This is a genomic window from Bradyrhizobium sp. WSM1417, from assembly GCF_000515415.1.
Classification (GTDB): Bacteria; Pseudomonadota; Alphaproteobacteria; order Rhizobiales; family Xanthobacteraceae; genus Bradyrhizobium.
Genome location: NZ_KI911783.1, coordinates 5,640,087 through 5,696,115 on the forward strand (window position 1 = coordinate 5,640,087; position 56,029 = coordinate 5,696,115).

Consider the following 56,029-nt stretch of genomic DNA (forward strand, 5'->3'; position numbering starts at 1 on the left):
GTCGCCGCCTTCGAGTCCGGTGTTGAGCGGCGTCTGCTGCGCCAGCACGCCCAACATCGCCTGCTTCAGCCCCGCCGGAAGATCGCTACCGGTGACGACCGCGGCCAGATTGGCGAACAGCGGCGCCTGGCTGCCCTGCTTCACCACGGCTTCGGCCGAAGCTGTGGTGACAGCAGCCTGTTCGGATGGGGTCAGGGCATTGCGGGCCGCGCCCACTGACGGCGCAATCGGCGGGCTGTCCACCAGCGAGGCCGCAGCCGGCGTCAGCGTGACTTGGTCGGCGGCCGCCTCGCCTGCCCCGCCCGTGACGGCGAGCCGGATGGTGCCGCCGTTCTGCGACACCGCAAGCTGGAGATTTTGTCCTGGTGTCAGCGCCACCTCGGACATCACATCCATCGAGAGGTTGGCGATCGCGATCCGCACCAGATTATCGGCGAGCACGCTGACCACTCGGGCGTCGACCACGCTGCCGGCCTGCAGCACAAGATCGGGCGTCGCCGCGTCAGCAACAGGGCTGGCGGCACTGACGGGAAGAATCGAGCTTATCGGCGTCGGCATGGCGAGGGGCCCAGGGAACGCTGGCCCCCACCCTAAGGCCGCCTCGTAAACCTCTCGTTAAGGACCTTTGGCCGCAGGCGGCTTCACAGCGGCCAAAACCGCCACGGCAGCCTCGAAATCCCGCAGGCGGGCGGCGCGGCGCGCGGCCGCTTCCTCGTCCACGCCCCATTTCTCGGCGTTCCAGTCCTCGTCGACATAGGCTGCCGCCCAGACCTGGCCGGCATCGCGCACGCCATGGGCCAGCGCCAGCGCCAGCAGCGCCGAGCCGGTCAGAGTGGTAATCACGTGGAGGGCGGCGACCGACCAGGCATCCTCCGGCAGCGCGGCGCGCGCAGCTCGGACAGCCTCATCCGGCTGCGTCACATGCATGATGCCTTCGGACAGGATGAAGTGCGCCCCCAGGGTCTCCGCGGCCCAGAACAGCACGGGATCCCAATGCGCAGCTTCGCGGGCGACAAGCCCCTCGGGATGGCCGGCGCGATAGAACAGCAGATCGGACTGGAGATATTTTGCGAGGTCATCCGTGACGAGGTCGACGCGGTCGACGACGCCCTCGACCACGCTATTGGCGATCCGCGTCAGCGGCATGGTCATGGGCTTGATCGTCTCGTTCTGATCCGCCCATTCCGCAGCCACTGCGTCGGCCAGCGCGCGCGAAGGGATGATCACCTGGCGGCCGGATGGCGTGCGGATCGCCTTGCCGTCAAGCGTGATGACAAAGCCGCCCTCAGCCTCAGCGACCCCCACCTCCTTGTAGAAGCGCTTGCGCAACGGCACGCGCGCGGCCTGGCGAACCAATTCCTGCGGATCAAGCGGGGATCGCCCCGCAGCTTCATCAAACAATTCGCGCATCTCGTTCCGGTCCCTGTTCAGTCACCAACCCTTCCGCCGCCGGCCAGTTCAATTACTCTTCAGGCGCGTTCTCGATCGGATCAAATCTGGTTGCATCGAGCCCGAGCAAATTCCACGACTGCTGCATGTGCTGCGGCAAGGGCGCGGTGGCGTCGATAAAACCGCCGCGCGGATGCGGAATGACGATACGGCGCGCGAGCAGATGCAGCCGGTTTTGCAGGCCGCCCGGCAATTGCCAGTTCTCGATGTTGAAATATTTGGGATCGCCGACGATGGGGTGGCCGATATGTTCCATGTGGGCGCGCAGCTGGTGGGTGCGCCCCGTCACCGGCTTCAGCGACACCCAGGTCAGCTTGTTGCCGGCGGTCTCGACCACCGCATAGTAGGTCACCGCGTGGCTTGCGCCCTCGTCGCCGTGCTGGGCGATGCGCATGATGGTGTCGTCCTCGCTCTCCTCCTTGGCAAGGAATGTCGAGATGCGGCCCTGCTTCGGCTTCGGTAGCCCCGGCACCAGCGCCCAGTAGGTTTTTCGCGCCGAGCGCGAACGGAACGCGCCGGTCAGATGCGAGGCGGCAAAGCGGGTTTTGGCGACCAGGAGACAGCCCGACGTCTCCCTGTCGATGCGGTGCACGAGGCGCGGCTTCTGGCCCTTGGAATCGCGCATCACCTCCAGCATCTGGTCGATGTGTCGAGTCATGCCCGAGCCGCCCTGCACGGCGAGTCCGGCCGGCTTGTTCAGCACGAGAACGTCGTCGTCCTCGTAAATCGTCATCTCCTTCAGCGCGGCAAGCGTCTTTTGCGCCGCCTCCGACTGCGGGTTGGGTGCCTTCGGCGTGTCGAGCTTCAGCGGCGGAATGCGGACGCTCTGGCCCTCCTCCAGCCGGTCCTTGCTGTCGACGCGCTTGCCGTCGACGCGCAGCTCGCCTTTGCGAACGACGCGCTGGATGTGGGAGAACGACAGGCCGGGAAAGTGCGCTTCAAGGAAGCGATCGACGCGCATGTTGTTCTCGTCGGCCGTCACCTTGACGGTCTGCACCTTGGTCGGCAGCAATGCCTCGACGGGGGGCTTTGCCGGCGCGGCCTTTTCCGGTTCGGCTTTGGCCGCGCGCCGCTCGACGCGCTCGCTCGCGAAGCGCGGCGGCTTCGTGCCCGGCTTGCCGCCCGGCCGCAGCCCAGCAGGTTTCGCGCTGCGCGCCTTGAACGGACGTGCTTCCTTGCGCTCGTCGCGCTCGCGAGGTTTTGGGTTCATTCTCTTGATGCGGCGGCTCATGCGGTTTTTCCAAACTTTCGTATCGACTGCGCCGTCGCGCGGCGCGGCAGCGACGCAACCTGCGCCCCCACTTCTTTTTCCGCGAGGCGCAGCTCATATTGCTGCTGCAGGTTCATCCAGAACTGCGGGCTGGTGTCGAACCAGTGACCAAGACGCAACGCCGTATCGGCCGTGATGCCGCGCTGTCCATTGATGATGCCGGTGATCCGGTTCACGGGTACATCGACCTGACGCGCGAGTTCTGCGGCGGAGATGCCGAGTTGTCGCAGTTCTTCGGCAAGATGTTCACCGGGATGTATGGGCGTGCGGGGCATGGCGATTTCTTGGCCGGACTAGCGTGAATTACGCGTTACGTAAACCGTAAATCGAACTCTACAGCAAGCCCGAAAGGATTAGGCCCCACCCCGCTCCTTCCGCAACTTCGCCCAATAATCCAGCCGCTTCCTGATCTCCCGCTCGAACCCGCGGTCGGGCGGGTCGTAGAAGGTCTGGCGGCCCAGGGCTTCCGGGAAGTAATCCTGGCCGGAGAAGGCATCGGGAGCGTCGTGGTCGTATTCGTAAGATGCGCCGTAGCCTTCCGACTTCATCAGCTTGGTCGGCGAGTTGAGGATATGTTTCGGCGGCAGCAGCGAGCCGGCCTGCTTTGCGACCTGCATCGCCTTGCCGAAGGCGGTGTAGACGGCATTCGATTTCGGCGCGGTGGCGAGATAGACCACGGCTTGCGCGATCGCGAGCTCGCCCTCGGGATGACCGAGGAAGTCGAAGGTGTCCTTGGCTGCGTTGGCGATGACCAGCGCCTGCGGATCGGCAAGCCCGATATCCTCGACCGCCATGCGCACGACGCGGCGGGCCAAAAACAGCGGGTCCTCGCCGGCGTCGAGCATGCGCGCGAGATAATACAGCGCGGCATCAGGATCCGAGCCCCGTACCGACTTATGCAGCGCCGAGATCAAATTGTAATGGCCGTCGGCCGACTTGTCGTAGATCGGCGCGCGGCGCTGCAATATCTCCTGCAACTGCGCGGCGTCGAAAATCTCGTCCTTGCGCGCGGCGCGCCAGACTTCCTCGACGAGCGTCAGCGACGCGCGGCCGTCGCCATCGGCCATGCGCACCAGCACAGCGCGCGCTTCCTCGTCGAGCGGCAGCTTGCGGCCCTCGACCTCCTCGGCATGCGCAAACAGCTTTTCGATCGCGGCCGCGTCGAGCGAGCGAAACACCAGCACGCGCGCCCGGGACAGAAGCGCCGCGTTGAGCTCGAAGGACGGATTTTCGGTGGTAGCGCCGACCATCACCACCGTGCCGTCTTCCATGACGGGCAGAAACGAATCCTGCTGGGCGCGGTTGAAGCGATGCACCTCGTCGACGAACAGCAGCGTGCCCTTGCCCATCTCGCGGCGTGCACGTGCCGCCTCAAAGGCCTTCTTCAAATCGGCGACCCCTGAGAACACCGCGGAGATCTGCTCGAAATGCAGATCGGTGGCGTCGGCGAGCAACCGCGCCACCGTTGTCTTGCCGGTGCCGGGCGGGCCCCAGAACACCAGCGAGCCCAGCGTGCGCGTCTCCAGCATGCGCGTCAGCGCGCCGTCGGGACCCAGGATGTGATCCTGGCCAACGACCTCCGAGAGCGCGCGCGGCCGCAGCCGATCCGGCAGCGGATGCGGAGCCTCGTGATCGAGCCCCGCCGCGGCGAAGAGAGTTGGCGTCTCCTGTGGTCGCTTCGGACTCATCCGCCCAGCGTGACGTTAATCTGCTGGCCGCCGCGCACCAGCGTGATGCGCCAGATGCGCTGGCGCTCGGCCGCCGCCTTTTCGAGATCGCTGGTCTTGCTGATCTTTTGGCTGTTGACGGCCAGGATGACATCGCCCTTCTGGAAGCCGACATTCGCGGCCGCGCTGTCGCCGCCGAGATCGGTGACCACGACGCCTTCGGTATCGGCGTCCAGATGCAGCTCGTCGGCGAGCGCCGGGGTGATGGTCGAGACCTTCGCGCCCTGGAGAGGCGAGCGCGCGGTGATGACGAGCTCGTTGCGGCCGGCATCGGGCGCCGCGTCCAGCGCCACCGTCAGCTTGACCGGCTTGCCGCCGCGCTGCACGTCGATCTGCGCCGTGCCGCCGAGCGGCCGTGTGGCGAAGCGATAGTCGAAGGCGTTGGGATCATCCACGGTCTGGCCGTCAATCGAGACGATCAGGTCGGAGGATTTCAGCCCGGCCTTGGCCGCCGGTCCGTTCGGAACGACGCTTGCGACCAGCGCACCGGTCGGCGAACGCAGGCCGAGACTCTCGGCGATCTCCGGCGTCACCGCCTGCAATTTCGCCCCTAACCAGGGCCGCTTGACCGCCTTGCCGCCGCCCTTGGCGGAGGCGACGACGACGCGCACCATGTTGGCGGGGATCGCGAAGCCGATACCCTGCGAGCCGCCGGAGCGCGAATAGATCGCGGTGTTGATGCCCGCGAGCCTGCCATTCATGTCGACCAAGGCGCCGCCGGAATTGCCCGGATTGATCGCCGCGTCGGTCTGGATGAAGAACTGGTAGTCGGTGATACCGACCTGCGTGCGCGCCAAGGCCGAGATGATGCCGTGCGTCACGGTCTGGCCGACGCCGAAAGGATTGCCGATCGCCATCACGACGTCGCCTACCATCAGCTCGTCCGAATTGGTGAATTCGAGCGCCGGAAACTTCTCCTTGGTGTCCTTCAAACGCAGCACGGCCAGATCGCTGCGAGAGTCCTTCAGCACGATCTCGGCCTCGAACTCACGCTTGTCCGACAGCGACACCTTGACCTGGTCGGCGCCTTCGATGACGTGGACGTTGGTGACAACGAGCCCGGACGCATCGACGATCACGCCCGAACCGAGCGAGCGCTGCACCTGCTCCTGCTGCTGGCCGGGCACGCCGAAGAAGCGGCGGAATATAGGGTCGTCGAGCAGCGGGTTGCGGTTCTGCACCACCTTGGCGGCATAGACGTTGACGACCGCCGGCTGCACCCGCTGCACGATCGGCGCATAAGACAGCCGCAGTTCGGCGGGCGAGGACGGCACACGGCGGTCCTGCGCGGCAGCCGGATTGAAGTTGGCCGAAAAGGCTATGCACAGTGCCGTGACGACGGCGGTCCAGGTCGATCGAAACATTCCTACCTCTTGGAAAAGACGCCGGAATATAGGCGCGTTCGTCCCCCAATAGAAGGGCGCCCGGCGGCCTATTCGCCCCCCTTTTGGTGTGTCCGGCCTGCAAGCTCTGCGTGCGAAATAGCGATTTGCCGGGGCTGCCGATTGGCATGATGTGCGTCATCTTGCATGGTGGTGCAAGGCGGATTCGCTTGCGGCGAATTTACACCAGTGGGAACCGCGCAACCGGGCGCAGCGTCGCGGGGCAGTCATCGATCACACCTAGGCTCTCCGCCCGCGACTTGGGGAAGTTCGTCAAACGATGGAGTCATGACGTGAGCAGGACAAGAATTGCAGCCACGGCGATGGGTCTCGCCGCCGCACTGGCAGCCTCGCAGGCCCAGGCCCAATCGGCGAGCAGCAGCGACCAGGAGATCGCGCTCCTGAAGCAGCAGCTGAAGATACTGGAGCAGAAGCTCGACAAGCTCCAGAGCCAGACCGCCGCGAACACTGCGGCCACGGCGAAGGCCAGGCTTGAGGCGAAGGCGGAGGCAAAAGCCGAAGCGCGGTCCGAAGCGAAGGCCGTCGTCGCCAACGCGAACGCGGCGATCCCGCTCAAGGGACCGGCGCCCGCATCCGGCGTCGTCGTGACGATGCCGAACAACCGGCCGACCATCTGCACTGCCGATGGGGCAAACTGCGTCGGGATCACAGGTCGCGTGCATTGGGACGTCGGCGGCTATGACTATCGGCCCAACACGGCGGCAACCGTGCCGCAGAAACTCGATAGCGGCGAGAACGTCCGCCGCGCGCGCATCGGTCTCGCCGGCAAGTTCTTCCACGACTGGAATTTCGCGCTGGTCTACGACTTCGGCGGCTCCTCCGACGGGTTTGGCGGCGCAGCTCCAGGTTCGCTGCCCGGCGGCGGCGTCTCCGGCATCGAGAACGCCTATCTCAGCTATACTGGCCTGAGACCCTTCGGCGGCAAGATGGCCATCGAAGGCGGCATCATGGACCTGCCCTACACCCTCGATGAGGCCACGAGCTCCAACGACATCATGTTCATGGAGCGCGCTTCGGCGGGCGTTGTCGCGACTAGCATCGCCGCGGGCGACTTCCGTTCGGCGATCGGCACGCGCTGGTACAACGACCAGCTCTGGATCGGCGGCTATGTCACAGGACCCTCGACCGGCGCGATCCATTCGGCGTCGAGCGCAGCACCGAACGGTGCCTCCGAGCAGTATGGCGCCGTCGCCCGCGTTGCCGGCCAAGTCGTCAGCGGCAAGGATTACTCGCTGCACCTTGGCGGAAACGCCGAATGGCTGATCCAGCCGTCGCGCAACATGGTGACGGGCGCACAGACGGTGACGCTGAGCGATCGTCCGGAACTGCGCATCGATCCCACGGCGCTGGCTACGACCGGCGCAATCGCCAATGCCTCCGGCGCGCAGGTCTACAGCGTCGAAGCGGCCGCTACCTATGGACCACTGATCCTGCAAGGCGAGTATTTCTGGTACAACATCGATCGCAGCGCCAATACCGGCCTGCCGCCGCTGGGTGCGCCGAGCCTCAAATTCCAAGGCGGCTACGCGCAGGCCGGCTACGTGCTGACGGGCGAAGGTCGCAGCTATAATGCGGCGAATGCGGCCTATGGCGGCGTCAAGCCGGCGCACCCGTTCTCGCTCGAGGGCGGCGGCTGGGGCGCGTGGGAAATCGCGGGACGCTTCTCCACGATCGACCTCAACGATCAGCTCGGGACCGCTACCGGCGTCGCAGGCGGCCGGCAGACCGTCTACACGGCGGCGCTGAACTGGTACGTCAACGGCAACGTCCGTTTCATGCTGGACTATCTGCATGGCACGGTATCGAGGCAGGCCTCGCCGGTCTCGACCGCCGATGTGGGCTCCAAGTTCGATGCGGTCGCGATGCGGACGCAGTTTGCGTTCTAGCTCTCGTTTGTCGTCTCGGGGCGCGCGAAAATGCGAACCCGGGACCCAGCATCTGCAACGCTCCGAAGGAGACACGCCATGAAGGCCGTCGGCTACAAGAAATCGCTTCCGATCGAGGATCAGGACGCGCTGTTCGATTTTGAGACCGCCAAGCCCGAACCCAAGGGCCGTGATATCCGCGTCGCCGTGAAGGCGATCTCGGCCAATCCGGTCGATTACAAAGTGCGCAAGCGCGCCGCCCCGCCCGAGGGGGAAACGAAGATTTTGGGCTATGACGCGGCCGGCGTGGTCGACGCCGTCGGTCCCGACGTCACGCTGTTCAAGCCGGGCGACGAGGTGTTTTACGCCGGCTCGATCCTGCGCCAGGGTACCAATTCCGAATTCCATCTGGTCGACGAGCGTATCGTCGGCAAGAAGCCGAAGAGCCTGTCGTTCGCGCAGGCCGCCGCCCTTCCCCTCACCTCCATCACCGCCTGGGAGCTGTTGTTCGATCGGCTCGGTGCGGTACCCGGCAAGAGCGTCGATCCGCGCACGCTCTTGATCACGGGCGGCGCCGGTGGTGTCGGCTCGATCCTGATCCAGCTCGCCCGCCGCCTCACCGGGCTGACGGTGGTTGCGACCGCGACGCGGCCGGAATCGCAAAAATGGTGCCTCGATCTCGGCGCGCATGCGGTGATCGACCACGGCCAACCGATGAAGGAGCAGATCGAAAAGCTCAGGCTGCCGCCCGTCGCGCTGGTGGCGAGCCTCACCTTCACCGACCAGCACTACAAGAGCATCGCCGAGTTCATGGCGCCACAGGGGCGGTTTGGCCTGATCGACGATCCGCCGGAATTCACGGTTGCCGCGTTCAAGGGCAAGGCCATCTCGGTGCATTGGGAATCGATGTTCACGCGCTCCTCGTTCCAGACCGCCGACATGATCGCGCAGCATCATCTGCTCAATGACGTCGCCGACCTCATCGACAAGGGCGTGCTGCGCACGACGCTCGACCAGACCTTCGGCACGATCAACGCGGCCAATCTCAAGCGGGCCCACGCGCTGCTCGAGAGCGGCAAGTCGCGCGGCAAGATCGTGCTGGAGGGGTGGTAGGTCCTAGCTCGAAGCGGGCGCCGCATTCGTCTCCGGAGGACGCGTCGCCCGCTCGATAAAGCCCGTGGCGAGCGCGTGGTAGATCCCCTCCTCGCAGATCAGCCGCGAGGTGGCGTGTGCAATCAGGGCGGCGGCCATCAACGGCACCACCATGGCGTGATTGTCGGTCATCTCGGTCACGATGACGAAAGCGGTGATCGGCGCCTGCACCACACCGGCAAAATAGGAGACCATGCCGAGCAACATGATCGCACCGAGCGGAGCGTCGTGGAAGAAGGACGCGATATTGCTGCCGAGGCCGGCTCCAACCGCGAGTGACGGTGAAAAAATTCCGCCGGGTATGCCACTGATCGCCGCGAAGGTGGTGGCGAGAAGCTTGAGGATGCCGAAGTCCTGCGGCAGCGGTGCGCCCTGCTCCAGGGCCGTCTTTACCTGCTGGTAACCTGTGCCATAGACCGTATCGCCGGAGACGATGCCGCAGATCGCGACCGCCAATCCGCACGCGAGCGCGAACCACAAAGGGTGGCCCTTGACCGCACGCCCGAACGGATGGGCGAAGCCGCGCGCCATCACGATGACGATGCGGCTGAAGACGCCGCCGGCCACGCCACCAACCACGCCGCACACCGGAACCGCCAGCCAGTCGGTGCCGCGGGCAAGAGACGTCGCACTGCTGCCGAAATAGGCGTAGTTGCCCATCAGCGCGAGCGAGGTCAGGCCGGCCGCGATCACCGCCGCGATGATGAGACTGCTGGTACGCGTCTCGAAAGCCCGGCTCATCTCTTCGATGCCGAAGACGATCCCCGCCAGCGGCGTGTTGAAGGCGGCCGCGACGCCAGCAGCCGCGCCGGCCAGGATCAATCCGGGCTGGCGGCGTGGCGAGACGCGGCCGAGCGCGAACATGATGGAAGCGCCGACTTGAACGCTTGGTCCTTCCCGACCGACGGAGCCACCGCACAGCAGACCGAACAAGGTGAGGATCACCTTTCCGATCGCGATTCGGATCGAGACCAGGCTCTCGCGCGCCGTCTGGTCGGTCAGATGCCGTGCGGCGATCGCCTGAGGAATGCCGCTGCCCTGTGCGTTCGGGAACATCCGGGTGGTCAGATAGGCCGAGAGCATGAAGCCGAGAGGTGTCACTGCGAGCACGGCGTACCGCGACTGGGCCAACAGCAGTGCAAAGGCGTGCTGGGCGAGATCAGCGAGTTGCGCCAGCGCCACCGCCGCGGCGCCAACCCCGATCCCACCAAGCACGAAGATCGCCCGCCGCTGCCATCGCGCGGATGTCAGCCTGAACAGGCGTTTATGGCGGGTCGAGAGGGGCCAGAGCATAAAGCCGAGGTTTAGCCGGTCCCGCCGCGAATTGAAGAGGCAAGCGAGCAGACCAGCTAGACTGGAACCACGCCCTCGACGAACATCAACCGTCGCTCCAGCGCCGTCTGCCGCAGCTTTAGCGCCTCCGCATATTCCGGCGACGCATACCATTCCTGCGCCCGCGCCATCGATGGGAACTCCACGATGATGATGGTTTTGGGCGGCGGGCCGCCCTCCACCACCTCAGTGGCGCCGCCGCGGACGAGATAGCGGCCGCCATATTGCGCGATGGTTGCGGCAGCTAGCGTGCGATAGGCCTCCATCGCGGCTCTGTCGCGTACCTCGACTTCCGAGATCACATAGGCCGGCATGCGCAGGTCTCAGGCAATCGTGTTGACGATGCCGCCCTCGGCACGCAACGCCGCGCCGTTGGTCGCGGAGGCTTCCTTCGAAGCCGCATAAACCACCATGTTGGCGATCTCGTCGACGCTGGCGAAGCGCTGGAGCAGCGAGCTTGGGCGATGTTGTTTGACGAAATTGGCCGCGGCCTCATCCAGCGACTGGCCGTTCTGCTTGGCGAGGTCCTTCACGAACGTCTCCACACCCTCCGACATGGTCGGGCCTGGCAGCACGGAATTGACGGTGACGCCGGTACCGCGTGTGAGCTGCGCCAGGCCGCGCGCGACCGAGAGCTGCGCCGTCTTGCTCATGCCGTAGTGGATCATCTCGACGGGAATGTTGAGCCCGGATTCCGAGGAGATGAAGACGATGCGGCCCCAGTTGCGCTTGAGCATGCCCTTCATATACGCGCGTGACAGACGCACGCCGCTCATGACGTTGACCTCGAAGAAGCGGCTCCAGTCTTCGTCCGGAATGTCGAAAAAGTCCTTTGGCTCGAAGATGCCGGCATTGTTGATGAGGATGTCGACGTCTGGCAGCGCCGCGGCCAGCGCCTTGCAGCCCGCCGCGGTCGAGACGTCGGCGGCGATGCCGCGGACCTTTCCGCCCGCTCCCTCCAGCTTGCGCACGGCCGCATCGACCTTGTCCTGGCCGCGTCCGTTGATCACGACGCTCGCACCCGAGCCGGCAAGGCCCTTGGCGATGGCGTGGCCGATGCCGGCGCTCGAGCCGGTCACGAGGGCGGTCTTTCCGGAAAGGTCGATGTTCATGTGTGATCTCCGTTGATGCTGGCGGAGATATTGTGCGCTGCCGGCACGATAGCAATCGGTACTCACCGACGCGTGAGGTTCGGTCACTACAACGCATAGGATGGGCAAAGCGAATCGTGCCGCCATTTCGGCGCGATACGCGGATCGACCCGCTACTCCACAATGCCCTTAAGGATTGCAACGTCTCTCTTCCCGTCCAGGACCTGCTCGAACTCTTGTGCGAAGGCCTCCACAGCCGGATATTCGGCTCGGAACCGGACAGTCGCCGAATTCTGAAGGTCGACATCAGGCGTTTTCCAAACTTCGGAAGAGACATCCACATGCACGAGCAACGTTCCGCGGCTATCGTATGGTTTGATGCTGATCCTCAGATGGCATTGGTCGAGACTTTTCGGATTTCCACTGCGCCAAAAGCCGCCCTCAAGAATTGGCAGATCATTCGCAGGTAGCGGAAATTTTCGGAGCGCAACCAGGAACGTTTCCTTGACGTGGATCCGATCAAACCAGGCCGCGCCTTCTGCAGAGAATTGACCTGACTTTACGGTTATCCTGATCTGCCCGGTATATTCCTCGTCCGTCCAGTAGACGGCTTGCAGTTCGGCAGCACTCATTTGGAAGCTCCACCCCTTCACTGGTTGAACTCGGCGCTCCAATAAGAAAAAAGCGGCACCCAAGGGCGCCGCTTTTGAAAACTGAAGTGCCGGTCGGCTTACGCCGCCTCGGCTTCCTTTTCCTGCACCGGACCGGAGTCCTGGCCCTTGGCATCGACGTCGCGGTCGACGAACTCGATCACGGCCATCGGCGCATTGTCGCCGTAGCGGAAGCCGGCCTTGATGATGCGGGTGTAGCCACCCTGGCGGTCCTTGTAGCGGGGCGCGAGCGTGTCGAACAACTTCCTGACCTGATCCTTGTCGCGCATCTCGGAGATGGCCTGGCGGCGCATGGCCAGCCCGCCCTTCTTGCCGAGGGTAATCAGCTTCTCGACGATCGGACGCAATTCCTTCGCCTTCGGCAGCGTGGTGACGATCTGCTCGTGCTTGATCAGCGCGGCGCACATGTTGGCGAACATCGCGCGGCGATGCTCGGCGGTGCGGTTGAGCTTGCGATGAACCTTGCCGTGACGCATTTTATCTATCCTTGAATTTCATTCGTCGCGACGGTTCGTCGGACAGTTGCTCAGGTGGGCTGCCTGCGTTCGCCCGCTAAGGCGCGATGAATTCGCGCCTCAGCCTGTCGTCGTTCGGATCAGTAGTGATCCTCGAAGCGCTTGGCGAGCTCGTCGATGTTCTCCGGCGGCCAGCCCGGCACTTCCATGCCGAGGTGCAGACCCATCTGGGCCAGCACTTCCTTGATCTCGTTCAGCGACTTGCGGCCGAAGTTCGGAGTGCGGAGCATTTCCGCTTCGCTCTTCTGCACGAGGTCGCCGATGTAGACGATGTTGTCGTTCTTCAAGCAGTTGGCCGAACGCACCGACAGCTCGAGCTCGTCCACCTTCTTGAGGAAGGCCGGGTTGAAGGCGAGGTCCGGGATGATCTCCTGGGCGACTTCCTTGCGCGGCTCTTCGAAGTTGACGAACACGTTGAGCTGATCCTGCAGGATGCGCGCAGCGTAGGCGACGGAATCATCAGGCGTCAGCGCGCCGTTGGTCTCGATCGTCATGGTCAGCTTGTCGTAGTCGAGGATCTGGCCCTCGCGGGTGTTCTCGACCTTGTAGGAGACCTTGCGGACCGGCGAGTACAGGCTGTCGACCGGAATCAGGCCGATCGGCGCGTCCTCGGGGCGGTTGCGCTCGGCGGGCACGTAGCCCTTGCCGGTTGCAACCGTGAACTCCATGCGGATCTCGGCGCCCTCGTCGAGCGTGCAGATCTGCAGGTCCGGATTGAGCACGACGACGTCGCCCACGGTCTGGATGTCGCCGGCGGTGACGACGCCCGGGCCGGACTTCTTGACGACCATGCGCTTGGGGCCTTCGCCCTGCATCTTGATCGAGATGTCCTTGATGTTGAGCACGATGTCGGTGACGTCCTCACGGACGCCCGCGATCGAGGAGAACTCGTGCAGCACGCCGTCGATGTGCACCGACTGCACCGCCGCGCCCTGGAGCGAGGACAGCAGAATGCGGCGCAGCGCGTTGCCGAGCGTCTGGCCGAAGCCGCGCTCGAGCGGCTCGGCGACGATGGTCGCGAAACGGGTCGGATCGCTGCCGGGCTGTACCTGCAGCTTGTTCGGCCGAATCAGTTCTTGCCAATTTTTCTGGATCGTCACTGTTTCACCCATACAGGCCAGTCAGACTGCTGTTGCAGGCACTGGCGTTGGAGAAAGGCCGCAGATCATTTCCACGGCTTTGCAAAAAGTCATTGCGGGCGCCGATGCGCCCGCAATCTGGTATCAAACGCGCCGACGCTTGCGGGGACGGCAACCGTTGTGCGGGATCGTGGTCACGTCGCGGATCGAGGTGACGGTGAAGCCTGCGGCCTGGAGCGCCCGGAGCGCTGATTCGCGGCCCGAACCGGGACCGGCGACTTCGACTTCCAGCGTGCGCATGCCGTGCTCCTGCGCCTTCTTGGAGACGTCCTCGGCGGCAACCTGTGCGGCATACGGGGTCGACTTGCGCGAGCCCTTGAAGCCCATCGTGCCGGCGGAGGACCAGGCAATCGTGTTGCCCTGCGCGTCGGTGATGGTGATGGTCGTGTTGTTGAACGACGAGTTCACGTGCGCGACGCCGGAGGCGATGTTCTTGCGCTCACGACGACGAACGCGGGTGGCTTCCTTGCCCATAGACTACCTTTCCTGAAGATCTCAAACGCCGCCGTAATGCCAGCGGCTACACCTGTGGAACGAAAGGCGCGTGGCGAACGGGTCATCCCCGGGTCGCCACACGCCGTGATTGGATGCGAAAACTTACTTCTTCTTGCCGGCGATGGCCTTGGCCGGACCCTTGCGCGTACGCGCATTGGTGTGGGTCCGCTGGCCACGCACCGGCAGACCGCGACGATGACGCAGGCCGCGATAGCAGCCGAGGTCCATCAGACGCTTGATGTTGATGCCGACTTCACGACGCAGATCGCCCTCGACCATATAGTCGCGGTCGATCACTTCGCGGATCTGGAGCACTTCGGCGTCGCTGAGCTGATTGACGCGACGATCCACCGGGATCTTCACCTTGTCCAGAATCTCACCGGCGATCTTCTGACCGATGCCATGGATGTACTGGAGCGCGATCAGCACGCGCTTGTTGGTCGGGATGTTCACGCCGGCAATACGGGCCACGGCCTTCTCTCCTGTCGCCGATTCCTCGTCAGGAATCGCGCTTTAAGTGCTTGGTTTCTCGGGCAGGTGTTCACAAACGCGAACACGACGCCCACCCCTGGTCTTCCTGGGGCCCGGCATCGTTTGAAACTATCCGACTTGGATGCGGGGCTTATTAGGGGATTCTGGGGGCTTTCGTCAACCGCTGCTAGCGCTTAGCTCGCCTTTTCGTGACCTTTTTTCCGGCCTTTTTGGCACCTTTCTTGACAGCCTTCTTGGCGGTCTTTTTAGCTGCTTTCTTCTTCCCCGCCTTCTTGACGGTTTTCTTGGCCGCCTTCTTGGGACCCGTCACGGCCTTCTTGGCCACTTTCCTGGATTTGGCGGCCTTTTTGGCTGCCTTCGCCGGCTTTTTGGCCGATTTCTTCGCCGCCTTGGCCTTTCTGGCCGGGGCCGCCTTGGCCGCGCTCCGGGCGGGCGCCTTGCCATGCGTCTTGCCACGCGTCTTGGGCTCGACCGCCCCGAGCGCCAGGAGCTGGCGATGAATGGCGCGGGTGACCTCGTCGATGGCCATCATGCCATCGATGGTCGAGAGCTTCCGCCGCTCGGAATAGTAGTGAATCAGCGGTTCGGTCTGGTTGCGGTAGCTGGCTAACCGCTTGGTCAGGACCTCCGGGGTGTCGTCGAGTCGGACCTCCTCCCCGCGCTCGCGCATCTGGGCGACGCGAGTCTCGACGCGGTTCAGGAGCGCGCTCTCGTTGACGCGGAGCTCGATCACGGCATCGAGCTTGAGGTGCTTGTGCTTGAGCAGCTCATCCAGCGCCTCGGCCTGCGGCACGGTCCGCGGGAAGCCGTCGAGGATGAAACCGTTTTTGGCGTCCGGCTGATCGATCCGATCGGAGATGATTCCCACCACGACATCGTCTGGCACGAGACCGCCGCTGGCCATGATCTCCTTGGCCTTGAGCCCGACCGGCGTTCCGGCCGCCACCGCTGCACGCAACATCTCGCCGGTCGAGAGCTGGACAATGCCATAGCGCTGCACCAGCAGCTGCGCCTGGGTGCCCTTGCCCGATCCCGGTGGCCCCAGAAGTATAATTCTCATCGGCGTACGCCCCCCGATTGGTGCGCGATACGTCGTGCACCTGTGTTTTGAAGTCCAGTTACAGTGCAAATCATAATCAGCGCCGCACCGCTACCCATATCATAGGGGAGCAAATGGCCGGACGCCAAGAAGCCTTTGAAATCAGTGATTGTGCTTCAGTGCGAGTGGCTCTGCCGATGCCACCGGATGGCTGGCTGGCCGCTCCCGCAGGCGCCGCGCGTTACTCGCGCGGCGAATCGGCGGCGCAATTGCGCCGCCTGAGAGGACGCCGCGCTTAACGGCGGCGGCCGCGCAGCTTCGACTTCCGGATCAGGCCTTCGTACTGATGCGCCAGGAGATAGCCCTGCACCTGCGCCACCGTGTCCATGGTGACACTGACGACGATCAGCAGCGACGTGCCGCCAAAGTAGAACGGCACCGACGCGTAGGAGATCAGGATTTCCGGAATCAAGCAGACGATCGCCAGATAGACCGCGCCGAGCACGGTGATCCGCGACAGCACGTAGTCGATATATTCCGCGGTGCGCTCGCCGGGACGGATGCCCGGAATGAAGCCGCCGTGCTTCTTCAGATTGTCCGCGGTCTCGGTCGGATTGAACACGATCGCGGTGTAGAAGAAGGCGAAGAACACGATCAGCGCCAGATACATGATCAGGAACAGCGGACGGCCGTGACCGAGCTGGGTGTTGATCCACTGGAACCATTCCGGCCCGCTGCCCGCGTTGAAGTTCGCAACCGTGGTCGGCAGGAGCAGCAGCGAGGACGCAAAGATCGGCGGGATCACGCCCGAGGTGTTGAGCTTGAGCGGCAGATGCGAGGACTGCCCCTCGAACATCTTGTTGCCGACCTGGCGCTTCGGATACTGAATCAAGAGCCGGCGCTGGGCGCGCTCCACGAACACGATGAAGGCGATCACGGCCACCGCCATGACGATGACGACCAGAATCAGGCCGGTCGACATCGCACCCTGACGGCCGAGCTCGAGCATATTGGCGAGCGCCGCGGGCAGCTCGGCGACGATGCCGGAGAGAATGATCAGGGAAATGCCGTTGCCGATGCCGCGCGAGGTGATCTGCTCGCCCAGCCACATCAGGAACATGGTGCCGCCGGTCAGCGTGATCGCCGTGGACAGGCGGAAGAACATGCCGGGGTCGCTGACGACGTTGCCGGCGCCTTCGAGCCCCACCGCGATGCCGTAGGACTGGAACGCGGCCAGGATCACCGTGAGATAGCGGGTGTACTGGTTCAGCAGCTTGCGGCCGGACTCGCCTTCCTTCTTCAGCGCCTCGAGCTGCGGCGAGACGGTGGTCAGGAGCTGGATGATAATGGAGGCCGAGATGTACGGCATGATGTTCAGCGCAAAGATCGCCATGCGGTGAATGCCGCCGCCGGCGAACATGTTGAACATGCCGAGGATGCCGCCCGCCTGGGAGCGGAACACCTGCTCCCAGATGTTGGGATCGATGCCGGGCAACGGGATGTAGGTCCCGAGCCGATAGACGAGCAGTGCGCCCAGGGTGAACCAGATGCGCTTCTTCAGTTCGTCGGCCTTGGCAAACGCACCGAAATTGAGATTGGCTGCCAGTTGTTCCGCTGCAGAGGCCATCTTGGACTTTCTCCCGCCGCTTGTTGCGCCGTCATGCCCGCGGCCGGGCTACATTATACCGGACACCGGACATTATCTGGGGCTACGGCTTCGATAAGTCCATCGTCCCGCATGCGTAAAGGCCCGCGAGCCGCGGGCCGATGACGCAGTTGTTACGCCGCCTCGCCTTCTTCCTTGGCAGGCGCGAGGATCTTCACCGAGCCGCCGGCCTTCTCGACTGCCGCGATCGCGGTCTTCGAGGCGCCGTGCACTTCGATGTTGAGCTTGGCCTTGAACTCGCCGCGGCCGAGCAGCCGCAGGCCACCCTTGGCGCGGCGCAGCACGCCGGCCTTGACCAGGGATTCGACGTTCACGACGCTGCCGGCGTCGATCTTTTTGGCATCGACCGCGTCCTGGAGCCGGTCGAGATTGATCTCGGCGAACTCCACGCGGAAGATGTTGTTGAAGCCACGCTTGGGCAGACGGCGATGCAAGGGCATCTGGCCGCCTTCGAAACCCTTGATGCGCACGCCCGAACGCGCGGTCTGGCCCTTGCCACCGCGGCCGGCCTGCTTGCCCTTGCCCGAACCAATGCCGCGGCCGACGCGCATACGCTTCTTGCGCGAGCCGGCATTGTCGGCGATATCGCTGAGCTTCATCGCCCTGCTCCTTGTTTCTTGCGCATGACCTTCACCGAAAACGGGTCCCGCTTCGGGATCGTGCGCCTTTGCTTACTTCTCGTCGACGATGCGAACGAGATGGTGAACTTTCAAAATCATGCCGCGGACCGCCGGGGTGTCCGGCAGTTCGCTGGTGCGGCCGATCTTATTGAGCTTGAGCCCGATCAGCGTCGAACGCTGCGAGTGATGGCGGCGGATCGCGCTGCCGGTCTGCTCGATCTTGATCGTCTTTGCGGTCGTAACGGTACTCTTGGCCATGGGTGTCTACTCCGAAAAGCTTCCGTTATTCGGCAACCGCCTCGGCGTCACCACCGATACGGCGGGACTGGAGGGTGGACACCTTGATGTTGCGGCGGGCAGCGACCGAGCGCGGCGAATCCTGATGCTTCAGCGCATCGAAGGTTGCGCGAACCATGTTGTACGGGTTCGACGAGCCGATCGACTTCGCAACCACGTCCTGGACGCCGAGCGTCTCGAACACGGCGCGCATCGGACCGCCGGCGATGATGCCGGTACCGGCCGGAGCTGCGCGCAGGTAAACACGGCCCGCGCCATGACGGCCAGCGATGTCGTGATGCAGCGTGCGGCCCTCGCGCAGCGACACGCGGGTCAGGTTGCGCTTGGCGGATTCGGTTGCCTTGCGGATCGCCTCGGGCACTTCGCGCGCCTTGCCATGACCGAAGCCGGCGCGGCCCTTCTGGTCGCCGATCACGACCAGCGCTGCGAAACCGAAGCGCTTGCCGCCTTTGACGACCTTGGCGACGCGATTGATGTGGACGAGCTTGTCGACGAACTCGCTGTCGCGCTCTTCCCTGCGTTCACGTCCGCCGCCGCGTTGATCGCGTCCACCACGTTGTTCGCGTTCTGCCATGGTTTTTCCAGTCCTTCAGAGGCTTACGCCTCAATCCTCAAATTCTGTTAGAAGCTCAGCCCGCTCTCACGCGCCGCGTCGGCAAGAGCCTTGACGCGCCCGTGATAGAGATAGCTGCCGCGATCGAACACGACTTCCTTGACACCCTTCTCGGCGGCGCGCTCGGCCAGCAGCTTGCCGACCGCCTTCGCCGCATCGATATCGGCGCCGGTCTTGCCGCCGTCGCGCATCGACTTCTCGAGCGACGAGGCAGAGGCCAGCGTCTCGCCCTTCAGGTCGTCGATGACCTGGGCGTAGATGTGCTTGGACGAGCGGAACACCGACAGGCGCGGACGGCCGCCACCCGAGCGGCGCAGCTTCAGTCGTACACTGCGCTTGCGCCGGGCATTCGTAACCTTGGCTTTCGACATGACCGGCTCCGTTACTTCTTCTTGCCTTCCTTGCGGAAGATGAATTCGCCAACATACTTCACGCCCTTGCCCTTGTAGGGCTCCGGCGGACGATAGGAGCGAATCTCGGCGGCGACCTGGCCGACGCGCTGAATGTCGCTGCCGGTCACCGTGATCTCGGTCGGCTTCGGCACGGTGATCGTGATCCCTTCCGGGATCGCGTAGACCACATCGTGGCTGTAGCCGAGCGCGAGCTGCAGGTTCTTGCCCTGCAGCGCGGCGCGGTAACCGACGCCGGTGATTTCGAGCTTCTTCTCGAAACCCTTGGTGACGCCTTCGACCAGATTCGCGACCTGGGCGCGAGCGGTCCCGTACAGGGCCCGTGCGCGGTTGGTCTCGACCCGCGGGTTCACCTTGACCTGGCCGTTGTCGAGCTTCACCTCGACGTCGCTATGGACGACGAACTGAAGCTGGCCCTTCGGCCCCTTCATCTTGACGGTCTGCCCGTCGACGGTCGCGGTCACACCCGACGGCACCGCTACCGGCCTTTTGCCAACACGTGACATGGATCAAAAATCCTTCTCAGAACACCGTGAAGAGAACTTCGCCGCCCACGTTCGCTTCACGCGCACTGTGGTCAGCCATGATTCCCTTCGGGGTCGACAACACCGAAATGCCGAGTCCGTTATTGACCCGCGGCAGGTTCTTCACCGAGGCGTAAACGCGACGCCCGGGCTTGGAGACACGCTCGATCTCGCGGATAACGGGCTCGCCGTCGAAATACTTCAGCTCGATCTCGATCTCGCTGCGGCCCGAGGAGTGCTCGAGCGTGGCGTAACCGCGGATGTAACCTTCGCTCTTCAGCACCTCGAGCACGTTCTCGCGCATCTTCGAGCCAGGCGTGGAGACCTTGTTCTTGGAGCGCATCTGCGCGTTGCGGATGCGGGTGATCAGATCGCTGATTGGATCGTGCGTAGACATCTAAACGACCCTCCTTACCAGCTGGACTTCACGAGGCCCGGGACCATGCCCCTGGAGCCAAGGTCCCGCATTGCGATGCGGGACAGTTTGGTCAAGCGATAGTTCGAGCGCGAACGGCCCGACAGCTCGCAACGCAGACGGATACGGGTCGCCGACGAGTTGCGCGGCATTTCGGCCAGCTTCAGGGTCGCAGCAAACCGCTCCTCCATCGGCAGCGTCTTGTCGGCGATGATCGCCTTCAACCGCTCGCGCTTCGGAGCGGCGTTCTTCGTCATCCGCTTGCGCCGGTTGTTCTTCTCGATTGAACTCTTCTTTGCCATGCTTGGCTCCTGGGTATCCGCGTTTGAGAGGCTTTAGGTCAGCGTCTCACTGCCGGAACGGGAAATTGAAAGCGGTCAACAAGGCCCTCGCCTCGTCGTCGGTCTTGGCTGTGGTGCAGACGGTGATGTCCATACCGCGGGATTCCGTGACCTTGTCGAAGTCGATCTCGGGGAAAATGATGTGTTCCTTGAGGCCGAGCGAGTAGTTGCCGCGGCCGTCGAAGCTCTTCGGGTTCAAGCCGCGGAAGTCGCGGACGCGCGGCAGCGCGACCGTCACCAGGCGATCGATGAACTCGTACATGCGGGCCTTGCGCAGCGTGACCTTGCAGCCGATCGGCTGGTTCTCACGCAACTTGAAGGTCGCGATCGCGATCCGCGAATAGGTCACGATCGCCTTCTGGCCGGCGATCTGGGTCAATTCCGCAGCAGCGTTCTCGGCCTTCTTGCGGTCGTTGACGGAATCGCCAACGCCCATGTTCAGCACGACCTTGTCCAGGCGCGGAACCTGCATGACGTTCTCATAACCGAACTTCTCGGTCATTTCCGTCCGGATCTTCGCGTCGTATTCCGCGCGCAAGCGCGGTGTGTAAGCGGCCTCAGCCATCGATCTCAGCTCCCGAGCTCTTGGCGATGCGGACCTTCTTGCCGTCCGCCAGAATCTTGAATCCGACGCGGGTCGGCTTCCCGTCCTTGCCGACATACGCGATGTTGGACAGTTGGATCGGCGACTCTTTCGAGATGATGCCGCCCTCCTGGGCCTGCGTCTGCTTCTGGTGACGCTTGACCATGTTGATGCCGCGCACCAGCGCCGTACCGGCGTCGGGACGCACTTCGAACACCTCGCCGGTGCGGCCCTTGTCGCGGCCGGTCAGCACGACGACCTTGTCGCCCTTGCGGATCTTCGCAGCCATCACAGCACCTCCGGCGCGAGCGAGATGATCTTCATGTGGTTCTTGGCGCGCAGCTCGCGCGGCACGGGCCCGAAGATACGGGTACCGACCGGCTCGGACTGATTGTTGATCAGAACGGCGGCGTTGCGGTCGAAGCGGATGACCGAACCGTCGGCGCGGCGGATGTCCTTGCGGACGCGCACCACGACGGCCTTCATCACGTCGCCCTTCTTCACCTTGCCACGCGGAATCGCTTCCTTGATCGAGACAACGATGATGTCGCCGATCGTGGCGTAGCGGCGCTTGGAGCCCCCGAGCACCTTGATACACATGACACGGCGTGCGCCAGAATTATCGGCCACGTCGAGGTTGGTCTGCATCTGAATCATTGATGCACCTCGTCCTCTTCTTTTTGCGCCAGCCCAGCCGGCGCTCAACATTTACCTGAAGTCAGTCGGCTAAAGCCAACAGATCAGGCGCTTTTCTTGTGTTCGCCCCGGATCACGACCCAGCGCTTCAACTTCGAAATCGGCTTCGATTCCTCGATCCACACCATGTCGCCCGGCTTGAACTCGTTGCTCTCGTCGTGCGCGTGGTAGTTCTTCGAACGGCGGATCGTCTTCTTGTAGATCGGGTGCGTAAAGCGGCGATCGACGCGCACCACGATGGTCTTGGCTTGCTTGTCGCTGACGACCACGCCCTGCAAAGTACGTTTCGGCATCTTCGTAAGCCTCTTACTTCTTCTTCGCGCGCGTCTGCGCGGCGACGGTCTTGATCCGGGCGATGTCACGGCGGGCCTCGCGCAGGCGCGAGGTGTTCTCGAGCTGCCCGGTGGCGCGCTGGAAGCGCAGGTTGAAGCGCTCCTTCTTCAGGTTCAGGATGGCGTCATCCTGCTGATCGGGGCTCAACGCGCGGATGTCTTCGATCTTCATCTGGGCCATGGCCATTACTCCGCAATGCGCTCGACGAAGCGCGTCTTGATCGGCAGCTTGGCTGCCGCCAGGGTCAGCGCTTCACGCGCCGTCTGGGTGTTGACGCCGTCGATCTCGAACAGCACCCGGCCCGGCTTGACGCGCGCGACCCACAATTCCGGCGCACCCTTGCCGGAGCCCATGCGGACTTCGGCAGGCTTCTTCGACACGGGAACGTCGGGGAATATGCGGATCCAGACGCGGCCGGCGCGCTTCATGTGGCGGGTCAGCGCGCGGCGAGCGGCTTCGATCTGGCGCGCGGTGACGCGCTCAGGCTCGGTTGCCTTCAGACCGAACTGGCCGAACGCCAACGTCGCGCCCGAAGACGCAACGCCGTGGATACGGCCCTTATGCGCCTTCCGGAACTTCGTTTTCTTAGGTTGCATCATGGCTTCAAGCCCTCAAATTCTCTGTGCTGGCGTCAGGCTGCAGCGTTGTCACGGCGCTGCCGGCCGCCGCGATCGCCGCCGCCACCAGTCTCGCCTTCGGCCATTCTCTTGTCCTGGGCCATCGGATCGTGCTCGAGGATCTCGCCCTTGAAGATCCAGACCTTGACACCGCAGGTGCCGAAGGTCGTGAACGCGGTCGCAACGCCGTAGTCGATGTCTGCGCGCAGCGTGTGCAGCGGCACGCGACCTTCGCGGTACCACTCCATGCGCGCGATTTCCGCACCACCCAGACGTCCCGAGCAGTTGATGCGGATGCCTTCCGCGCCGAGACGCATCGCCGACTGCACGGCGCGCTTCATGGCGCGGCGGAACGCCACCCGGCGCTCCAACTGCTGCGCAATCGACTCGGCCACCAGCGTCGCATCGAGCTCCGGCTTGCGGATCTCGACGATGTTGATGACGACGTCGGACGCGGTGATGTCCGCGACCTTCTTGCGCAGCTTGTCGATGTCGGCACCCTTCTTGCCGATCACCACGCCCGGACGAGCCGAGTGAATGGTGACGCGGCACTTCTTGTGCGGGCGCTCGATCACGATGCGGGCGACGGCCGCCTGCTTGAGCTCCTTGTGCAGGATCTCGCGGATCTTGACGTCCTCGTGCAGCAGCTTGCCGTATTCCTGCTTGCCCGCGTACCAGCGGGAATCCCAGGTCCGGTTGATGCCGAGACGCAGACCGATCGGATTGATCTTTTGACCCATCGTGTTCTCCTGCGTCCCTTAAGCCGCTGCTGCGGCTTCGACCTGACGAACGATGATCGTCAGCTGTGAAAATGGTTTGTAGACACGGCCCGAACGGCCACGGCCACGGGCGGCAAAGCGCTTCATCACGAGGCCGTTGCCGACGAAGGCCTGCGCCACGACGAGATCGTCGACGTCGAGGTCGTGGTTGTTCTCGGCGTTGGCAATAGCCGATTCCAGGCACTTCTTCACGTCAACCGCGATCCGCTTGCGCGAAAACTGCAGGTCGGCGAGCGCAGCAGCCGCCTTCCGGCCGCGAATGAGCTGGGCGACCAGGTTGAGCTTCTGCGGGCTCACCCGCAGCATCCGGGCGACCGCCTTGGCCTCGTTCTCGGCGAGGCTCCGTTCGCGCTTAGGTTTGCTCATCGTTTAATCCTCAAGCCTTCTTGGCTTTCTTGTCCCCGGAGTGGCCATGGAAGGTCCGGGTCGGAGAGAACTCGCCGAACTTGTGACCGACCATTTCCTCGTTGACGGCCACCGGCACGTGCTTCTGACCGTTGTAGACGCCGAAGGTCAGACCGACGAACTGCGGCAGGATCGTCGAGCGACGGCTCCAGATCTTGATGACGTCGTGACGGCCGGACGAGCGCGCGGCATCTGCCTTCTTGAGCAGAGAACCCTCGACGAACGGGCCTTTCCAGACTGAACGAACCATGTCCGGCGTTCCTTACTTCTTCCGCTTGTGGCGGCTTAGGAGAATGAATTTGTTAGTCGACTTGTTGGAGCGGGTCTTCTTGCCCTTGGTCGGCTTGCCCCACGGAGTAACCGGGTGGCGACCGCCCGAGGTACGACCTTCACCACCGCCGTGCGGATGGTCGATCGGGTTCATCGAGACGCCGCGGTTATGCGGCTTGCGGCCCAGCCAACGGTTGCGGCCGGCCTTGCCGATCGACGTGTTCATGTGATCCGGGTTCGACACCGCGCCAATCGTGGCGCGGCAACGGCCGTGCACCAGGCGCTGTTCGCCCGAGTTCAGGCGGACGATCACGTAGTCCTGGTCGCGACCGACGAGCTGGGCGTAGGTGCCCGCGGAACGGGCGAGCTGGCCGCCCTTCCCGATCTTGACCTCGATGTTGTGGATGATCGTGCCGACCGGCATGTTGCCGAGCGGCATGACATTGCCCGGCTTCACGTCGACATAGTTGCCGGCAACGACGGAATCACCGACGGCCAGGCGCTGCGGCGCCAGGATATAGGCCTGGGTGCCGTCTTCGTATTTGACCAGCGCAATGAACGCGGTGCGGTTCGGATCGTATTCCAGCCGCTCGACGGTCGCGGGCGCATCGACCTTGTCGCGCTTGAAATCGACGGTACGCAACGTCCGCTTATGACCGCCGCCGCGGAAGCGCACGGTGATGCGACCGGTGTTGTTGCGGCCGCCAGAGGAGTGCTTGCCTTCGGTGAGCGCCTTGACCGGCTTGCCCTTGTAGAGGGCCGAACGATCGACCATGACCAGCTGGCGCTGGCCCGGCGTCGTGGGATTGAATGTCTTCAGTGCCATCGTCGTACGACCTTACAGACCGGTGGTCACGTCGATCCGGTGACCCTCTTCGAGAGTCACGATCGCGCGCTTGGAGTTCGACTGCGAGCCGAGATTGCCGCGGAAGATCTTGGTCTTGCCCTTGCGGACCAGCGTGTTGACGCTCTTGACCTTGACGTCGAATAACTTCTCGATCGCTTCCTTGATCTGCGGCTTGGTCGCCTTCGCGGCCACCTTGAACAGCACCTTGTTGTGCTCCGAGGCGATCGTGGCCTTTTCGGTCACGACCGGCGACAGGATCACGTCGTAGTGGCGAGGCTCGATGTTCTTCGTCATTTGAAGCGCGCCTCCAGCGCATCGATGGCGGCCTTGGTCAGAACAAGCTTCCGACGGCGCAGGATGTCATAGACGTTGATGCCCTGGATCGGCAGCACGTCCATGTTCGGGATGTTGCGGGCCGCAGCGGCGAAGCCGTTGTTGAGCTCGGCGCCGTCGATGATCAGCGCGTTGGTCAACCCCAGACCGGAGAAATGACCGAGTAGCGCCTTGGTCTTGGCAGCTTCCAGCGCAGCCTTGTCGATCACGATGAGATCGCCGTCCTTGGCCTTGGCCGAGAGCGCATGCTTGAGAGCGAGCGCACGGACCTTCTTCGGCAGGTCGGTGGCGTGCGAACGCACCACCGGACCGAAGGCACGGCCACCGCCGCGGAACTGCGGCACGCGAGCCGAACCGTGACGAGCACCACCGGTGCCCTTCTGCTTGTACATCTTCTTGCCGGTGCGCCAGATCTCGGCGCGGCCCTTGGCCTTGTGCGTACCGGCCTGGCGCTTGTTGAGCTGCCACTGCACGCAACGTGCAATGATGTCCTGGCGCGGCTCGAGGCCGAAAATGGTGTCGGAAAGCTGGACCGAGCCGGCTTCCTTACCTTCGAGGGTGGTGACCTTCAATTCCATCTCACGCCTCCTGCGCAGCCGGAGCAGCGTCCGCTTCGCCAGCAACCTTGAACTTGCCGGGCTTCGGAGCTTCCTTTGGCAGCGGCTTCTTGACGGCGTCGCGCACGCGGATCCAGCCGCCCTTGGAACCGGGAACGGCGCCTTCGACGAGGATAAGTCCGCGCTCGACATCGAGCTGAACGACCCGAAGGTTGAGCGTGGTGATGCGGTCGACGCCCATGTGACCGGGCATCTTCTTGTTCTTCCAGGTTTTGCCCGGGTCCTGACGGCCACCGGTCGAACCGATCGAACGGTGCGAGACCGAGACGCCGTGAGTGGCGCGCAGACCGCCGAAGTTCCAGCGCTTCATGCCGCCGGCAAAACCCTTACCGACCGAAGTACCGGTGACGTCGACGAACTGACCGACGACAAAGTGGTCGGCCAGGATCTCGGCACCGACGGGGATCATCTGATCCGCGGAGACGCGGAATTCCTCGACCTGCCGCTTCGGCTCGACCTTGGCGACCGCGAACTGTCCGCGCTCCGCCTTGGGCATGTACACGGTCTTGCGGCTGCCAGAACCAAGCTGGAGCGCGACATAACCGTTTTTCTCTTCGGTGCGGTGGCCTACGACCTGGCAATTGCCGAGCTTCAGCACGGTCACGGGGATATGTTCGCCGGCCTCTGTAAAGACCCGCGTCATCCCGACCTTTTGTGCGATCACTCCGGAGCGCATCGGCGTGCTTCCTGTTCTTTCTGTCCGCTAGTGGCGAACGTGATCCAAAAATCTTAGAGCTTGATCTCGACGTCGACACCGGCGGCCAAGTCGAGCTTCATCAAAGCATCGACGGTCTGCGGGGTCGGATCGACGATGTCGAGCAGGCGCTTGTGAGTGCGCATCTCGAACTGCTCGCGGCTCTTCTTGTCGACGTGCGGCGAACGGTTGACGGTGAACTTCTCGATGCGGGTGGGCAGCGGAATGGGTCCGCGGACCTGCGCGCCGGTGCGCTTCGCCGTGTTCACGATCTCGCGGGTCGACGTATCGAGGATACGATGGTCGAACGCCTTGAGACGGATACGAATGTTTTGGCCGTTCATTGCCGTGGTCTTTCTTCAGTGGGGTGGCGAATAGCGAATAGCGAATGTCACATTCGCTATTCGCCGATCCCTATTCTCGTAATTACTCGATGATCGAGGCGACGACGCCGGCGCCGACGGTACGGCCACCTTCGCGGATCGCGAAGCGGAGCTTCTCTTCCATCGCGATCGGCACGATCAGGTGCACTTCCATCGCGATGTTGTCGCCCGGCATCACCATCTCGGTGCCTTCCGGCAGATGCACGACACCGGTCACGTCGGTGGTGCGGAAGTAGAACTGCGGACGGTAGTTGGTGAAGAACGGGGTGTGGCGGCCGCCCTCTTCCTTGGTGAGGATGTAAGCCTCAGCCTTGAACTTGGTGTGCGGCTTGACCGAACCCGGCTTGCAAAGCACCTGGCCGCGCTCGACGTCCTCGCGCTTGGTACCGCGAAGCAGCGCACCGATGTTGTCGCCGGCCTGGCCCTGATCGAGCAGCTTGCGGAACATTTCGACGCCGGTGACCGTGGTCTTCTGCGTGGCGCGCAGACCGACGATCTCGATTTCCTCGCCGACCTTGACGATACCGCGCTCGACACGGCCGGTCACGACGGTGCCGCGGCCCGAGATCGAGAACACGTCTTCAACCGGCATCAGGAACGGAAGGTCGACCGGACGCTCCGGCTGCGGAATGTAAGCGTCGACCTGCTTCATCAGCTCGAGGATGGCCTCATGGCCGAGAGTCTTGTCGGAATCCTCGAGAGCGGCGAGCGCCGAGCCCTTGATGATCGGGATGGTGTCGCCCGGGAATTCGTACTTCGAGAGCAGCTCGCGGACCTCGAGCTCGACGAGCTCGAGCAGTTCCGGATCGTCGACCATGTCGCACTTGTTGAGGAACACGACGAGCGCGGGAACACCGACCTGACGGGCGAGCAGGATGTGCTCGCGGGTCTGCGGCATCGGACCGTCGGCGGCCGACACGACCAGGATCGCACCGTCCATCTGGGCAGCGCCGGTGATCATGTTCTTCACGTAGTCGGCGTGGCCGGGGCAGTCGACGTGCGCGTAGTGGCGGTTCTTGGTCTCGTATTCGACGTGCGCCGTCGAGATCGTGATACCGCGCGCCTTCTCTTCCGGCGCCTTGTCGATCTGGTCGTACGCCGTGAACGTCGCGCCGCCGGCTTCGGCGAGGACCTTGGTGATCGCCGCGGTCAGCGACGTCTTGCCATGGTCGACGTGACCGATGGTGCCGATGTTGCAGTGCGGCTTGTTACGTTCAAACTTTGCTTTGGCCATTTGACTCTCCGTTCAATCGTCAGTTCGAGACCGACGACAATCAGGCAAACTTCTTCTGGACTTCTGCCGACACGTTGGCCGGCGCTTCTGCGTAGTGGTCGAACTGCATGGTGAAGGTCGCGCGACCCTGGCTCATCGAGCGCAGGTTATTCACGTAACCGAACATGTTCATGAGCGGCACCATCGCGTTGATGACGTTGGCGTTGCCGCGCATGTCCTGACCCTGGATCTGACCGCGCCGGGAATTCAGGTCGCCGATGACCGAACCGGTGTAATCTTCCGGGGTCACCACTTCGACCTTCATGATCGGCTCGAGCAGGACAGACTTGCCCTTCTGCAAGGCTTCGCGGAATGCAGCACGCGAAGCGATTTCGAAGGCGAGCGCCGACGAGTCGACGTCGTGATATTTTCCGTCGACGAGCTGAACCTTGACGTCGACCACGGGGAAGCCCGCGACGACACCAGAGCCCATCACGCTGTTGAGGCCCTTTTCGACGCCGGGGATGTATTCCTTCGGAACCGCACCGCCGACGATCTTGGACTCGAACTCGTAACCCTTGCCGGGCTCGTTCGGCTCGACCACGATCGACACTTCCGCGAACTGACCGGTACCGCCGGTCTGCTTCTTGTGAGTGTACTTGACCTCGGCCCTCTTGGTGACGCGCTCACGGAACGCCACCTGCGGCGCGCCGATGTTGGCATCCACCTTGTAGGTGCGGCGGAGAATGTCGACCTTAATGTCGAGATGGAGTTCGCCCATTCCCTTGAGGATGGTCTGGCCGGACTCCTGGTCGGTCGATACGCGGAAGGACGGATCCTCCGCGGCGAGCTTCGCCAGCGCCACGCCGAGCTTTTCCTGGTCGGCCTTGGACTTTGGTTCGATCGCGATCTCGATGACCGGCTCGGGGAATTCCATCTTTTCGAGGATCACCGCCTTGTCGGGATCGCACAGCGTGTCACCGGTGCGCGCCTCCTTCAGGCCAGCCAGTGCGACGATGTCGCCGGCATAGGCTTCCTTGATGTCTTCGCGGTTGTTCGCATGCATCAGCAACATGCGGCCGATGCGCTCCTTGCGGTCGCGCGTCGAATTGATGACGCCGGTGCCCGACAGCAGCGTGCCGGAATAGATGCGGCAGAAGGTGATGGTGCCGACGAACGGGTCGTCCATGATCTTGAAGGCCAACAGAGCCAGCGGCTCCTTGTCGTCCGGCAGGCGAACGACCTCGTTGCCGTCTTCGTCGACGCCCTTGATGGCGGGCACGTCAACCGGCGACGGCAGATAATCCACGACCGCGTCGAGCAAAGGCTGCACGCCCTTGTTCTTGAACGCCGAGCCGCACAATACCGGGAAGAACGCGCCAGTCAGCACGGCCTTGCGGATCAAGCGCTTCAGCGTCGCCTCATCGGGCTCCTTGCCGTCGAGGTAAGCGGCGAGAACTTCGTCGTCGAGCTCGACGGCGGCTTCCAACAGCTTCTCGCGATATTCCTTCGCCTTCTCGACCATGTCCTCGGGAATATCGATGTCGACGAACTTGGCGTCGAGCTTCTCTTCTTCCCAGACCACGCCCTTCATGCGAACGAGATCGACCAGGCCCTTGAAATTGTTCTCGGAGCCGATCGGAAGCTGGATCGCGATCGGCTTCGCGCCGAGGCGGTCGACGATGTCCTGCATGCACTTGTAGAAGTCAGCGCCGGTCTTATCCATCTTGTTGGCGAAGACGATGCGCGGAACCTTGTACTTGTCGCCCTGGCGCCAGACCGTCTCGGTCTGGGGCTCGACGCCCTGGTTCGAGTCGAGCACGCACACGGCGCCGTCGAGCACGCGCAGGCTGCGCTCGACTTCGATGGTGAAGTCGACGTGGCCGGGAGTGTCGATGATGTTGAGACGCTTGCCTTCCCAGAACGCGGTGGTCGCGGCCGACGTAATCGTAATGCCGCGCTCCTGCTCCTGCTCCATCCAGTCCATCGTCGCGGCACCTTCGTGCACTTCGCCGATCTTGTGGCTCTTGCCGGTGTAATAGAGGATGCGCTCGGTGGTCGTGGTCTTGCCGGCATCGATATGCGCCATGATACCGAAGTTACGGTAGTTCTCTATGGCATGAACGCGGGGCATGGAGTGTTCCTTAGATTCCGTGTGTCGCCGTTACCAGCGATAGTGCGAGAAGGCGCGGTTGGCTTCCGCCATCCGGTGCACGTCTTCGCGCTTCTTGACGGCGTTACCCCGGTTGTTCGACGCGTCCAGGAGCTCCGCAGAGAGCCGCTCGGTCATCGTCTTCTCGTTGCGATCGCGCGCAGCCGAGATCAGCCAGCGAATGCCCAGCGCCTGACGACGCACCGAGCGAACCTCGACCGGAACCTGATAGGTCGCGCCACCGACGCGGCGGGAGCGCACTTCGATCGTCGGCATGACGTTCTCGAGCGCCTGCTCGAACACGCCGAGCGGGTTCTGCTTGGTCTTGCTTTCGATGAGGCCGAACGCGCCGTAGACGATGCCTTCGGCAACCGACTTCTTTCCGGCGTACATCACCGAATTCATGAACTTCGTGACGATGATATTCCCGAACTTCGGATCGGGAAGGACTTCGCGCTTTTCGGCAGAATGGCGACGAGACATGGACCTGGTTCCCGCTTACTTCGGACGCTTGGCGCCGTACTTCGAACGGCGCTGCTTACGGTTCTTGACGCCCTGGGTATCCAGAACGCCGCGGAGGATGTGGTAGCGCACGCCGGGCAAGTCCTTGACGCGACCGCCGCGGATCATGACCACCGAGTGCTCCTGGAGGTTATGGCCCTCACCGGGGATGTAGCCGATCACCTCGAAGCCGTTGGTCAGGCGCACCTTGGCAACCTTACGAAGCGCCGAGTTCGGCTTCTTCGGGGTCGTGGTGTAAACGCGCGTGCAAACACCGCGCTTCTGCGGCGACTGCTGCAGCGCCGGCACCTTCTTGCGCGACTTCTGCACTTCCCGCGGTTGAGCGATCAGCTGGTTGATCGTCGGCATCCTGGCATTACCCTTTGTGTTCTGCCGCGGCCCGTCGCCGGGTCCGCAAATTCTTTCGAGCTACCCGCCCGACGAGGCCGCCTTCCGCGGAACAATCCGCACAAAGCGAAATCGCGCCAACCACCCATCAACGGGCGGAAAGCGCTTCGACGCCACAGAGGACCGCAGTAGTTGAACCGGTCAGCTTGAAGCTGCGGCCCGCGCACCGAGGTCATGCATCCGAATTCGATCTCGAGAGAACATGCTCACGAGACCTAAAATCGCACTGGCATTGCCTAGCTATGATCGACAGCGTTTGAGCGGCATTCGTCGAGGTTGGTGCCTGTCTTGGCGATCCCAGGGGATCAAACAGGTGGCCCGTTCCGACGTTGGCGATGCTCACCGCCTGTCGTTAAGTGAGGGGGTTCTATAAGTGGGAGTCGGTCAAGTCAAGGCGAAACGTCAGTCAGAAGCGCTTCCCACACCTGCCGAAATCGCTTCCTGGGCCGCTCGCTGCGCCTTCGCGACATGGAAATGAAGAGCGCGTTCCGCCACCTCGAATCCAATTTATACCCGGGTTAAATATACTTTTATAACCTTTGGCTAAGGCTTTCTTTCCTGTTGGAGCGCCAATGTGCCGCCTTGGGCAGGGATTGGCGCCATGCGGTACACCGACATTGCCATCATCGGCGGGGGATTGTCCGGCTCGATCGCCGCCGCGATGCTCGGCCATAACGACATTTCGACCACCCTGATCGATCCGCATGAGAGCTATTCTGCGGACTTTCGAGTCGAAAAACTCAGTGGTCACGTGCAAATCGGACGATTCCTGCAGACGGGAATCGCCGAATCGGTGCTGCGGCGCGCGACCTTTGTGGGTGAGAACTGGATCGCGCGCTTCGGCCGCCTTCTCGACAAGGCGCCGAGCCGGCAGTTCAACATCCCCTACGATTCCCTCGTCAACGCTGTCCGCGACGAAATTCCTGCCGGCGTCGAGCGCATCTTCGCCAAGGCGGTCTCGGTCGAGACAAGCGCGGAGCGGCAGAAGGTCACTCTCTCCAACGACGAGATGGTCTCCGCCCGGCTGGTCGTGCTCGCCAACGGCCTCAACGTCGGCCTGCGCCACCAGCTGGGAATCGCCCGAAAGATCGTCAGTGCCGGCCATTCGATTTCGATCGGGTTCGACGTGGTGCCCGCGGGACGGGCCTCGTTCGCCTTCCCGGCGCTGACCTATTTCTCGGAACGGCCGAGCGATCGCATCCCCTACCTCACACTTTTTCCGATCGGGACGCGGATGCGCGCCAATCTGTTCGTCTACCGCAGCTTCGACGATCCCTGGCTGCTTGAGCTGCGCCGCGCGCCCGCCGAGACTTTGAACGCCGCACTGCCACGGCTCAAGCGCATCACCGGACCATTCGACATTCCCGGTGAGCTGAAAATCCGCCCGGTCGATCTCTATGTGAACGATGCCAGGGGCCAGCCGGGTCTCGTGCTGGTGGGCGATGCCTTCTCGACCTCCTGCCCGGCCGCCGGCACCGGGTGCGACAAGGTCTTCACCGACGTCGAGCGGCTCTGCAACCTCTACATCCCGCAGTGGCTGGCCTCCGACGGGATGGATGCAAGCAAGATCGCCACCTTCTACGCAGATCCGGTCAAGCGGGCGTGCGACGATTGGTCGACGGCGAAGGCATTCGACTTCCGCTCAGTCTCCATTGCGACCAGCCCCTATTGGACGGCGCAGCGCTGGGCACGCTTCATTGCCTGGTCGGTTCAGGGGCTGTTGCGGCCGCTTGGAGGAGCCTTCGATCTGGAGCCGAACTTCCTCGGTCACTCCTCCTCATCGTCCTCGTCGAGGTCGTCTTCATCCTCGTCGTCATCGTCGCTGTCCTCGTCGACGTGAGCGGGCGCGCCATGCGGTTGGTGGATCTGGTCGTTCCACAGCTTGCGATAGGTGCCGTTCCTGGCGAGCAGCTCGGCATGCGAGCCGCGCTCGATCGCCCTGCCCCCTGAAATCACGATGATCTCGTCCATCTCGACCACCGAGGTCAGACGGTGGGTCGACCAGATCATGGTGCGGCCTTTAGCGACCTTCAGCAGCGTGCGGTTGATCGCGGCTTCCGTGGTCTGGTCGAGCGCCGACGTGGCTTCGTCCAGCAGCAGCACGGAAGGATTACGGATGACCGCGCGCGCGATCGCGATGCGCTGGCGCTGGCCGCCCGACAACGTATCGCCGCGCTCGCCCACCGGCGTATCGTATCGCTGCGGCAGGCTCATGATGTAGCGGTGAATCTCGGCCTTCTTGGCCGCCTCCTCCACCTCCTCGTCGGTCGCGCCCTCCTTGCCGAGCCGGATGTTCTCCCGGATCGACATGTTGAACAGCATGTTCTCCTGGAACACCACCGCCATGCTCCGGCGCAGCGAATCCAGCGTCACCTTGCGGACGTCGACGCCGTCGATGGTGACCCGCCCCTCGTCCGGCACATAGAGCCGCAGGATCAGGTTCAGCAGCGTGCTCTTGCCGGAGCCCGAGGGACCGACGATGGCAATGCGCTTGCCGACATTGAGCTTGAGGCTGAGATTGTCCAGCACCGGCGTCTGGCTGCCTTCGTACTGGAATGTCACGTGGTCGAAGGTGATGTCGTTGGTGATGCGGGGCAGATCGGGCGCGCCGGCACGATCGGCGCTACGCGTGGGCTCGTCGAGCAGCTCCTGCATGTGACGAATCGCGGCTGCCGCGGAGATCGACACCGGGATGAAGTGCATCACATGGGCGATGTTGTAGGACACCTCCCAGAACGCGCTCTCGAAGGTGACGAAGGTGCCGATGGTGATCTGCCCCTTGGTCGCCAGATACGCGCCGATCGCGAGCACGACGAGATGCAAGAGCAGCACCGAAATGGTGACCGTCCGCTCCACCATGGTCGACAGGAACGCCGCCGTGGCCATCCTGTTTCGGGTCTCGTCGTTGCGGAATTTGAAGAAGCCGAACATCCGGCGTTGCAGGCTGAACGCCTTGATCACGGCCTGCGCCGCCACGTTCTCCTGCACCATGCCGAGCAGCGCGGACTCATTGAGCTTCTGCTCGTAATTCGCCTGAACAGCCTTCGGCGTGAGCATGCGTGGACCGATCAGCGTGATCGGGAACACCAGCAGCGCAACCGCCGCGAGCTGCCAGTTCAGGAACACCATCAGGATGATGCCCGCGATCAACTCCAGGAACGGCAACGCCGCACTGTTGGCGAAGGTCTTGACCGAACCCTCGAAGGCCGCGAGGTCGACGGAGAAGCGCGACAGGATCTCGCCGCGCTTGGTGCGGCCGAAATAGGCCGCCGGCAGGTCCTGGACGTGCTCGAACAGCCGTTTGCGGACGTCGGAGATGATGCACGCCGCGAGCCTCGCATCCCAGCGCTCGTACCAGACCGCGACGATCGAGGTGAAGATGCCCGCGACCGCGAGCACGCCGAGGATCTTGTACAGCGCCTGGAAATCCTCCTCGCCTAGCGCGTCGTCGATCAGGTACTTCAGGCTGAGCGGCATGATGACGTTGAACAGCGTCTCGACGAAGACGCCGAACGCCACGAACGACAGCATCTGCTTGTAGTTGACCAGGAAGGGTTTGACGAAGCCCAGGATGGTCGCGAGCGCGCCGGCGGCCTCGCGCGCGGTAAAGACGACGAGGTCCTCGTCCTCATCGTCGTCATCGAGCTCCAGCCCGCCATCTTCCTCGTCTTCATCGTCCTCGTCGTCTTCGAGGTCCGGCTTGGCGATCGGGACGAGCTTGTCGTCTAGCTCGGCCGCCTCTTCCGCGGCGAGCTTTTGTTTGTGGGGCGGGAGGGGCTTGGACGCCATGAAACCAACCGATGCTGACGGCCGGCATGACCGCAGAGAAAGAAGGAAATAGCGGAAACCGCTACTGCATCGATTCTATGCGATCAGGATGAATTCGGCAAAACAATTGGCGAAGGCCCCGCTTCGGGCAGCTAGTCGTCTTCCTCGTCCTCGACCTTGTCGAAAAAGGAATAGCGCAAGGAATCGGCGTCGGCGTACCACTGGCCCGGCCCCTTATTGGCGGCGAGCGTCGCCTCCCAGAGCGCGTCGGTGCAGTCCTTGCGGTGCATCGACAGGTCGAAGCCGTTGCCGAAGAACAGTTCGGACCATTCCCACCAGGTGCCGAGCTTCTTGACGCCGCGCAGAAGGTCGTAGCGGTCGATCAGTGCCGGCGCCATGTCCGAGGTGATCGAGCCGAACACCAGCCCGGTCTTGACCACGCGGTTCAGCTCCCTGATCGCACGGACCACCTGCTTCGGGGAAAGATGGCAGAGGCTGGTCTCGAACACGAAGTCGAACGCACCGTCCTTGAACGGCATGTCGGTGATCGAACCGAGCTTGTTGTACTTCTTCAGCGCCTTCGGCGTTCTGGCGTGAATGGTACGGTTGTTCTCGATGCCCCAGGCATCGATGCCGCGATCGCGCAGCGCGCCGACAAGCTCGCCGCTGGCCGAGCCCGCGATCAAGAGCTTCGTGCCTTTGGCCTTGCCCCAGACAATGCCGATCAGTTTTGTGAGATAGTCGGGATCGGTGAAGTGTTGCCACGCTTCGCTGTAGGGACCCTGGCCGCGGTAATTGTCGAAATAGTCGCGATCGATCTTGTCCGAGAGCGGCTTGTCGTCCTGCGAACGCTCGCGGCGCAGGCGCATCATCTCGGTCAAGATGATGTCGGTCGCCGCGTCCGAGGAATCGAGCAGGCCGTTCAGCGTCGAGTCGAACAGATAGTCGCCGACCACCACGATTCCGGGATGTTCCTTCGGCTCCGGCCGGTGATTGGTCATGACGTCGCGCACGGGCAAGCCGCCCGGAATCGCGTTCACCGACGACAGCCAGCGGTGGATCTTGCCTTCCATGAAATGCGAGCGTGCATCGCCGAGCGATGCCGGCAGCGATTTCAGCGCGGCATCGATCAGCTCCTGGTCGGAGAGATTCGCAAAGGCCAGCGCGTCGGAGCCCGGAATCAGCCAGTTCAGCACGCCGTGTTTGCCCACGTCGTGGCGCGCGCCCTCGTTATAGACGCAGCAACCGCCAAAGGCTTCCGACATGAACCAGGCGCCGGCGATCTTGTCGCCCCAGAACGGGGTGTCGAACAGGATCGAGACACGCAAATAGTGCGCGGGACGGTCGAAGTACGAGACGTGCTTGACCATCGACTTGCGGAGCTGTTCGCCCTCCCAGCCGACGGTCCCGAGCCAGGAATGCGGCAAGCAGACCAGCACAAGGTCGAAGTCGCGCGTCTCCGGCCCCTTGCCGTTCATCATCTTGAGCTGATAGCGGCCGGTCGGCGCCTTGCCGACCGTGAGGATGCGGTGATTGAGCTGGATGTCGGCATTGACCTCGGACTGGAGGCACTCGATGAGCTGCTCGTTACCGTTCTGGATGGAATAGAGGCCGATATAGCCGTCGACGTCCATCAGGTAGTTCTTGAGCGCGTTGAGCCCGTTGGTGTTGTGGCTCTCGGTCGCGAGGTCCGAGCGCGCCATCACCTTGAAGAATCGCTTCGCGGTCTCGTCCTCGACCTCCTCGTCGAGCACTTGTTCGGCGGTCTTGTAGGCCCAGGGATTCTCGTTGTCGTGCGCGCCGACCCCCTCGTAATACTCGAGCGGCGTCATCGCCTCGGCGCAGCGCTTACGGAACGCCTCGATTGCGGCTGCGGTCTTGGCACCGTATTTGCGGCGCATGCCTGCGACGTCGTTGAGGAGCTCGCCGCCGAACTGGACCTGCTCGGCATCCATCGGAATGGTCTGCAAGCCGAAATGCTGGATCAACTCGCGCAACGGATCCGGCCCGGTCATCGAGTAGTCGTAGATCTCGGCAACGCCGGCCTCGTACATCGCAGGCGCGGAATCGAATTTGCGCGTGACGATCTTGCCGCCGAGCCGGTCGGATGCCTCGTAGATGGTGACGCGGCAGAGGTCGCCGAGCTTGCGCTTCAAATACCAAGCGCTCATCAGCCCGCCGGGGCCGCCGCCTACGATTGCGAGATCAAGCATGAGAATTCCGTGGTCTCCGGCCCGCCCCCTTCACGGGACCACCGGTCTAAGCTCTCCTAGCACAAGCGCTTTTGCGCCTGAAGGAAAGATGAACAAAGGTTGATCCTGCACCGCAACAGGGAAACAAAGCAGCAAAAAGGCCGGCTTGCGCCGGCCTTTTCAGTGTCCTCGGTATTCCTACGGATGAACGATTATTCCGCAGGTGGCAGCGCCATCGGCTCCACTTCCGGCGCCGGCGGCACGACCGCCGCCTGCTTCTCGCGCTCGTCGAGGATCATCTTGTCGCGCTTCACCGCGACTTCGCGGATCTTCGCCATGGAGGCGCCGGTGCCTGCCGGAATCAACCGGCCGACGATGACGTTCTCCTTGAGGCCTTCGAGCGGATCGACCTTGCCGTTGACCGCCGCTTCCGTGAGGACGCGGGTGGTCTCCTGGAACGAGGCCGCCGAGAAGAAGGAGCGGGTCTGAAGGCTCGCCTTGGTGATGCCGAGCAGAACCGGCGTCCCCGTGGCGATCTTCTTGCCCTCTTCCTTGGCCTTGGCGTTGATCTGGTCGAACTCGATCTTGTCGATCTGCTCGCCCGAGATCATGTCCGTGTCGCCCTGGTCGGTGACTTCCACCTTCTGGAGCATCTGACGGACGATCACCTCGATGTGCTTGTCGTTGATGAGCACGCCCTGGAGCCGGTAGACCTCCTGGATCTCGTTGACCAGATAGGCCGCGAGTTCCTCGATGCCCTTGACCGCCAGAATGTCGTGCGGCGCCGGGTTCCCTTCCACGATGAAGTCGCCCTTTTCGACGACGTCGCCGTCCTGAAGGTGGATGTGCTTGCCCTTCGGGATCAGGTACTCGCGCGCCTCGTCGGTTTTGTCCATCGGCTCGATCGAGATGCGACGCTTGTTCTTGTAGTCGCGCCCAAACCGGATGGTGCCCGCGATTTCGGCGATGATCGCCGCATCCTTCGGACGCCGAGCCTCGAACAGTTCCGCCACCCGCGGCAGACCGCCGGTGATGTCGCGCGTCTTGGCGCTTTCGGTCGAGACACGGGCGAGAATGTCACCCGCCTGAACCTTGGCGCCGACATCGACCGACAGAATGGCATCGACCGACAGCATGTAGCGAGCATCGCCGCCACGGGCGAGCTTGAGCACCTTGCCGTCCTTGCCCTTGACCACGATGGCGGGACGCAGGTCCCCGCCGCCGCGCATCGAGCGCCAGTCGATGACCACACGCTTGGCAATACCGGTGGCCTCGTCGAGCGTTTCCGAGATCGACTGTCCCTCGACCAGATCCTCGAAGCCGATGGTGCCTTCGACCTCGGTGAGGAGCGGACGGGTATAGGGATCCCATTCGACGATACGCTGGCCGCGCTTGACCATGTCGCCCTCGTCGACGTGCAGGCGCGAACCGTACTGAATACGGTGCGTCGCACGCTCGGTGCCGTCGGCATCGACGATCGCGATCACCATGTTGCGAACCATCGCGACCAGGTGGCCGTCGCTGTTGCGGGCGATGGCCTTGTTCCGGATCACGATCTTGCCGTCGAAGTTGGATTCGACGAAAGATTGCTCGTTCAGCTGCGCCGCACCGCCGATGTGGAAGGTGCGCATGGTGAGCTGGGTGCCAGGCTCGCCGATCGACTGCGCCGCGATGACGCCGACCGCTTCACCGTGGTTGACCGGCGTGCCGCGAGCGAGATCGCGGCCGTAGCACTTGCCGCAGATGCCGTTGACGAGCTCGCAGGTCAGCGCCGAGCGGATCTTCACCTCCTGGACGCCGCCTTGATGGATGGCATCCAGATGGCTCTCTTCCATCAGCGTACCGCGCTTGAAGATCACCTTGCCCGTGCTGTCACGCACGTCTTCGCAGGCCGTGCGTCCGAGGATGCGCGAGCCGAGCGAAGCGACCACGGTGCCGGCATCGACGATGGCGCGCATTTTGATGCCGAGCTTGGTGCCGCAATCGTCCTGCGTGATGATGCAGTCCTGCGCGACGTCGACGAGACGACGGGTCAGGTAGCCGGAGTTCGCGGTCTTCAACGCGGTGTCCGCGAGGCCCTTGCGGGCGCCGTGGGTCGAGTTGAAGTACTCGAGCACCGAGAGGCCTTCCTTGAAGTTCGAGATGATCGGCGTCTCGATGATCTCGCCCGACGGCTTGGCCATCAGGCCGCGCATGCCGGCGAGCTGGCGCATCTGGGCCGGCGAACCGCGGGCACCGGAGTGAGCCATCATGTAGATCGAGTTGATGTCGGCATCCGCCCCGCTCGCCGTCTTCTTGGTCGAGGAGATCTCCTTCATCATCGCCTTGGCGATTTCTTCCGTGGCCTTCGACCAGGCGTCGACGACCTTGTTGTACTTCTCGCCATGGGTGATCAGACCGTCGTTGTACTGCTGCTCGAAATCCTTCGCCAGCGTACGTGTGGTGTCGACGATCTTCCACTTGGAGTGCGGCACGACCATGTCGTCCTTGCCGAACGAGATGCCGGCCTTGAACGCGTTGTAGAAGCCGAGCGCCATGATGCGGTCGCAGAAGATCACCGTCTCCTTCTGACCACAGTGGCGGTAGACCTGGTCGATGACGCCGGAGATCTCGCGCTTGGTCATCAGCTTGTTGATGATCTCGTAGGGAACACGCGGATTCTTCGGCAGCAAATTGCCCAGCATGACGCGGCCAGCGGTGGTCTCGATCCAGCGCTTGGAGATCTTGCCGGTATCGTCGATGCCTTCCCACCGGTACTTAATCTTGGTGTGGAGGTGGATGACCTTCGCGTGCAGCGCGTGCTCGAGCTCCGCCATCTCGCCGAAGATCTTGCCCTCGCCAGGCAGGCCTTCGCGCATGATGGAGACGTAGTAGAGACCGAGCACGATGTCCTGCGACGGCACGATGATCGGCTGGCCGTTCGCCGGATGCAGGATGTTGTTGGTCGACATCATCAGGACGCGCGCTTCCAGCTGCGCTTCCAGCGACAGCGGAACGTGCACGGCCATCTGGTCGCCGTCGAAGTCGGCGTTGAACGCGGCGCAGACCAGCGGGTGGAGCTGGATCGCCTTGCCCTCGATCAGCACCGGCTCGAACGCCTGGATGCCGAGGCGATGCAGCGTCGGTGCGCGGTTGAGCAGCACGGGATGCTCGCGGATGACCTCGTCCAGGATGTCCCAGACCTCGGGCCGCTCCTTCTCGACCAGCTTCTTCGCCTGTTTCACGGTGGTGGACAGGCCCTTGGCGTCAAGCCGCGAGTAGATGAACGGCTTGAACAGCTCGAGCGCCATCTTCTTCGGCAAGCCGCACTGATGCAGGCGCAGCTCGGGACCGACCACGATCACCGAGCGGCCCGAATAGTCGACGCGCTTGCCGAGCAGGTTCTGACGGAACCGGCCCTGCTTGCCCTTGAGCATGTCGGCGAGCGACTTCAGCGGACGCTTGTTGGCACCCGTGATGACGCGGCCGCGGCGGCCGTTGTCGAACAGCGCGTCGACGGCCTCCTGAAGCATGCGCTTCTCATTGCGGATGATGATGTCCGGCGCGCGCAGCTCCATCAGCCGCTTCAAGCGGTTGTTGCGGTTGATGACGCGGCGGTAGAGGTCGTTGAGGTCGGAGGTCGCGAAGCGGCCGCCGTCCAGCGGCACCAGCGGACGCAGGTCCGGCGGAATCACCGGGACCACGGTCATGATCATCCATTCCGGCTTGTTGCCGGAGTGGCGGAACGCTTCCACGATCTTCAGGCGCTTGGCGAGCTTCTTGTGCTTGATGTCGGAGTCGGTCTCCTGCATCTCCGCGCGCAAGGTCAGCTCGAGCTTCTCGAGATCCATGCCCTTGAGCAGCTCGCGGATCGCTTCCGCGCCGATCATGGCGGTGAAGGAATCCTGGCCGTATTCGTCCTGCGCCTTCAGATACTCGTCTTCCGACAAGAGCTGACGGTCCTTCAGCGCGGTGAGGCCCGGCTCGAGCACGACGTAATATTCGAAGTAGAGGATCCGCTCGAGATCCTTCAACGTCATGTCGAGCAGGAGGCCGATGCGCGAGGGCAGCGACTTCAGGAACCAGATGTGGGCGACAGGGGCTGCGAGCTCGATATGGCCCATGCGCTCGCGCCGGACGCGCGACAGCGTGACCTCGACCGAGCACTTCTCGCAGATGATGCCCTTGTACTTCATGCGCTTGTACTTGCCGCACAAGCACTCGTAATCCTTGATCGGCCCGAAGATGCGGGCGCAGAACAGGCCATCGCGCTCGGGCTTGAAGGTACGGTAGTTGATGGTTTCCGGCTTCTTGATCTCGCCGTACGACCAGGACAGAATCTTCTCGGGGCTCGCGATCGAGATCCGGATCTGGTCGAAGACCTGAGCCGGCGTCGTCGGATTAAAGAGATTCATAATTTCTTGGTTCATCGTCTTCTCCTCGCGTGCCGGTCGCCTCCGGCAGCAAATTCGAAAATCACTATGCGGGGCGCCCTGCCCTCGCGACTCCAGGACTGGGCGCCGATGCCCGGCCGTTCAGGCCGGGCATGAGGGTCGTATTACTCGGCCGCTTCCGCCGTCCCCGGTCCGACCTTGGAATTATGCAAGTCGACGTTGAGGCCGAGCGAGCGCATTTCCTTGACCAGCACGTTGAACGATTCCGGAATACCGGCCTCGAAGGTGTCGTCGCCACGCACGATCGCCTCGTACACCTTGGTACGGCCGGCGACGTCGTCCGACTTCACGGTCAGCATCTCCTGGAGCGTGTACGCCGCGCCGTAAGCCTCGAGCGCCCACACTTCCATTTCGCCGAAGCGCTGGCCGCCGAACTGCGCCTTGCCGCCCAGCGGTTGCTGGGTAACGAGCGAGTACGGACCGATCGAACGCGCGTGGATCTTGTCGTCGACGAGATGGTGCAGCTTGAGCATGTAGATGTAGCCCACCGTCACCTTGCGGTCGAAGGCATCGCCGGTGCGGCCGTCATAGACGGTCGACTGGCCCGAAGCGTCGAGACCGGCAAGCTTCAGCATCTCCTCGATGTCGGCTTCCTTGGCGCCGTCAAACACCGGCGTCGCGATCGGAACGCCGCGGCTCAGATTGTGGCCGAGCTCGATCAACTCGTTGTCGTTGAGCGACTTGATCGTCTCGTCCTCGCCGTAGACCTTCTTCAAGGTTTCCTTCAGCGGCCTGATGTCCTGCTTCGACAAATAGGCATCGACCGTCTGGCCGATACGCTTGCCGAGGCCGGCACAGGCCCAGCCGAGATGGGTCTCGAGGATCTGCCCGACGTTCATGCGCGATGGCACGCCGAGCGGATTGAGCACGATGTCGGCATGCGTACCGTCTTCGAGGAACGGCATGTCCTCGATCGGCACGATCTTCGACACCACGCCCTTGTTGCCGTGGCGGCCGGCCATCTTGTCGCCGGGCTGGATCTTGCGCTTCACCGCGACGAAGACCTTGACCATCTTCATCACGCCGGGCGGCAATTCGTCACCGCGCTGAAGCTTTTCGACCTTGTCGAGGAAGCGCTGTTCCAGCCCCTTCTTCGACTCGTCATACTGCTTCCGCATGGCCTCGATCTCGGCCATCAGCTTGTCGTTCGGCGAAGCGAACAGCCACCACTGCGACTTCGGGTACTCCTCGAGCACCGCACGGGTGATCTTGGTGTCCTTCTTGAAGCCCTTCGGACCGGCGATGCCCTGCCGTCCCTCGAGCAGCTCGGCAAGACGGTTGTAGACGTTGCGGTCCAGGATCGCCTGCTCGTCGTCGCGGTCCTTGGCCAGACGCTCGATCTCTTCCCGCTCGATCGCCAGCGCACGCTCGTCCTTGTCGACGCCGTGCCGGTTGAACACGCGCACTTCGACGATGGTGCCCTGCACGCCCGGAGGAACGCGCAGCGAGGTGTCGCGGACGTCGGAAGCCTTCTCGCCGAAGATGGCGCGCAGGAGCTTTTCCTCCGGCGTCATCGGGCTTTCGCCCTTCGGCGTGATCTTGCCGACCAGGATGTCGCCGGCGCGCACTTCCGCGCCGATGTACACGATACCGGCTTCGTCGAGGTTCTTCAGCGCTTCTTCCGAGACGTTCGGAATGTCGCGGGTGATTTCCTCGGGTCCGAGCTTGGTGTCGCGGGCCATCACCTCGAATTCTTCGATATGAATCGAGGTGAACACGTCTTCCTTCACGATCCGCTCGGAGAGCAGGATCGAGTCTTCGAAGTTGTAGCCGTTCCACGGCATGAAGGCGACGAGCACGTTCCGGCCGAGCGCGAGCTCGCCGAGATCGGTCGACGGACCGTCGGCGATGATGTCGCCCTTCTTGACGATGTCGCCGACCTTCACCAGCGGACGCTGGTTGATGCAGGTCGACTGGTTGGAGCGCTGGTACTTCATCAGCCGGTAGATATCGACGCCCGACTTGGTCGGATCGAGATCTTCCGTGGCGCGAATGACGACGCGGGTTGCGTCGATCTGGTCGATCACGCCCGAACGGCGCGCTGCGATCGCAGCACCCGAGTCACGCGCAACCACGCCTTCCATGCCGGTGCCGACAAAGGGCGCTTCGGCGCGAACCAGCGGCACCGCCTGGCGCTGCATGTTCGAGCCCATCAGCGCGCGGTTGGCGTCGTCGTTCTCGAGGAACGGGATCAGCGCGGCTGCGACCGAAACGAGCTGCTTCGGCGACACGTCCATGTAGTCGACCTTGTCCGGGGTCACCGGCAAGACTTCGCCGGCGTGACGGCAGACCACGAGATCTTCGGTGAAGCGGCCCTTCGGGTCGAGCGGCACGTTGGCCTGCGCGACCGTGTAGCGGCCCTCTTCCATCGCCGAGAGGTACACGACCTCGTCGGTGACGCGGCCGTCCTTGACCTTGCGGTAAGGGGTCTCGACGAAGCCGTACTTGTTCACGCGCGCGAAGGTCGCGAGCGAGTTGATCAGGCCGATGTTCGGGCCTTCCGGCGTCTCGATCGGGCAGATGCGGCCGTAATGCGTCGGATGCACGTCGCGCACCTCGAAGCCGGCGCGCTCGCGGGTCAGACCGCCCGGTCCAAGCGCCGACAGGCGGCGCTTGTGGGTGATCTCCGACAGCGGGTTGGTCTGGTCCATGAACTGCGAGAGCTGCGAGGAGCCGAAGAACTCGCGCACGGCGGCGGCCGCCGGCTTGGCGTTGATCAGGTCCTGCGGCATGACCGTGTCGATGTCGACCGAAGACATGCGCTCCTTGATCGCGCGCTCCATGCGGAGCAAGCCGATGCGGTACTGGTTCTCCATGAGCTCGCCGACCGAACGCACACGGCGGTTGCCGAGATGGTCGATGTCGTCGATCTCGCCCTTGCCGTCGCGCAAATCCACCAGCGTCTTGATGACGGAGAGGATGTCTTCCTTGCGCAGCGTGCGCTGGGTGTCGGGCGCATCGAGGTCGAGGCGCATGTTCATCTTGACGCGGCCGACCGCAGAGAGGTCGTAGCGCTCGGCGTCGAAGAACAGCGACTGGAACATCGCCTGCGCCGAATCCAGCGTCGGCGGCTCGCCGGGACGCATCACACGGTAGATGTCGAACAGCGCGTCCTCGCGCGTCATGTTCTTGTCGGCCGAGAGCGTGTTGCGGATGTAGGCACCGACATTGACGTGGTCGATGTCGAGCAGCGGCAGTTCCTTGTAGCCCTGCTCGTTGAGAGCCTTGATCGACTTGTCGGTGATCTCTTCACCGGCTTCCGCATGGATCTCGCCGGTCTTGGGATTGACGAGGTCCTCGGCGATGTAGTTGCCGACGAGCTCCGCATCCGAGAGGCGCAGCGCCTTCAGCCCCTTCTCCTGCATCTGACGCGCACCGCGCACGGTGAGCTTCTTGCCGGCTTCGAGCACGACCTTGCCGGTATCGGCGTCGATCAGGTCGTTGATGGTCGAGTAGCCGCGGAAACGATTGGCGTCGAACGGAACACGCCAGCCCTCCTTGATCCGCTTGTACTGGATCTTCTTGTAGAAGGTGCTGAGGATCGCCTCGCCGTCGAGACCGAGCGCGAACATCAGCGACGTCACCGGAAGCTTGCGGCGACGGTCGATACGCGCATAGACGATGTCCTTGGCGTCGAACTCGATGTCGAGCCAGGAGCCGCGATACGGGATCACGCGGGCGGCGAACAGCAGCTTGCCCGACGAATGGGTCTTACCCTTGTCGTGGTCGAAGAACACGCCCGGCGAACGGTGCATCTGCGAAACGATGACGCGCTCGGTGCCGTTGACGATGAAGGTGCCGTTCATCGTCATGAGCGGGATGTCGCCCATATAGACGTCCTGCTCCTTGATGTCCTTGACCGACTTCGCGCCGGTTTCCTCGTCGATATCGAACACGATGAGGCGCAGCGTCACCTTGAGGGGAGCCGCGAAGGTCATGCCCCGCTGGCGGCACTCGTCGACGTCGTATTTCGGCGGCTCGAACTCGTAGCGGACGAATTCCAGCATCGAGGTGCCCGAGAAGTCGGAGATCGGGAACACCGAGCGGAACACCGCCTGCAAGCCCTCGTCCGACCGCCCGCCCTGGGGCTCGTCGACCATCAGGAACTGGTCATAGGACGCCTTCTGAACCTCGATGAGGTTCGGCATCTCGGCCACTTCCTTGATGTGTCCGAAGAACTTGCGAACGCGTTTGCGACCGGTGAATGTCTGCTGCGCCATCGTGGCCTCTCATTTTCGTCGCCCGATTTGGGCGCGCCCTCCGGAACGCGGCGACCGCCGCTCCCCGGGTTGAATTTTTCGAACCCCGTCTTGGAGGCCGGAGACTCAGTTTCAGGCAGGAATGTCCTGAATCTGTTCTTCAGACCTTCAAAACGCAAAACGACGCGCGGGGCGCAGGAGCGCGCCCGCCCGTCACAACCATCCTCTTCACGGACTGCAAAAGCCCGAAATAGCTTGCTCTCCCAACGGCTTACAGGGAATGCGGCATCCCTGCCCACCGCGCTTTCGTGCTGCCGACCCGATATGGGGCGACATTAGTGCAGATTCGAGGGACAAACCCTCAAATCCCCACACTTTTTCGTGTTCGGCCTGCGTCGGGTCGTTCCGTCGCACGCCTTTTGCATCTCGCCCACCCTTTCGAGGAGTGGACCGAGACCCCGGTTGCGATGATGCTGACCGGGATCTCGTGCCCGTAAGCGCTGCTTACTTGAGCTCGACCTTCGCGCCAGCCTTCTCGAGCTGGGCCTTGAGCTTCTCGGCCTCGTCCTTGTTCACGCCTTCCTTGACAGGCTTCGGCGCGCCCTCGACGAGGTCCTTTGCTTCCTTCAGGCCCAGGCCGGTGATGGCGCGGACTTCCTTGATGACCTCGATCTTCTTGTCGCCGGCGGCGGCAAGAACGACCGTGAACTCGGTCTTCTCTTCGGCCGGAGCGGCGGCAGCGCCACCACCAGCCGGGCCGGCCACGGCGACAGCCGCGGCAGCCGAAACGCCCCACTTCTCTTCGAGGAGCTTCGCGAGTTCGGCAGCTTCGAGCACGGTGAGGCTCGAGAGGTCGTCAACGATCTTCTGCAGGTCAGCCATTGTTCAGTTTCCTTGAATGTAAGTCTGGTTCGGGTTTGAGTTTTGCGAAGGGCGTCAGGCCGCTTCGCCCTTTGAGGCATAAGCCTGGATGACGCGCGCGAGCTTGCCCGCGGGCGCGTTGGCGAGCTGAGCGATCTTGGTCGCCGGGGCCACAAGCAGGCCGACGATCTTGGCGCGCAGTTCGTCAAGCGACGGCAGCGAGGCAAGAGCCTTCACGCCGTCGACATTCAGGACGGTCGTTCCCATCGATCCGCCAATGATGACGAACTTTTCGTTCGCCTTGGCGAATTCGACGGCGACCTTTGGCGCCGCTACCGGATCGTCCGAAGTGGCGATCACGGTCGGTCCCTTCAGCATGGGGCCGATGGCAACGACGTCAGTGCCTTCAAGAGCAATTTTGGCGAGACGGTTCTTCGAGACCTTCACCGAGGCGCCAGCCTGCTTCATCTGCGAGCGCAGCTTCTGCATCTGGACAACGGTAAGGCCGGAATATTGGGCAACGACCGCGACGCTCGTGGTCTTGAAGACCCCATTGAGCTGTTCGACCGCTTCCTTTTTTGCCGCTCGTTCCACAGCAAGCTCTTTCCGGTTGGCGGTCATCGCGAAAGCGGGACCGCCGGGTTGCACCCATCGTCCCGCCCAAACCTGAACCTCAGGGCCAAACCCATCGGACACGCCGGGCAAGACGACAATTCAAAGCCTGCCCTCCGGGAGCCCACAGGGCCCACGGCGTGTCGAGGTCCGAACCAGACCCATTCCGCAACCGACCCCAAGGCGATCACGACGTGAAATCCGGTCTTCACCCGTCTATGCAGGCATGCGATTAAGCCGTTGAGAAATCGAAATTCCCCGCGAGCGCCTGCAGTCTTGGACAGGACAAGGTCAGCCGGCGAACCGCCCGACCTCTGCCCGCATCCCACACCCGACGAATTTCCCTCCTTTCCAGCAAATCCTCACGGACGCCCTGAAAAGGAATGATCTCCATCGCTTGTTTTCGGAATGCGTGCACGAACGCGCCAGCCGAGGCCGGCACGTCCGGAAGCGGTTCTTTAACCGCTCGGGGCCTGCTTGCCAAGAGCAAAATTCACACCAGTTCCAATCCGTTGCCGCTGGCGCTTGACCCGGGCCGACAAGGTCCGATTCAGGCTCCTTTGACCGCGTAAGGCAGCGGCTGGCCCTCGAAAAATGCGGTCAGGTTCGCCAGCACGCAGTTCTGCATGGCGACGTGCGATTCGAGGGTGTGGCCGCCGATATGGGGGGCGAACACGACGTTGGGCCGCGACGTCAGCCCGTCGGGGGCGTGCGGCTCCTTCTCGTAGACGTCGAGACCGGCTCCAGCGATGGTCTTTTCGGTGAGCGCCACCACCAGGGCTTTCTCATCGATCACCGAGCCGCGGGAGATGTTGACGACATAGCCGTCCGCCCCGAGGCGCTTGAGGATAACGGCGCTGACGGCATGCTGGGTCTCGGCTCCTGCCCGGACCGCAATCATCAGCACACTGCACCAGTCGGCCAGCGCCTCCAGCGTCGGGAAATATTGATAGGGCAGATCGTATTTGCTGCGGCTGAAATAGCCGATTTCGCTCTCGAAGGATGCGCAGCGCGCTGCGATCTTGCGGCCGATCTCGCCCATGCCGTAGACGCCGATGCGGCGGCCCGGCATCCCGGCCTGCGGGCGCATCATCGGCGAGGGCTTTGAGGCGGCCCAATCGCCGCTTCGGACGTACCGGTCGGCAACCAGGATTCGCCGCGTCGTCGCGAGCATCAGCGTCATCGCGATGTCGGCGACGGAGGCCGCATTGGCGCCCGGGCTATGTCCGACCGCGATGTTGCGGGCAGCAGCGGCCTTCAGGTCAACACCGTCATAGCCAGTGCCGTAGCAGACGATGGCACCGAGCTTCGGAAACAGGTCCATCGCCTCCGCGCCCAGCGGCGTGCCGCCGGCCGTGAGCACCGCGCGGATACCGCCGAGCGCGTCGGCCGAAAACATCTCGCTCGCCGGCTTGCCGCCGGTGTCGAGCAGCTCGAACCGCTCGGCGAAGCGCGCCATCATCGTCTTGGGAAAGCGCGAGTAGATCAGGACCTTGTCAGTCATTGTTCTTGTTTCCGGTGAACGCCGTCACAAACGACGAGGGGCGGAATCGGTTGCCCAATTCCGCCCCTCGCCTCATGTCGTTTCCAAACCTTAGCCGAGAATGGTGCCCGGCTCGACCTTCACGCCGGGACCCATCGACGAGGACACCGCAACGCGCTGGATGTAGGTGCCCTTGGAACCGGCCGGCTTGGCCTTGGAGACAGCGTCAGCGAGAGCCTTGATGTTCTCGACCAGTTTTTCCTCGGTGAACGAGGCCTTGCCGACGCCAGCCTGCAGGATGCCGGCCTTCTCGACGCGGAACTCGACCGACCCGCCCTTGGCGCCCTTCACGGCGCCGGTGACGTCCATGGTCACGGTGCCGATCTTCGGGTTCGGCATCAGGCCGCGCGGGCCGAGCACCTTACCGAGGCGGCCGACCAGCGGCATCATGTCGGGGGTTGCGATACAGCGGTCGAAATCGATCGTGCCGTTCTGCACCTTCTCGACCAGGTCCTCGGCGCCGACGACATCGGCACCCGCAGCCTTGGCCTCGTCGGCCTTGGCGCCGCGGGCGAACACGCCGACGCGGAGCGTACGGCCGGTGCCGTTCGGCAGGGTCACGACACCGCGGACCATCTGGTCGGCGTGACGCGGATCGACGCCGAGATTGATTGCGACCTCGATGGTCTCGTCGAACTTCGCTTTCGCGCGTTCCTTGACCATCTTGATGGCGTCCGCGAGCGGGTAAAGCTTTTCGCGATCAATACCTTCGCGGGCTTTGTTCAAACGCTTTCCGATTGCCATGAGCCCTTACCCCGCCACTTCCAGACCCATCGAACGGGCAGAGCCCTCGACCATCTTCATGGCCGACTCGATCGAGTCGCAATTGAGATCCTTCATCTTCTTCTCGGCGATCTCGCGCACCTGCGCTTTGGTCACCGCACCCGCCTTGTCACGGCCCGGCGCCTTGGAGCCGGACTGGATCTTGGCAGCCTGCTTGAGGAAGAAGGACATCGGCGGCGTCTTCATCTCGAACGTGAACGAACGATCGGCGTAGATCGTGATCACGACGGGAATGGGGGTGTTCTTCTCTTCCTTCTGGGTCTGGGCGTTGAACGCCTTGCAGAACTCCATGATGTTGAGACCGCGCTGACCGAGCGCGGGACCGATCGGGGGCGAAGGATTCGCCGCACCGGCCGGGACCTGAAGCTTCAGGTATCCGGTCACTTTCTTTGCCATGTATCACTCCTGTTGGGCCGGCTTGGGCCGGCGGTTTCAGGTTCGTGGTCTGGGTTGGATGCGGCTGGCAACCGCCCTCTCCCTCCCACGGCCTCTTGTTGCGCGAGACCGAAGCCTCACGCCTGCCCGATCAGACCTTCTCGACCTGACCGAATTCCAGTTCGACCGGCGTGGCGCGGCCGAAGATCGACACGGCGACCTTCACGCGCGAGCGCGCCTCGTCGATTTCCTCGACCACACCCGAGAACGAGGCAAACGGGCCGTCGGCCACGCGCACGTTCTCGCCGATCTCGAACGATACCGACGCCTTCGGCCGTTCCACGCCCTCCTGCACCTGGTGCAGGATGCGCATGGCCTCGGCTTCCGAGATCGGCATCGGCTTGTTTTCCGCGCCGAGAAAGCCGGTCACCTTCGGCGTATTCTTGATCAGATGAAACGCCTCGTCGGTCAGCTTCATCTTCACCAGCACGTAGCCCGGGAAGAACTTGCGCTCGGCGTCGATCTTGCGGCCGCGGCGCACTTCCGTGACCTTCTCGGTCGGAACCAGCACCAGCTCGAACAGCTCCTCGAGCCCGCGCTGCTTGGCCTGCTCGCGGATCGATTCGGCGACCTTCTTCTCGAAGTTCGAATAGGCGTGGACGATGTACCAGCGCTTGTCAGACAATTGAGCCGTTGCTGTTGCCATCAGTGAATGCCCAGAAGGAAGGTGATGAGGACGCGGATGATCTGGTCGGCGGCGAAGAAGAAGATCGAGGCCACGGCGACCATGACGAACACCATGATGGTGGTGATCGTGGTCTCGCGGCGGGTCGGCCAGGTGACCTTGGCGGTCTCCGAGCGCACTTCCTGCAAGAACTTGAACGGGCTGACTGCCATCGTTTGATGTCCAACGTCCGTCGACAGACGCGAATGAATTTCAGGGATCCGAACAGCCGCCGTTGGCCCAGCCCTCTGTCGAAGGATGAGCCGGAAATCGGGCTCGATTGTTCGGGGATTTCAAAGCCGCGCCGGAGATCCGCGTCTAACGGGCCGGCTGCGAGTGCGCGGTATCTACTGCGGATGGGACCAAAGGTCAAGATAGAGAGGGCCCGCGCGGGCAAAGCGACCTCCGCGGGCGCCCGGCCAGAGATCAGGCCGATCAAGGGCTTATCTCCCCCCTGCAATGCGTCGTCCCAAGGCCACGGCCGGTTACCTGCAGAACGACATACCGGGCTCCCCCTCACCTGCTCCCCCCTTTAGCGCCCCTTCAAGGTCAGTCGGCCCGTTCAATCGTCGAAATGCCCGGTAACGGCACAACGAACTTTCCGCCGCCGGCGAAATAGCCGGCATGCTTGGCCCGGATCGGATCCACATAGCGCCAGGCGAAGACGACGACGAAGGCCGGCTTGCGCTCGTAAAGGGCGGCGGGCGGCAGGATCGGGATGTCATACCCCGGGCCGGCCATGACGTTCCCCTTCTTGGGGTCGTCGTCCACCAGGAAGTCGATCTTGTTCTCCAGGCCGAACTGCGGCAGCAGCGTCGTGGTCCCGACCGAGACGCCGTAGCCGGCGACGAGCTGGCCGCGCGCATGGGCGGCATCGGCCATCGCGACCAACTCGTCGCGGATGGCGGCGATCCTCTTCGCATAGGGCACATAGTAGGCCGGCTGGTCGACGCCGAGCCGGTCTTCCTCGGCAATGAAGCGCGCGACCTCCGCGGACGGCGTCTTCGCGCCGCCGGCACGCTGCACCGTCACCCGGATCGAGCCGCCCTTGGTCTCGATGTGCTGGACGTCGATCACCTCCATGCCGAGCCGCGCGAAGAAGCGCGTCAGCGGCTTGATGTTAAAATACGACAGATGCTCGTGATAGACGGTGTCGAGAAGGTTCTTCTCGGTGACGTCGACGCCATACTGCGTTTCGAAAACGAACAGCCCGTCCGGCGCAAGCACGTCACGAACCCCGATCACCAGCGGGTCGAGATTGTCGACATTGGCGATCATGTTGTTGGCGATCACGACGCTGGCCGCGCCATGGCTTTGCAGGATGCGGCGACCGATGGCATCGGTGAAGAAATCGCCGATGGTCTCGATTCCCGCTTCCGTCGCACGCCGCGCGATGTCGACGGCGGGATCGACGCCCAGCACCCGCATGCCGCGTTCCCTAAAAAAACCGAGCAGCGATCCGTCGTTGCTGCCGAGCTCGACGACCAGCGAGCCTGGCGCGATGGCGAACCGGCTGACGACGTCGCCGGCGTAGCCTGCGAAGTGCTCCCGCAGGCCAAGCGAGAGCGAGGTGGTGTAGACGTAGTTTCGGTACTGGATCTCTGGATTGCCGACGTGGAGAATCTGCAGGTGGCCGCAATCTGCGCACAGGTGCAGCGCCATCGGCACCGCAGCCCGAAAGACGGGATCGTCGACGCTTGCATCCGGCACCTGGAAGTTCGGCGTGCCAATGGGCATGCCTGCCATCGGGACGACAAGCTCTTGCTTGTCCGAATGACAGAGGCGGCAGGTATGGCGGACGTAAAACAGGTTTTTCATCGTAGGACCGTGCAACGGAGACATGCGAGCGGGCGAGGCAATCTCACCCCGTGGTGATCAGATCGAGGGCACCGCCTCAAGAGGCCGGATATTCCGCGCGACCGATGATGAGGTCGATCGCGGCCATCATCCAGAACTGATGCGTGGTCTCGACGATGTTGTAGCTGCGGCTGTCGACGTAATAATTGACGTCGCCGAGATAGCGCAGCGGATTCTCCGCGTTCATGCCCGACAGCGTGATCACATCGAGCTTCGTCGTCCGCGCCTGCGCGACCGCATTGAGAATGTTCTTCGAACGTCCCGACGAGCTGATTGCGACGAGGCAATCGCCGGCGCGTGCGTTCAGCCTCACAGCATGCGCAAGCCAGTCCTCGAAACCGTAGTCATTGGCGAGGCACGACATCATGCTGGCATCGCTGAAGCAGAGTGCGGGCACCGCTGCGTTCTTCGCCAGATCGATTGCGAGATGGGAGGCGATGCCGGCCGAGCCTCCATTGCCGATGAAGATGACGCGGCCGCCCTGCTCGCGCGCGCGCAACCAGACCGTGCGGGTGGCGGAAATCCTGGCGAAAACCCCATCGTCAATTGCCGTCGCACGGTGGAGGCGCCCTACGTAGTCGTCAAGGAAAGCCTTGTGATCGGGATCGACGGACTCGGCAGGCATGGGCACGCGGCTCGACGGCGACATGACGTCCTGATACCGGCTATCACCAGCGATTGCAAAGGTATATTGCCTTCGAAGCCGACTAGCAGCCGATTCGGTTTCCACCTTCACTCAACATTGGCGGGCCTGTTTCGCTGGGCATTCGCATCACGGATGTTCCTATGAAATGCATCGTTACCGGTGGCGCCGGCTTCATCGGCAGTCACCTCGTCGACCGCCTCCTCGACGACGGCCACGAGGTCGTCGCGCTCGACAATTTCGTGATCGGACGCCCCGAAAATCTGGCCTCGCGCGTCGATTCTGATCGACTGAAGATCGTGCGGGCAGACGTCACCGAACGCGAATCGATCAAGCCGCATTTCGACGGCATCGACTGGGTATTCCATCTCGCAGCGCTGGCCGACATCGTTCCCTCGATCGAGTCCCCGATCCCGTATCACCGCGCCAACGTCGACGGTACGGTCAACGTTCTCGAGGCTGCACGGCAGGCCGGCGTCAGCCGCTTCGTTTATGCCGCGTCGTCCTCCTGCTACGGAATTCCCGACGTCTATCCGACGCCGGAGAGCGCCGAGATTCGGCCGATGTATCCCTATGCCCTCACCAAGAATCTCGGCGAGCAGTGCGTCATGCACTGGTGCCAAGTCTACAAGCTGCCCGCGGTGGCGCTGCGCCTGTTCAACGTGTACGGGCCGCGCCATCGCACCACGGGCACCTATGGCGCCGTGTTCGGCGTGTTCATGGCGCAGAAGCTCGCCGGCAAGCCCTTCACGGTGGTCGGCGACGGCGAACAGACCCGCGACTTCACCTTCGTCAGCGATGTCGCCGACGCTTTCGTGACGGCCGCGCGCTCCGAGGTCTCCAACGAGATTTTCAACGTCGGCTCCGACAACACCTACAGTGTCAACCAGCTGGTCGAGCTCCTCGGCGGCGACAAGGTCCACATTCCCAAGCGTCCCGGCGAGCCCGATTGCACCTATGCCGACATCACCAAGATCAAGCGGATCCTGAAATGGACGCCGAAGGTAAAATTTGAGGACGGGGTCGCGACGATGCTGAAGTCGATGGATCAGTATAAGGACGCCCCCCTGTGGACGGTGGACAAGATCGCGGACGCCACGAAGGACTGGTTCAAATATCTGGGAGACAACAACGACTAGGCGTCCGGCGCGCCGCAGAAGGCAAGCCTGTGAACAGGTTCGCCGGGTATCGTTGCGGCGAATCGATCAATTCCGGACCGCCCGGCTGAGGCCGGCCGGCGCTTTGGGTTATTCACATGGGCAATATTTCGAACGACACTCCCGCGTTGAACGACCAACTGGCGGCGCACGAAAAGATCAAGACAATCGAGGAATTGGGCGAGATCGCGCGGTCCGCGCAAGCGCGGGGCCGGAAGGTTGCACTCTGCCACGGCGTCTTCGACCTCGTGCATCTCGGCCATATCAGGCACATCCAGGCGGCGCGCAACGAGGGCGACGTCGTCATGGTGACGATCACCGCCGACCGTTACGTCAACAAGGGACCGGGGCGGCCGATCTTCCCCGAAAACATGCGGGCCGAGATGCTGGCTTCGCTCGCGACGGTCGATTGGGTCGGCATCAACCACACCTCCAGCGCCGAGCCGATCCTGGATACTGTGCGGCCGGACATCTATGTGAAGGGGTCCGACTACGAAAACCCCGAAGACGACGTAACCGGCAAGATCCGGAGCGAGCGCGACGCCGTCGAGTGTCACGGCGGACGCATCGTGTTCACGCGCGACGTGACATTCAGCTCCTCATCGCTGGTGAACCGGTATTTCGACATCTACGATCCTCCACTCCGCGACTACCTGCAAAAAGTCCGTGAAGGCGGCGGCGCCGACCGCCTGCTGGAGCTGATCGACAAGGTGCAGGACATGCACGTCGTCCTGGTCGGCGACACCATCATCGACGAATACCAGTACGTCACGGCGCTCGGAAAGGCCTCGAAGGAAAACATCGTCGCCACGCTGTTCAAGAACGGCGAGCATTTTGCCGGCGGCGTCATTGCCGCGGCGAACCATGTCGCGAGCTTCTGCAAGTCGGTGGAGGTCGTCACGACGCTGGGTGGCAACGACTACCCTGAAGAGTTCATTCGTGCGCATGTCCGCCCGAACGTCACGTTGACGCCGATCCGCCTTCAGGGCCGTCCGACGACCCGCAAATCGCGGTACGTCGAGCTGGGATATTTGCACAAGCTCTTCGAAGTCTACACCATGGACGATACGCCGCTCGACGAGGCCGATCGGAAGGAGATCGACCGCATCACGACGGAGCGCGTGCGTGGCGCGGACGTGGTGATCGCCACCGATTTCGGTCACGGCATGATCGCGTCGAGCACGATCGACGCCCTGATCGTCAACTCCAAGTTCCTGGCGGTCAATGCCCAGAGCAACAGCGGCAATCACGGCTACAACCTGATCACGCGGTATCCGCGGGCCGACTACATCTGCATCGACGCGCCGGAGGCGCGCCTGGCTGCAACCGACAAGTTCAGCGACATCGCGTCCGTGATCGAGGCCGGCCTGCATGGCAAGATCGACTGCGACAACATGATCATCACGCATGGCTCCTTCGGCTGCTACCCCTTCTCGTCAAAAACCGGCGTCACGCGCGTTCCCGCCTTCACCAAGACCGTCGTCGACACCGTCGGCGCGGGGGACGCCTTCCTGACGATCACGGC

59 protein-coding genes (2 of these 59 only partly in view) are annotated in these 56,029 nt (G+C 63.2%); 5 read left to right on the forward strand and 54 right to left on the reverse strand.

The genetic code is table 11. The features are described from left to right. The 6 genes from BRA1417_RS0127610 to BRA1417_RS0127635 form a co-directional block, all read right to left on the reverse strand. Positions 1-558 carry the start of a flagellar hook-length control protein FliK gene (locus tag BRA1417_RS0127610; protein ID WP_027518571.1) on the reverse strand. The gene continues 1,047 nt to the left of window position 1, outside the view, so 558 of the gene's 1,605 nt are visible here — the first part of the coding sequence; it begins with the start codon at positions 556-558; its stop codon lies beyond the left edge, outside the window. Between the two features lie 57 nt (positions 559-615). Then, positions 616-1,410: an ATP12 family chaperone protein gene (locus tag BRA1417_RS0127615; protein ID WP_027518572.1), complete on the reverse strand. Its 795-nt coding sequence runs from the start codon at positions 1,408-1,410 to the stop codon at positions 616-618. Between the two features lie 52 nt (positions 1,411-1,462). Next, a complete protein-coding gene (locus tag BRA1417_RS0127620; protein WP_027518573.1) occupies positions 1,463-2,680 on the reverse strand; it encodes an RluA family pseudouridine synthase in 1,218 nt (405 codons plus the stop codon). Beyond that, entirely contained in the window at positions 2,677-2,994 is a 318-nt protein-coding gene (locus tag BRA1417_RS0127625) for a HigA family addiction module antitoxin (protein ID WP_027518574.1), read from the reverse strand. Before BRA1417_RS0127625 ends, BRA1417_RS0127620 begins: the two co-directional genes overlap by 4 nt. 78 nt (positions 2,995-3,072) lie before the next feature. Beyond that, positions 3,073-4,407, reverse strand: a complete 1,335-nt coding sequence (locus BRA1417_RS0127630; RefSeq protein WP_027518575.1) for a replication-associated recombination protein A — start codon at positions 4,405-4,407, stop codon at positions 3,073-3,075. Further along, the gene (locus tag BRA1417_RS0127635) at positions 4,404-5,810 is read right to left on the reverse strand and encodes a DegQ family serine endoprotease (protein ID WP_027518576.1); all 1,407 of its coding nucleotides are present in this window, start codon (positions 5,808-5,810) and stop codon (positions 4,404-4,406) included. The genes BRA1417_RS0127630 and BRA1417_RS0127635 overlap by 4 nt, the downstream gene beginning before the upstream one ends. Positions 5,811-6,121: 311 nt before the next feature. On the opposite strand from BRA1417_RS0127635, the gene BRA1417_RS0127640 reads away from it, so the two are divergent. Together BRA1417_RS0127640 and BRA1417_RS0127645 are read left to right on the forward strand one after the other, a co-directional pair. Beyond that, positions 6,122-7,735: an OprO/OprP family phosphate-selective porin gene (locus BRA1417_RS0127640; RefSeq protein WP_027518577.1), complete on the forward strand. Its 1,614-nt coding sequence runs from the start codon at positions 6,122-6,124 to the stop codon at positions 7,733-7,735. A 78-nt stretch (positions 7,736-7,813) separates the two neighbouring features. Next, a complete protein-coding gene (locus BRA1417_RS0127645) occupies positions 7,814-8,827 on the forward strand; it encodes a zinc-binding alcohol dehydrogenase family protein (RefSeq protein WP_027518578.1) in 1,014 nt (337 codons plus the stop codon). Between the two features lie 3 nt (positions 8,828-8,830). Here the strand turns inward: BRA1417_RS0127645 and BRA1417_RS0127650 are convergent, their stop codons facing one another. The 35 genes from BRA1417_RS0127650 to rpsL form a co-directional block, all read right to left on the reverse strand. Beyond that, positions 8,831-10,159, reverse strand: a complete 1,329-nt coding sequence (locus BRA1417_RS0127650) for a chloride channel protein (protein ID WP_027518579.1) — start codon at positions 10,157-10,159, stop codon at positions 8,831-8,833. Positions 10,160-10,215: 56 nt separating this feature from the next. Then, positions 10,216-10,512, reverse strand: a complete 297-nt coding sequence (locus tag BRA1417_RS0127655) for a DUF1330 domain-containing protein (RefSeq protein ID WP_027518580.1) — start codon at positions 10,510-10,512, stop codon at positions 10,216-10,218. Positions 10,513-10,521: 9 nt separating this feature from the next. Further along, positions 10,522-11,310 (reverse strand): SDR family NAD(P)-dependent oxidoreductase, encoded by a 789-nt coding sequence (locus tag BRA1417_RS0127660; RefSeq protein WP_027518581.1) that lies wholly within the window; start codon positions 11,308-11,310, stop codon positions 10,522-10,524. A gap of 152 nt (positions 11,311-11,462) precedes the next feature. Next, positions 11,463-11,921 carry a hypothetical protein gene (locus BRA1417_RS0127665; RefSeq protein ID WP_027518582.1) on the reverse strand — a complete coding sequence of 153 codons (459 nt, stop codon included), beginning with the start codon at positions 11,919-11,921 and terminating at the stop codon, positions 11,463-11,465. A 98-nt stretch (positions 11,922-12,019) separates the two neighbouring features. Continuing rightward, the gene (rplQ, locus tag BRA1417_RS0127670; RefSeq protein WP_007603047.1) at positions 12,020-12,436 is read right to left on the reverse strand and encodes a 50S ribosomal protein L17; all 417 of its coding nucleotides are present in this window, start codon (positions 12,434-12,436) and stop codon (positions 12,020-12,022) included. Between the two features lie 119 nt (positions 12,437-12,555). Beyond that, positions 12,556-13,587, reverse strand: a complete 1,032-nt coding sequence (locus BRA1417_RS0127675) for a DNA-directed RNA polymerase subunit alpha (protein ID WP_007603046.1) — start codon at positions 13,585-13,587, stop codon at positions 12,556-12,558. A 111-nt stretch (positions 13,588-13,698) separates the two neighbouring features. After that, positions 13,699-14,088, reverse strand: coding sequence for a 30S ribosomal protein S11 (gene rpsK, locus BRA1417_RS0127680; protein ID WP_007603045.1), 390 nt, complete (start codon positions 14,086-14,088; stop codon positions 13,699-13,701). Positions 14,089-14,211: 123 nt separating this feature from the next. Then, entirely contained in the window at positions 14,212-14,580 is a 369-nt protein-coding gene (rpsM, locus tag BRA1417_RS0127685) for a 30S ribosomal protein S13 (protein ID WP_027518583.1), read from the reverse strand. Between the two features lie 187 nt (positions 14,581-14,767). Further along, a complete protein-coding gene (locus BRA1417_RS0127690) occupies positions 14,768-15,661 on the reverse strand; it encodes an adenylate kinase (RefSeq protein ID WP_027518584.1) in 894 nt (297 codons plus the stop codon). Between the two features lie 274 nt (positions 15,662-15,935). After that, positions 15,936-17,267, reverse strand: coding sequence for a preprotein translocase subunit SecY (gene secY, locus BRA1417_RS0127695; RefSeq protein WP_027518585.1), 1,332 nt, complete (start codon positions 17,265-17,267; stop codon positions 15,936-15,938). A gap of 152 nt (positions 17,268-17,419) precedes the next feature. Then, positions 17,420-17,905 (reverse strand): 50S ribosomal protein L15, encoded by a 486-nt coding sequence (gene rplO, locus BRA1417_RS0127700; RefSeq protein ID WP_027518586.1) that lies wholly within the window; start codon positions 17,903-17,905, stop codon positions 17,420-17,422. Positions 17,906-17,977: 72 nt separating this feature from the next. Beyond that, positions 17,978-18,184, reverse strand: coding sequence for a 50S ribosomal protein L30 (rpmD, locus tag BRA1417_RS0127705; RefSeq protein ID WP_027518587.1), 207 nt, complete (start codon positions 18,182-18,184; stop codon positions 17,978-17,980). Positions 18,185-18,209: 25 nt separating this feature from the next. Further along, positions 18,210-18,797 (reverse strand): 30S ribosomal protein S5, encoded by a 588-nt coding sequence (gene rpsE / locus BRA1417_RS0127710; RefSeq protein ID WP_007603037.1) that lies wholly within the window; start codon positions 18,795-18,797, stop codon positions 18,210-18,212. Positions 18,798-18,844: 47 nt separating this feature from the next. Then, positions 18,845-19,207 (reverse strand): 50S ribosomal protein L18, encoded by a 363-nt coding sequence (gene rplR, locus BRA1417_RS0127715; RefSeq protein WP_007603036.1) that lies wholly within the window; start codon positions 19,205-19,207, stop codon positions 18,845-18,847. A gap of 11 nt (positions 19,208-19,218) precedes the next feature. Continuing rightward, positions 19,219-19,752, reverse strand: coding sequence for a 50S ribosomal protein L6 (gene rplF, locus BRA1417_RS0127720; RefSeq protein WP_007611603.1), 534 nt, complete (start codon positions 19,750-19,752; stop codon positions 19,219-19,221). A 16-nt stretch (positions 19,753-19,768) separates the two neighbouring features. After that, positions 19,769-20,167, reverse strand: coding sequence for a 30S ribosomal protein S8 (rpsH, locus tag BRA1417_RS0127725; RefSeq protein WP_007603034.1), 399 nt, complete (start codon positions 20,165-20,167; stop codon positions 19,769-19,771). A gap of 14 nt (positions 20,168-20,181) precedes the next feature. After that, complete coding sequence (gene rpsN, locus BRA1417_RS0127730) at positions 20,182-20,487, reverse strand: 30S ribosomal protein S14 (protein WP_027518588.1); 306 nt, start codon at positions 20,485-20,487, stop codon at positions 20,182-20,184. Between the two features lie 46 nt (positions 20,488-20,533). Then, entirely contained in the window at positions 20,534-21,091 is a 558-nt protein-coding gene (gene rplE / locus BRA1417_RS0127735) for a 50S ribosomal protein L5 (RefSeq protein ID WP_007603032.1), read from the reverse strand. After that, a complete protein-coding gene (gene rplX / locus BRA1417_RS0127740) occupies positions 21,084-21,398 on the reverse strand; it encodes a 50S ribosomal protein L24 (RefSeq protein WP_007603031.1) in 315 nt (104 codons plus the stop codon). Before rplX ends, rplE begins: the two co-directional genes overlap by 8 nt. Further along, positions 21,398-21,766, reverse strand: a complete 369-nt coding sequence (rplN, locus tag BRA1417_RS0127745) for a 50S ribosomal protein L14 (protein ID WP_007603030.1) — start codon at positions 21,764-21,766, stop codon at positions 21,398-21,400. The genes rplX and rplN overlap by 1 nt, the downstream gene beginning before the upstream one ends. 83 nt (positions 21,767-21,849) lie before the next feature. Then, positions 21,850-22,098, reverse strand: a complete 249-nt coding sequence (gene rpsQ / locus BRA1417_RS0127750; protein ID WP_007603028.1) for a 30S ribosomal protein S17 — start codon at positions 22,096-22,098, stop codon at positions 21,850-21,852. Between the two features lie 13 nt (positions 22,099-22,111). Next, positions 22,112-22,318 (reverse strand): 50S ribosomal protein L29, encoded by a 207-nt coding sequence (gene rpmC / locus BRA1417_RS0127755; RefSeq protein ID WP_007603026.1) that lies wholly within the window; start codon positions 22,316-22,318, stop codon positions 22,112-22,114. Between the two features lie 5 nt (positions 22,319-22,323). Next, positions 22,324-22,737 (reverse strand): 50S ribosomal protein L16, encoded by a 414-nt coding sequence (rplP, locus tag BRA1417_RS0127760; RefSeq protein ID WP_007603024.1) that lies wholly within the window; start codon positions 22,735-22,737, stop codon positions 22,324-22,326. A gap of 32 nt (positions 22,738-22,769) precedes the next feature. Further along, positions 22,770-23,495 (reverse strand): 30S ribosomal protein S3, encoded by a 726-nt coding sequence (rpsC, locus tag BRA1417_RS0127765; RefSeq protein WP_007603023.1) that lies wholly within the window; start codon positions 23,493-23,495, stop codon positions 22,770-22,772. An 18-nt stretch (positions 23,496-23,513) separates the two neighbouring features. Beyond that, positions 23,514-23,900 (reverse strand): 50S ribosomal protein L22, encoded by a 387-nt coding sequence (rplV, locus tag BRA1417_RS0127770; RefSeq protein WP_007603022.1) that lies wholly within the window; start codon positions 23,898-23,900, stop codon positions 23,514-23,516. A 10-nt stretch (positions 23,901-23,910) separates the two neighbouring features. Beyond that, on the reverse strand, positions 23,911-24,189 hold the full coding sequence (gene rpsS, locus BRA1417_RS0127775) for a 30S ribosomal protein S19 (protein ID WP_007603021.1): 279 nt from the start codon (positions 24,187-24,189) through the stop codon (positions 23,911-23,913). Positions 24,190-24,201: 12 nt separating this feature from the next. Continuing rightward, the gene (gene rplB / locus BRA1417_RS0127780) at positions 24,202-25,035 is read right to left on the reverse strand and encodes a 50S ribosomal protein L2 (RefSeq protein WP_007603020.1); all 834 of its coding nucleotides are present in this window, start codon (positions 25,033-25,035) and stop codon (positions 24,202-24,204) included. 12 nt (positions 25,036-25,047) lie between these two features. Next, positions 25,048-25,350: a 50S ribosomal protein L23 gene (locus BRA1417_RS0127785; RefSeq protein ID WP_007603019.1), complete on the reverse strand. Its 303-nt coding sequence runs from the start codon at positions 25,348-25,350 to the stop codon at positions 25,048-25,050. Beyond that, positions 25,347-25,967 carry a 50S ribosomal protein L4 gene (gene rplD, locus BRA1417_RS0127790; RefSeq protein WP_007603018.1) on the reverse strand — a complete coding sequence of 207 codons (621 nt, stop codon included), beginning with the start codon at positions 25,965-25,967 and terminating at the stop codon, positions 25,347-25,349. Before rplD ends, BRA1417_RS0127785 begins: the two co-directional genes overlap by 4 nt. A gap of 1 nt (position 25,968) precedes the next feature. Next, complete coding sequence (rplC, locus tag BRA1417_RS0127795; RefSeq protein ID WP_007603016.1) at positions 25,969-26,682, reverse strand: 50S ribosomal protein L3; 714 nt, start codon at positions 26,680-26,682, stop codon at positions 25,969-25,971. A gap of 53 nt (positions 26,683-26,735) precedes the next feature. After that, entirely contained in the window at positions 26,736-27,044 is a 309-nt protein-coding gene (gene rpsJ, locus BRA1417_RS0127800; protein ID WP_002712302.1) for a 30S ribosomal protein S10, read from the reverse strand. Positions 27,045-27,126: 82 nt separating this feature from the next. Further along, positions 27,127-28,317 (reverse strand): elongation factor Tu, encoded by a 1,191-nt coding sequence (tuf, locus tag BRA1417_RS0127805; protein ID WP_007603012.1) that lies wholly within the window; start codon positions 28,315-28,317, stop codon positions 27,127-27,129. Positions 28,318-28,357: 40 nt separating this feature from the next. Continuing rightward, on the reverse strand, positions 28,358-30,430 hold the full coding sequence (gene fusA / locus BRA1417_RS0127810; RefSeq protein WP_027518591.1) for an elongation factor G: 2,073 nt from the start codon (positions 30,428-30,430) through the stop codon (positions 28,358-28,360). Positions 30,431-30,460: 30 nt separating this feature from the next. Then, entirely contained in the window at positions 30,461-30,931 is a 471-nt protein-coding gene (gene rpsG, locus BRA1417_RS0127815; protein ID WP_007603009.1) for a 30S ribosomal protein S7, read from the reverse strand. Between the two features lie 15 nt (positions 30,932-30,946). Then, complete coding sequence (gene rpsL / locus BRA1417_RS0127820; RefSeq protein ID WP_007603006.1) at positions 30,947-31,318, reverse strand: 30S ribosomal protein S12; 372 nt, start codon at positions 31,316-31,318, stop codon at positions 30,947-30,949. A 640-nt stretch (positions 31,319-31,958) separates the two neighbouring features. Here rpsL and BRA1417_RS0127825 point away from each other — a divergent pair. Then, positions 31,959-33,197 carry an NAD(P)/FAD-dependent oxidoreductase gene (locus BRA1417_RS0127825; protein WP_027518592.1) on the forward strand — a complete coding sequence of 413 codons (1,239 nt, stop codon included), beginning with the start codon at positions 31,959-31,961 and terminating at the stop codon, positions 33,195-33,197. Here the strand turns inward: BRA1417_RS0127825 and BRA1417_RS0127830 are convergent. The 13 genes from BRA1417_RS0127830 to BRA1417_RS0127890 all read right to left on the reverse strand — a co-directional run bounded on the left by BRA1417_RS0127830 (position 33,125) and on the right by BRA1417_RS0127890 (position 53,329). Further along, a complete protein-coding gene (locus BRA1417_RS0127830) occupies positions 33,125-35,146 on the reverse strand; it encodes an ABC transporter ATP-binding protein (protein ID WP_027518593.1) in 2,022 nt (673 codons plus the stop codon). The two genes, BRA1417_RS0127825 and BRA1417_RS0127830, sit on opposite strands and share 73 nt — an antisense overlap. Before the next feature lie 131 nt (positions 35,147-35,277). Then, positions 35,278-37,338 carry an FAD-dependent oxidoreductase gene (locus BRA1417_RS0127835; protein ID WP_027518594.1) on the reverse strand — a complete coding sequence of 687 codons (2,061 nt, stop codon included), beginning with the start codon at positions 37,336-37,338 and terminating at the stop codon, positions 35,278-35,280. A gap of 191 nt (positions 37,339-37,529) precedes the next feature. Beyond that, a complete protein-coding gene (gene rpoC / locus BRA1417_RS0127840) occupies positions 37,530-41,726 on the reverse strand; it encodes a DNA-directed RNA polymerase subunit beta' (protein WP_027518595.1) in 4,197 nt (1,398 codons plus the stop codon). Between the two features lie 128 nt (positions 41,727-41,854). Further along, positions 41,855-45,970, reverse strand: coding sequence for a DNA-directed RNA polymerase subunit beta (rpoB, locus tag BRA1417_RS0127845; RefSeq protein WP_027518596.1), 4,116 nt, complete (start codon positions 45,968-45,970; stop codon positions 41,855-41,857). A 483-nt stretch (positions 45,971-46,453) separates the two neighbouring features. Next, positions 46,454-46,831 (reverse strand): 50S ribosomal protein L7/L12, encoded by a 378-nt coding sequence (rplL, locus tag BRA1417_RS0127850; protein WP_007602994.1) that lies wholly within the window; start codon positions 46,829-46,831, stop codon positions 46,454-46,456. A gap of 54 nt (positions 46,832-46,885) precedes the next feature. Further along, a complete protein-coding gene (gene rplJ, locus BRA1417_RS0127855) occupies positions 46,886-47,404 on the reverse strand; it encodes a 50S ribosomal protein L10 (RefSeq protein WP_027518597.1) in 519 nt (172 codons plus the stop codon). Between the two features lie 568 nt (positions 47,405-47,972). After that, a complete protein-coding gene (locus BRA1417_RS0127860) occupies positions 47,973-48,926 on the reverse strand; it encodes a 2-hydroxyacid dehydrogenase (RefSeq protein ID WP_027518598.1) in 954 nt (317 codons plus the stop codon). A 90-nt stretch (positions 48,927-49,016) separates the two neighbouring features. After that, a complete protein-coding gene (rplA, locus tag BRA1417_RS0127865) occupies positions 49,017-49,709 on the reverse strand; it encodes a 50S ribosomal protein L1 (RefSeq protein ID WP_007602988.1) in 693 nt (230 codons plus the stop codon). Between the two features lie 6 nt (positions 49,710-49,715). Then, positions 49,716-50,144 carry a 50S ribosomal protein L11 gene (gene rplK / locus BRA1417_RS0127870; RefSeq protein ID WP_007602986.1) on the reverse strand — a complete coding sequence of 143 codons (429 nt, stop codon included), beginning with the start codon at positions 50,142-50,144 and terminating at the stop codon, positions 49,716-49,718. Positions 50,145-50,274: 130 nt separating this feature from the next. Further along, positions 50,275-50,829: a transcription termination/antitermination protein NusG gene (gene nusG / locus BRA1417_RS0127875; protein ID WP_007602985.1), complete on the reverse strand. Its 555-nt coding sequence runs from the start codon at positions 50,827-50,829 to the stop codon at positions 50,275-50,277. After that, on the reverse strand, positions 50,829-51,020 hold the full coding sequence (gene secE / locus BRA1417_RS0127880) for a preprotein translocase subunit SecE (protein ID WP_007602984.1): 192 nt from the start codon (positions 51,018-51,020) through the stop codon (positions 50,829-50,831). Before secE ends, nusG begins: the two co-directional genes overlap by 1 nt. A gap of 376 nt (positions 51,021-51,396) precedes the next feature. Next, positions 51,397-52,689 (reverse strand): methyltransferase domain-containing protein, encoded by a 1,293-nt coding sequence (locus BRA1417_RS0127885; protein ID WP_371260004.1) that lies wholly within the window; start codon positions 52,687-52,689, stop codon positions 51,397-51,399. 52 nt (positions 52,690-52,741) lie between these two features. Continuing rightward, positions 52,742-53,329, reverse strand: a complete 588-nt coding sequence (locus BRA1417_RS0127890) for an SIS domain-containing protein (protein WP_245286277.1) — start codon at positions 53,327-53,329, stop codon at positions 52,742-52,744. Between the two features lie 161 nt (positions 53,330-53,490). Between BRA1417_RS0127890 and BRA1417_RS0127895 the strand changes: the two genes are divergently transcribed. Then, positions 53,491-54,486, forward strand: a complete 996-nt coding sequence (locus tag BRA1417_RS0127895) for an SDR family oxidoreductase (protein ID WP_027518602.1) — start codon at positions 53,491-53,493, stop codon at positions 54,484-54,486. 116 nt (positions 54,487-54,602) lie between these two features. Continuing rightward, a protein-coding gene (locus tag BRA1417_RS0127900) for a PfkB family carbohydrate kinase (RefSeq protein WP_027518603.1) crosses the window boundary here: on the forward strand, positions 54,603-56,029 show its 5' portion. The gene runs 145 nt beyond the window's last position; only the first 1,427 of its 1,572 coding nucleotides appear in the window; its start codon is at positions 54,603-54,605; its stop codon lies beyond the right edge, outside the window.

Coding starts and splice junctions, on each gene's coding strand:
- BRA1417_RS0127615 (WP_027518572.1), bottom strand. CDS start 1,410: ATGCGCGAATTGTTTGATGAAGCTGCGGGGCGATCCCCGCTTGATCCG.
- BRA1417_RS0127620 (WP_027518573.1), bottom strand. CDS start 2,680: ATGAGCCGCCGCATCAAGAGAATGAACCCAAAACCTCGCGAGCGCGAC.
- BRA1417_RS0127625 (WP_027518574.1), bottom strand. CDS start 2,994: ATGCCCCGCACGCCCATACATCCCGGTGAACATCTTGCCGAAGAACTG.
- BRA1417_RS0127630 (WP_027518575.1), bottom strand. CDS start 4,407: ATGAGTCCGAAGCGACCACAGGAGACGCCAACTCTCTTCGCCGCGGCG.
- BRA1417_RS0127635 (WP_027518576.1), bottom strand. CDS start 5,810: ATGTTTCGATCGACCTGGACCGCCGTCGTCACGGCACTGTGCATAGCC.
- BRA1417_RS0127645 (WP_027518578.1), top strand. CDS start 7,814: ATGAAGGCCGTCGGCTACAAGAAATCGCTTCCGATCGAGGATCAGGAC.
- BRA1417_RS0127650 (WP_027518579.1), bottom strand. CDS start 10,159: ATGCTCTGGCCCCTCTCGACCCGCCATAAACGCCTGTTCAGGCTGACA.
- BRA1417_RS0127655 (WP_027518580.1), bottom strand. CDS start 10,512: ATGCCGGCCTATGTGATCTCGGAAGTCGAGGTACGCGACAGAGCCGCG.
- BRA1417_RS0127660 (WP_027518581.1), bottom strand. CDS start 11,310: ATGAACATCGACCTTTCCGGAAAGACCGCCCTCGTGACCGGCTCGAGC.
- BRA1417_RS0127665 (WP_027518582.1), bottom strand. CDS start 11,921: ATGAGTGCTGCCGAACTGCAAGCCGTCTACTGGACGGACGAGGAATAT.
- rplQ (WP_007603047.1), bottom strand. CDS start 12,436: ATGCGTCACGGCAAGGTTCATCGCAAGCTCAACCGCACCGCCGAGCAT.
- BRA1417_RS0127675 (WP_007603046.1), bottom strand. CDS start 13,587: ATGGGTGAAACAGTGACGATCCAGAAAAATTGGCAAGAACTGATTCGG.
- rpsK (WP_007603045.1), bottom strand. CDS start 14,088: ATGGGCAAGGAAGCCACCCGCGTTCGTCGTCGTGAGCGCAAGAACATC.
- BRA1417_RS0127690 (WP_027518584.1), bottom strand. CDS start 15,661: ATGAGAATTATACTTCTGGGGCCACCGGGATCGGGCAAGGGCACCCAG.
- secY (WP_027518585.1), bottom strand. CDS start 17,267: ATGGCCTCTGCAGCGGAACAACTGGCAGCCAATCTCAATTTCGGTGCG.
- rplO (WP_027518586.1), bottom strand. CDS start 17,905: ATGAAGCTCAGCGATATCGCCGACAATGCCGGCTCGCGCAAGAAGCGT.
- rpmD (WP_027518587.1), bottom strand. CDS start 18,184: ATGGCCAAGAGTACCGTTACGACCGCAAAGACGATCAAGATCGAGCAG.
- rpsE (WP_007603037.1), bottom strand. CDS start 18,797: ATGGCAGAACGCGAACAACGTGGTGGACGCGATCAACGCGGCGGCGGA.
- rplR (WP_007603036.1), bottom strand. CDS start 19,207: ATGTCGAAAGCCAAGGTTACGAATGCCCGGCGCAAGCGCAGTGTACGA.
- rplF (WP_007611603.1), bottom strand. CDS start 19,752: ATGTCACGTGTTGGCAAAAGGCCGGTAGCGGTGCCGTCGGGTGTGACC.
- rpsH (WP_007603034.1), bottom strand. CDS start 20,167: ATGTCTACGCACGATCCAATCAGCGATCTGATCACCCGCATCCGCAAC.
- rpsN (WP_027518588.1), bottom strand. CDS start 20,487: ATGGCAAAGAAGAGTTCAATCGAGAAGAACAACCGGCGCAAGCGGATG.
- rplE (WP_007603032.1), bottom strand. CDS start 21,091: ATGGCTGAGGCCGCTTACACACCGCGCTTGCGCGCGGAATACGACGCG.
- rplX (WP_007603031.1), bottom strand. CDS start 21,398: ATGGCTGCGAAGATCCGCAAGGGCGACAAGGTCGTCGTGCTGACCGGC.
- rplN (WP_007603030.1), bottom strand. CDS start 21,766: ATGATTCAGATGCAGACCAACCTCGACGTGGCCGATAATTCTGGCGCA.
- rpsQ (WP_007603028.1), bottom strand. CDS start 22,098: ATGCCGAAACGTACTTTGCAGGGCGTGGTCGTCAGCGACAAGCAAGCC.
- rpmC (WP_007603026.1), bottom strand. CDS start 22,318: ATGGCCCAGATGAAGATCGAAGACATCCGCGCGTTGAGCCCCGATCAG.
- rplP (WP_007603024.1), bottom strand. CDS start 22,737: ATGATGCAACCTAAGAAAACGAAGTTCCGGAAGGCGCATAAGGGCCGT.
- rpsC (WP_007603023.1), bottom strand. CDS start 23,495: ATGGGTCAAAAGATCAATCCGATCGGTCTGCGTCTCGGCATCAACCGG.
- rplV (WP_007603022.1), bottom strand. CDS start 23,900: ATGAGCAAACCTAAGCGCGAACGGAGCCTCGCCGAGAACGAGGCCAAG.
- rpsS (WP_007603021.1), bottom strand. CDS start 24,189: ATGGTTCGTTCAGTCTGGAAAGGCCCGTTCGTCGAGGGTTCTCTGCTC.
- rplB (WP_007603020.1), bottom strand. CDS start 25,035: ATGGCACTGAAGACATTCAATCCCACGACGCCGGGCCAGCGCCAGCTG.
- BRA1417_RS0127785 (WP_007603019.1), bottom strand. CDS start 25,350: ATGACGAAGAACATCGAGCCTCGCCACTACGACGTGATCCTGTCGCCG.
- rplD (WP_007603018.1), bottom strand. CDS start 25,967: ATGGAATTGAAGGTCACCACCCTCGAAGGTAAGGAAGCCGGCTCGGTC.
- rplC (WP_007603016.1), bottom strand. CDS start 26,682: ATGCGCTCCGGAGTGATCGCACAAAAGGTCGGGATGACGCGGGTCTTT.
- rpsJ (WP_002712302.1), bottom strand. CDS start 27,044: ATGAACGGCCAAAACATTCGTATCCGTCTCAAGGCGTTCGACCATCGT.
- tuf (WP_007603012.1), bottom strand. CDS start 28,317: ATGGCCAAAGCAAAGTTTGAACGTAACAAGCCGCACTGCAACATCGGC.
- fusA (WP_027518591.1), bottom strand. CDS start 30,430: ATGCCCCGCGTTCATGCCATAGAGAACTACCGTAACTTCGGTATCATG.
- rpsG (WP_007603009.1), bottom strand. CDS start 30,931: ATGTCTCGTCGCCATTCTGCCGAAAAGCGCGAAGTCCTTCCCGATCCG.
- rpsL (WP_007603006.1), bottom strand. CDS start 31,318: ATGCCGACGATCAACCAGCTGATCGCTCAACCGCGGGAAGTGCAGAAG.
- BRA1417_RS0127825 (WP_027518592.1), top strand. CDS start 31,959: ATGCGGTACACCGACATTGCCATCATCGGCGGGGGATTGTCCGGCTCG.
- BRA1417_RS0127830 (WP_027518593.1), bottom strand. CDS start 35,146: ATGGCGTCCAAGCCCCTCCCGCCCCACAAACAAAAGCTCGCCGCGGAA.
- BRA1417_RS0127835 (WP_027518594.1), bottom strand. CDS start 37,338: ATGCTTGATCTCGCAATCGTAGGCGGCGGCCCCGGCGGGCTGATGAGC.
- rpoC (WP_027518595.1), bottom strand. CDS start 41,726: ATGAACCAAGAAATTATGAATCTCTTTAATCCGACGACGCCGGCTCAG.
- rpoB (WP_027518596.1), bottom strand. CDS start 45,970: ATGGCGCAGCAGACATTCACCGGTCGCAAACGCGTTCGCAAGTTCTTC.
- rplL (WP_007602994.1), bottom strand. CDS start 46,831: ATGGCTGACCTGCAGAAGATCGTTGACGACCTCTCGAGCCTCACCGTG.
- BRA1417_RS0127860 (WP_027518598.1), bottom strand. CDS start 48,926: ATGACTGACAAGGTCCTGATCTACTCGCGCTTTCCCAAGACGATGATG.
- rplA (WP_007602988.1), bottom strand. CDS start 49,709: ATGGCAATCGGAAAGCGTTTGAACAAAGCCCGCGAAGGTATTGATCGC.
- rplK (WP_007602986.1), bottom strand. CDS start 50,144: ATGGCAAAGAAAGTGACCGGATACCTGAAGCTTCAGGTCCCGGCCGGT.
- nusG (WP_007602985.1), bottom strand. CDS start 50,829: ATGGCAACAGCAACGGCTCAATTGTCTGACAAGCGCTGGTACATCGTC.
- secE (WP_007602984.1), bottom strand. CDS start 51,020: ATGGCAGTCAGCCCGTTCAAGTTCTTGCAGGAAGTGCGCTCGGAGACC.
- BRA1417_RS0127885 (WP_371260004.1), bottom strand. CDS start 52,689: ATGTCTCCGTTGCACGGTCCTACGATGAAAAACCTGTTTTACGTCCGC.
- BRA1417_RS0127890 (WP_245286277.1), bottom strand. CDS start 53,329: ATGCCTGCCGAGTCCGTCGATCCCGATCACAAGGCTTTCCTTGACGAC.
- BRA1417_RS0127895 (WP_027518602.1), top strand. CDS start 53,491: ATGAAATGCATCGTTACCGGTGGCGCCGGCTTCATCGGCAGTCACCTC.